This window comes from Paraburkholderia sp. UYCP14C (genome assembly GCF_004197395.1).
In the GTDB taxonomy this organism is placed as follows: domain Bacteria; phylum Pseudomonadota; class Gammaproteobacteria; order Burkholderiales; family Burkholderiaceae; genus Paraburkholderia.
In genome coordinates, this window is the sequence record NZ_SELS01000018.1 from 57,672 (window position 1) to 114,155 (window position 56,484).

A 56,484-nucleotide genomic window follows, 5' to 3' on the forward strand; every position below is an offset into this window, starting at 1 on the left:
ATCCGGCCGTCGCGGACTGGTCACGTTGACGGCCCTTCGAACGAAGAGCCGCGTATGACGGCGCGTGCGGCTGCGTGCGGCTATTACTGCGCCGTTTGCGGCTTGTTCGACAACGCGAGTCGCAGCAGGTCGGCGACCGTGTTGACGTTCAGCTTTTCCATGATGTTCGCGCGATGCGCTTCGACCGTCTTGATGCTGATGCCGAGGTCGTCGGCGATCTGCTTGTTCAGGCGGCCCGCGATGATCCGCTCGAGCACCTGATGCTCACGCGCGGTCAGCTTGCCGAGGCGCTCGGCCGCGGCGCGCTGCTGCTGCACGCTGGTGCTTTCGCTGCGCGCCTTGTCAAGCATGCGCTCGACGAGCTTGCGCAACTCGGCTTCGTCGAACGGCTTTTCGATGAAGTCCATCGCGCCTTTCTTCATCGTCGACACCGCCATCGGCACGTCGCCGTGACCCGTCACGAAGATGATCGGCAGCGACGCGTTGTCGGCGATCAGGCGCTCCTGCAACTCGAGCCCGCTCATGCCGGACATCCGCACATCGAGGATCAGACACGCGATCTGGCCCGGATGCTGGTGCGGCTGCCATGCGTCGATGAACTGCTCGGCGCTCGAGAAGCACTGAACGCGGTAGCCGTTCGCCTCCAGCAGCCAGCGCAGCGAATCTCGCACGGCCTCGTCGTCGTCGACGACAAAGACGGTTTCCTGTGTGGTGACTGGGCTGTTCATAGCTCTCCCGTAACGGTTTGTGGTGTCGGCGCCTCGGACCCGCCGTTGCTCGGGCCGTCAGGCTCCCCAATAGGCAGACTGCAGTGGAACGTGGCGCCCGTGATGTGGCCGTCGGATTCGACGTTGTTGACCACCCACAGACGGCCGCGGTGCGATTCGATAATCGAACGGCAAATGTTCAGCCCCATGCCCATGCCATCGGACTTGGTGCTGTAAAACGGTTCGAACAGACGCTCGGCGGTCGCTTCGTCGACACCCGGCCCCTGATCGACGACGCTGATGCAAACGAACCCGCTCTCGAGCCGCACGACCACCCGGATCACCGGGTCGACCGCGTTCGGGCGCGCTTCGGCCATCGCCTCGGCGCCGTTCTTCAGCAGGTTCACCAGCACCTGCTCGATCAGCACCGGGTCGACGAAAATCACCGGCAGCCGTGAGCGCAGATCGGTCACGATGCGAATGCGCCGCTTTCTCGTCTCGATTTCGGCGAGACCGACCGCGTCGGCGACGATGTCCGCGACCCGCGTGGCCTGACGCTTCGGCTCGCTGCGCTTCACGAACTCGCGGATGCGCTTGATGATCATGCCGGCGCGCACCGCCTGCTGCGCGGTCTTTTCGAGCACCGGTAGCAAGTTGTCAGGCGTCGTCCGACCGGATTTAACCAGTGCGACGGTTCCAGAGCAATAGTTATTGATCGCGGCGAGCGGCTGATTCAGTTCGTGCGCGAGCGACGAGGCCATTTCGCCCATCGTCATCAGGCGGCTCGTGAACTGCAGCTTCTCGTCCTGCTGGCGCGCCAGCTCCTGCGCGCGCTTGCGGGTCGTGATGTCGGTCGCGATCTGCATCTGCGCGAGATGGCCGTCGACCCACTGGATGTACTGGCGGCGCACCTCGAACCACTTCTGGATGCCGGGGATGTAGATTTCCTGCGCGTCGGCGGTGCTTTCGGTCAGCGCGGCGGCGGGCAGGCCGACGAAGGTGTCGACCATGTCGATCGAATCGGACGACGCCTGCGAGCTGTCGAAACCGCCGCCCGCGAGTTCGAGATGGCCGTCCGGGCGGATGCCGAACAGATGCCGGTAGTAGCGGTTCGCGAACAGCAGCTCGGCTTCGTCGGCGGCGAGCACCGAGACCGCCGCGTCGAGACTTTCGAGCACAGTCGTGAAGCGTTCGTGGGCGGCGGCGAGTTCTTCGCGCGCGCGCTTCGGCTCGGTGATGTCGGTCATCGACGACATCCAGCCGGTCTGGCGGCCCGAGCTGTCGATCAGCGGCGACACATACAGCCGCGCGTGGAACGTCGAGCTGTCCTTGCGCCGCACGCGCAGCTCGAAGCCGGACGAGGGCGCCTTGCCGCGCAGCGTCATGTCGAGCTGGCGCTGCATCTCGGGGTACGCGTCGCGCGGCCAGTAGGCGAACGGCGCGCTCTTGCCGACGAGGTCGCTTTCGTCCCAGCCGGTCATGCGGCAGAACGCCGGATTGACGTGCGTGATGCGGCCATGCATGTCGAGCACGCGCATGCCGATCAGCACCGAGTTTTCCATCGCGCGGCGGAAAAACGCTTCGGCGTACAGCGCCTGCTGCGCCTCGAAGCGCTGGCGCGTGTGCTTCCACAGACTCCACAGGCTCCACAGCACGAAGCAGGAGAGGCCGGCCACCAGCCATACCAGCGTGTTGTTCGTGAAGTTGGTGATCTGTGGGAACGCGTACACGCGCACCGAGATGCCCTGGCCCGGCGGGTCGAGCGGCAGGTCGTAAAACATGTCGCGCGGCAGGCGCGGGCGGGTCGACGTGGTGGTCAACTCGCGGTTGTTCACGTCGATGATCGAGATCTTGTATTTGGCCGACAGCTCGGGCGGGATGTCGCGCTTCAGAATGCCTTCCACCGAGAACACCGCGGCGACCGTGCCGAGGAAATCGCGGTCGCGGAAGATCGGCGTTTGCAGCGTGATGAAGCCGTTGCCGAGATCGTCGTAGATGAGCGGCGAGTACACCTGGCGGCGTGTGTTGCGCGCCTCGGCGAAACCGGCCTTGACCGCTTCGTCCATCTGCGCGTCGTTCGGCCGCGCGAGCCGCTGGCCGAGCACCGGCGGCGCGGCATTGGGCCAGCGCGGCTGCTGCTGCCCCGTGTACCAGTTCATGTAGAGGATCTCAGGATGCCCCTGCATGATGTCCGTGGTAGTCACCTGGAACGAATGCTCGTCGGCATGGCCGGCGGCGAGGTCGCGCGCGAGCGCCTGAATCTGCTCCTGCGCGCCCGTCATCGACAGGCGGATCTGCTGCTGCGCCCACGCGACGTTGCGGTACAGCGTGTCTTCCTGCTGCTGCTGCTCGCGCCGGTTCAGACTCCACAGAATCAGGCTCATGACGACCAGGAATACCAGGATCGACAGCAGCGGCGTCAGCAAATAGGAATTGGACCACCAGGGTCCGTGGTGCCAGCGCGGGGACGGCGACGAATCCGCCGGCGAACCCGCGGTGCGCGCCGAGCGAGAGAAAAGCCGTTCGGTCAACATGCGTGGCATTGTAGCTCAGCACGTCCTCGACAAATGACGCAAAAAAGCGCGGAAAGTGTAGTTAATCGGCGCAAACTAGCCGACGGATCAGTCGAACGGCAGTCAAACCAGGTTGCGTTGCAGCAATTTTCCGCATTATGAGAATTGATCTCGTAATTTGAAAATTTGGTTGCGCTGACGTCGGGACCCTTATTACAATCGGCCGGAGCTGCCGCGGCCGTTCCTGCGTCCGCGTCGTCTGTTCAAAGTGCGTTCCCCATACCCAGGAGACGAGCATGTCCGCTGTACCCGACGAAGTCATGAAATATGTCGCCGCCGATAAAGACGACGATCCCCAGGAAACCGGCGAATGGCTGGAAGCGCTGGATGGCGTGATTTCTGCTGTAGGCCCTGACCGTGCCCACTACCTGATCGAGAAGCAGATCGAGTTCGCACGCGTGCATGGCGAACATCTGCCGTTCTCCGCCAATACGCCTTACATCAACACGATTCCGGTCGCGCGCCAGGCCAAGAACCCCGGCGACCAGGACATCGAACACCGCATTCGCTCGTACACCCGCTGGAACGCAATGGCGATGGTGCTGCGCGCCGGCAAGGAAACCAACGTCGGCGGCCACATCGCGTCGTTCGCATCGGCCGCCACGCTGTACGACGTCGGCTACAACCACTTCTGGCACGCACCGTCGGCCGAGCACGGCGGTGACCTCGTGTTCGTGCAGGGCCACTCGTCGCCGGGCGTCTACTCGCGCGCGTTCCTGCTCGGCCGCCTGACCGACAAGCAGCTCGACAACTTCCGCCAGGAAGTCGGCGGCGAGGGCATCTCGTCGTATCCGCACCCGTGGCTGATGCCGGACTTCTGGCAGTTCCCGACCGTGTCGATGGGCCTCGGCCCGATCATGGCGATCTACCAGGCGCGCTTCATGAAGTACCTGCAGGCGCGCGGCATCGCGAAGACCGACGGCCGCAAGGTCTGGGCCTTCCTCGGCGACGGCGAAACGGACGAGCCGGAATCGCTCGGCGCGATCGGCATGGCCGGCCGCGAGCGTCTGGACAACCTCGTGTTCGTGATCAACTGCAACCTGCAGCGTCTCGACGGTCCGGTGCGCGGCAACGGCAAGATCATCCAGGAACTCGAAAGCGAATTCCGCGGTGCCGGCTGGAACGTGATCAAGGTCATCTGGGGCAGCCGCTGGGATGCCCTCTTCGCGCGCGACAAGTCGGGCGCGCTGATGCGCCGCATGATGGAAGTGGTCGACGGCGAGTACCAGACGTACAAGTCGGAATCGGGCGCGTTCGTGCGCGAGCACTTCTTCAACACACCGGAACTGAAGGCGCTGGTCGCCGACTGGTCCGACGACGACATCTGGAATCTGAACCGCGGCGGCCATGATCCGCACAAGATCTACGCGGCGTTCACGGAAGCGACCAATTCGAAGGGCCAGCCGACCGTCATCCTCGCGAAGACGATCAAGGGCTACGGCATGGGCGAAGCCGGCCAGGCGATGAACATCACCCACCAGCAGAAGAAGATGCAGGTGGAGCAGCTGAAGAAATTCCGCGACCAGTTCCGCCTGCCGATCACCGACGAGCAGATCGTCGACGTGCCGTACCTGACGTTCGAGGAAGGCTCGAAGGAACTCGAATACATGCGCCAGAAGCGCATGGACCTCGGCGGCTATCTGCCGGCGCGTCGGCAGAAGGCCCAGTCGCTGCCGGTGCCGGAACTGTCGGCATTCGAGCCGCTCCTGAAGGGCACGGGCGAAGGCCGCGAGATCTCCACGACGATGGCGTTCGTGCGGATCCTGAACATCCTGCTGAAGGACAAGGCGCTCGGCAAGCGCGTCGTGCCGATCGTGCCGGACGAGTCGCGTACGTTCGGTATGGAAGGCCTGTTCCGCCAGATCGGCATCTGGAATCAGGACGGCCAGAAGTACGTGCCGGAAGACTCCGACCAGCTGATGTTCTACCGTGAGTCGGAAACCGGTCAGATCCTGCAGGAAGGCATCAACGAAGCCGGCGGCATGGCCGACTGGATCGCAGCCGCGACGTCGTACTCGACGCACGGCGAGATCACGATCCCGTTCTACATCTTCTACTCGATGTTCGGCTTCCAGCGCATCGGCGACCTCGCATGGGCCGCTGGCGACATGCGCTCGCGCGGCTTCCTGCTGGGCGGCACGGCGGGCCGCACGACGCTGAACGGCGAAGGTCTGCAACATGAAGACGGCCACTCGCTGCTGTGGGCCGCTTCGGTGCCGAACTGCATCAGCTACGACCCGACCTTCGGCTACGAGCTCGCGGTCATCGTGCAGGACGGTCTGCGCCGCATGGTCGCCGACCAGGAAGATGTGTATTACTACATCACGGTGATGAACGAGAACTACGAGCACCCGGCGATCCCGCAGGGCGAGACCGTGGCCGAGGACATCATCAAGGGCATGTACTCGTTCAGCAAGACCGCTGCTGATAAAAAGGCGCCGCATGTGCAGCTGATGGGCGCGGGCACGATCTTCAACGAAGTGATCGCCGCGGCCGACCTGCTGAAGAGCGACTGGGGCGTCAACGCCGACCTGTGGAGCGTGCCGAGCTTCACCGAGCTCGCGCGCGAAGGTCACGAAGTGCAGCGCTGGAACCTGCTGCACCCGACCGAAGAGAAGAAGCTGTCGCACGTCGAGAAGCTGCTGAAGGATGCGCCGGGTCCGGTCATCGCGTCGACCGACTACGTGCGTGCGCTGACCGAGCAGATCCGCGCGTTCGTGCCGCAGAAGTTCGTCGTGCTGGGCACCGACGGCTACGGCCGCTCGGACACGCGCGAGAAGCTGCGTCACTTCTTCGAAGTCGATCGCTACTGGGTCACGGTCGCCGCGCTCAACGCGCTGGCGGACGAAGGCACGATCGAACGCAAGGTGGTCGCCGAGGCGCTCAAGAAGTACAACCTTGATCCCGCCAAACCCAACCCGATGACCGTCTAAGGCATCACCCGTGTGCCACGATGCACGCCGCCCGCTCCTCATCGCGAGGGGCGGGCGGCGTGCGCGGCCCAGGAGACACTAACAATGAGTCAAGCGATCGAAGTCAAGGTGCCGGACATCGGCGATTACAAGGACATTCCTGTGATCGAGGTGCTGGTGAAGGCGGGTGACACCGTCGAGAAAGAGCAATCGCTCGTTACGCTGGAATCCGACAAGGCGACGATGGACGTGCCGAGTTCGGCGGCCGGCGTCGTCAAGGAAGTGAAGGTCAAGGTCGGCGATACCGTGTCCGAAGGCGCGCTGATCATCGTGCTGGAAGGCGCCAACGCCGCTGCGGCGGCGCCGGCCGCTGCACCCGCACCGACGGCGGCTCCCGCTGCGGCGCCCGCACCCGCTGCGGCAGGCGGCGGTGTGCAGGAAATCAAGGTGCCGGATATCGGCGACTACAAAGACGTTCCCGTGATCGAGATCGCGGTGAAGGTCGGCGATCGCGTCGAGAAGGAGCAGTCGCTCGTCACGCTCGAATCCGACAAGGCGACGATGGACGTGCCGAGCTCGGCCGCCGGTGTCGTCAAGGAAGTGAAGGTCAAGGTTGGCGATACCGTGTCGGAAGGCTCGGTGATCGTCGTGATCGAAGCGGAAGGCGGCGCTGCCGCGGCACCCGCGCCGGCACCGGCAGCCAAGGCGCCGGTCGAAAAGCCGTCCGACGCGCCGGCCACGCCGAGCCCGGCACCGGCCGCGCCGTCCGCGCTCGCGCAGGCGCCGCTGATTCCGGCTGGCGAAGGCGGTTCGCGTCATCCGAGCCATGCGTCGCCGTCGGTGCGCAAGTTCGCGCGCGAACTGGGCGTCGACGTCGGTCAGGTGAAGGGCACGGGTCCGAAGGGCCGCATTACGCAGGCCGACGTGACCGCGTTCGTGAAGGGCGTGATGACCGGCCAGCGCGCCGCGCCGGCTGGTGCAGCCGCGCCGGCAGGCGGCGGTGGCGAGCTGAATCTGCTGCCGTGGCCGAAGGTCGACTTCACGAAGTTCGGCCCGATCGAATCGAAGCCGCTGTCGCGCATCAAGAAGATCTCGGGCGCGAACCTGCATCGCAACTGGGTCATGATTCCGCACGTCACGAACAACGACGAAGCGGACATCACCGAGCTCGAAGCGCTGCGCGTGGCGCTGAACAAGGAACACGAAAAGGCGGGCGTCAAGTTCACGATGCTCGCATTCGTGATCAAGGCCTGCGTGGCGGCGCTGCAGAAGTTCCCGACCTTCAACGCGAGCCTCGACGGCGACAACCTGGTGTTCAAGCAGTACTACCACATCGGTTTTGCCGCGGACACGCCGAACGGCCTCGTCGTTCCGGTGATTCGCGACGCGGACAAGAAGGGCCTCGTCGAGATCGCGAAGGAAATGGCGGACCTGTCGAAAGCCGCGCGCGACGGCAAGCTGAAGCCGGACCAGATGCAGGGCGGCTGCTTCTCGATCTCGTCGCTGGGCGGGATCGGCGGCACGCATTTCACGCCGATCATCAATGCGCCTGAAGTTGCGATTCTCGGCCTGTCGCGCAGCGCGATGAAGCCGGTGTGGGATGGCAAGCAGTTCGTGCCGCGCCTGACCATGCCGCTGTCGCTGTCGTACGACCATCGCGTGATCGATGGAGCGGCAGCCGCGCGCTTCAACGCGTACCTCGGTTCGATTCTTGCCGATTTCCGGCGTGTGATTCTTTGACCGGCTGTTGAGGTCCGCCGGCGCGGGCGCGGATAGTTTCGACTGGTCCGCGTCGCGCCGTCCGCGCGTTCGCGTGCTGTGCGCGTCGAACGCGCCGCTCATCACCGATCAATAAGAGAAGGGGACACCATGAGTCTCGTCGAAGTAAAAGTGCCGGACATCGGTGACTTCAAGGACGTCGACGTCATCGAAGTCAACATCAAGCCGGGCGACGTCATCGAGCAGGAGCAGTCGCTCTTGACGCTCGAGTCCGACAAGGCGTCGATGGAAGTGCCGAGCGACACCGCCGGCACCGTCAAGGAAGTACGCATCAAGCCGGGCGACAAGGTTTCGCAGGGCACGGTCATCGCGCTCGTCGAGTCAGCGGTGAACGGCGCGGCCGTAGCCGCACCGGCGGCCAAGGAACCGGAAAAGGCCGCTCCCGCGCCGGCGCCTGCCGCTGCGGCACCGAAGGCCGCCGCGCCGGCTCCGCAAGCCGGCAGCTACGCGGGCAGCGCCGACATCGAGTGCGACATGCTCGTGCTCGGTTCGGGTCCCGGCGGCTACTCGGCCGCGTTCCGCTCCGCCGACCTCGGCATGAAGACCGTGCTGGTCGAGCGGTATCCGACGCTCGGCGGCGTGTGTCTGAACGTCGGCTGTATCCCGTCGAAGGCGCTGTTGCACACCGCGCTCGTGATCGACGAAGCGGCTGACCTCGCGTCGCACGGCATCACGTTCGGCAAGCCGCAGATCGATCTCGACAAGCTGCGCGATTTCAAGTCGGGCGTGGTCAAGAAGCTGACCGGCGGTCTCGCCGGCATGGCGAAGGCGCGCAAGGTCGAAGTGGTGGTCGGTACCGGCGCATTCGTCGATCCGAACCATATGGAAGTGCAGACCGAGGGCGGCAAGAAGGTCGTCAGGTTCAAGCAGGCGATCATCGCCGCGGGCTCGGAAGCGGTGAAGCTGCCGTTCATTCCGGAAGATCCGCGGGTCGTCGATTCGACCGGCGCGCTCGAACTGCGGCAGATTCCGCAGCGCATGCTCGTGATCGGCGGCGGCATCATCGGCCTCGAAATGGCGACCGTGTACTCGACGCTCGGCGCGCAGATCGACGTCGTCGAAATGCTCGAAGGCCTGATGACGGGCGCGGACCGCGATCTGGTCAAGGTCTGGGAGAAGTACAACAGCAAGCGTTTCGCGAACGTGATGCTGAAGACCAAGACGACTGCGGCCGAAGCGAAGGACGACGGCATCTACGTGTCGTTCGAGGGCGAGAAGGCACCGGCCGAGCCGCAACGCTATGACCTCGTGCTGGTGGCCGTGGGCCGCTCGCCGAACGGCAAGCGGATCGGCGCGGAAAAGGCAGGGGTTGCGGTGACCGATCGCGGCTTCATCGACGTCGACAAGCAGCAGCGCACGAACGTGCCCCACATCTTCGCGATCGGCGATATCGTCGGTCAGCCGATGCTCGCGCACAAGGCCGTGCACGAAGGCCACGTGGCGGCGGAAGCCGCGCATGGCGAGAAGGCGTACTTCGACGCGATGCAGATTCCGTCGGTGGCTTACACCGATCCGGAAGTGGCATGGGCCGGCAAGACGGAAGAGCAGCTGAAAGCCGAAGGCGTCAAGTTCGGCAAGGCGGTGTTCCCGTGGGCCGCGTCGGGCCGCGCGATCGCCAACGGCCGCGACGAAGGCTTCACGAAGCTGCTGTTCGATGAGGAAACGCATCGCGTGATCGGCGGCGGTATCGTCGGTCTGAATGCGGGTGACCTGATCAGCGAAGTCTGTCTCGCGATCGAAATGGGCGCGGATGCGACGGATATCGGCAAGACGATCCATCCGCATCCGACGCTCGGCGAATCGGTCGGCATGGCCGCTGAGTTGTATGAAGGCGTCTGTACCGATCTGCCGCCCGTCAAGAAGAAGTAAGGCGGTATGCCGTGCCTGCATGGTGACGTGCGGGCGCGGCGAAGCGGGTCAAGCCGCGCGGCAAAGAAAAACGGCGCACTCCATGTCGGAGCGCGCCGTTTCTGTTTTCGCGAGGGCCGTTATGCGGGCAAAAAAATCCCGGCTTGGCGGCCGGGCAAACGATACGCTATTGCAACGTATCGGAGCGTTCGGAAAATCAAACCGTATGAGCGGCAACGGCGCGACGCTGTTGCTAACGATAACGCCGGCGCAGCGGGTAGGCTGGGCCGGCGTGAAAGACGACGCCAGGCGTGAAGCCTGGCGTGTTCAAGCGTGAAGCTTAGACTGCCTTCTTGGCAGCAGCGCGCGATGCTTGCGCAGCGGCTTGCGAAGCTGCCTTCGAAGCGGCCGTTGCAGCTGCATTGAAGTTGCTTTCGGCGATTTCGACAGCCTGGCGGGTAGCCTTGTGGACCGTTTCGTACGTGGTGTTGGCGGCGGTGATAGCCGACTTCATCACGGCGACAGCGGTTTCCGAACCAGCCGGCGCGTTCTTGGCGACGTTTTCGACGAGCGCCTGAACCTTGCGGTTTTGCTCTTCGAATTGCGCTTCCGCGACGCGGGTGAATTCACCCTGCGTTGCCGAAACGATTTCGTACACGTGGCGGCCATACGACAGCGCCTTCTCAGCCACCGGCTGCGCGAGGCTTGCTTGCAGTGCCAGCAGTTCCTGCGCGTCCTTCACGGACAGCGCGCGTTGGGCATTTTCCTGGCTTTCGGCGAGCGTCGACTTCACAACTTGCAGGTTCAGCTCGACCAGCTTTTCGACGCCTTCAAATGCTTTGGTCGTCAGGCCGAACAAGGTTTCGAAGTTGGCTTTCTGGGCTGCGGCGAATTGCTCAGGGGTCAGCAGAGTCATGGTTTACGCTCCTGGATCGCGGCCGGTCTGTGCGGACCGCATTGGGTGGGTGGCAAGACGCAAGTTGCTCGTCTGCCCGGACCGCGATGTATTGTGCATCGCAGCAATGGTTCCCATTTTAGGATGGCTACAAAGAATGTCAAGCGTTTTTTGTGCGTCGCACAATGTTAAGAAAATGCCGATAAAACAGTAGCTTATGCAGTAGGCATGACATTAACATGACGCGGAACGATTGAGTCGTTGCACCTTGATGGTGCGAGATAAAGCACCCTTCGGCAGGCGCTCGGGAAATTATTTTTCCCCCTCAAAGCCTGTATACGGGGCGGAGCGAGGTGCTTCACGGGGATTCCTGCCCTCAAAAACCGATCATCACGATTTCGATGTAAACCACAAGGTGACAAGGAACGTTAAAGGACGATGGCAGTCGAACGCGCGTTAGTGACTTTCGTCAGGCACTTAATAGTCTGTCGCACGCTCGCAACGCCTTCATGGCGCGGCGCAGTAGTTTCGCCGCTGCTCTGACAGTATCTCCCCGGATCAAGGTCGTCTCAATATTGCCGTTATCCTGCAAGGATCTGCTCGATTTAAGCTGGGCGGCGGCAATGGCGAGGCTCGCCGGCGACGATCGTTTTTTTCGATCGAGGCGCGGCACTTATTGGCGTTTTTGCGATCGGAGCTGACAAGCCGGTTTAAGGAGCGCGTATAAGTGCTTCAAATTGCTAATTTTTCGTTGCTTTACTACACTTGCGGAAACCTCTCGCCGCTCCCTATCGAACACACATGAAAACCGACATGTTTTCGTCGCTAAAAGTGCTCCACGGCGCGGCGCGCAGCACCGCTCTGTCGGTCGCCGTCTCGCTGGCCGTCGCAGCGGCATTCGCTACCCCTGTCAGCACTTTTGCCGCTACGTCTGCTGCAACCGCAAAAACTTCCAAACACGCCAAAGCCGCCAAAAAGCCGACGCAGCCGGCCGCCACCGAAAAGGTGTCGAGCCGTGCGGCGAAAGCCGGCAAGGGCGAGACCGTGAAAGCCGCCGCCGCTGACGAAGATGCGCCGCACGCCGGCGTCAAACGCAAGCGTGTGTCATTCACGGCGAACGGCCGGCACCATTCGGCGATGCGACGTGTCGCGTACGAGCCGCGCCAGCCGAGCGTCGGCCAGGCCTTCGGTCTGCACGAGACACCGGACGCGCTGATGCTGCGCTCGAGCGTCGCGTACGTGATCGACCAGAACAGCGGCGAGTCGCTGTTCGACAAGAACTCGCGTGCCGTGGTACCGATCGCGTCGATCAGCAAACTGATGACCGCGATGGTCGTGCTCGATTCGAAAGAGCCGATGACCGACCAGATCGAAGTCACCGACGAAGACCGCGACTACGAGAAGAACACGGGTTCGCGTTTGTCGGTGGGCTCGGTACTGTCGCGCGAGGACATGCTGCACATCGCGCTGATGGCGTCGGAAAACCGCGCGGCGGCGGCGCTGTCGCGTTACTACCCGGGCGGCCGTCCGGCCTTCCTCGCGGCGATGAACGCGAAGGCGAAGCAGCTCGGCATGAACGACACGCACTTCGAGAACCCGACCGGTCTGACGAGCATGAACGTGTCGAGCGCGCGCGATCTCGTGAAGATGGTCAACGCCGCGTATCAGTACCCGCTGATCCGCAAGTTCTCGACCGATCACAGCTACGAGGTGTACACCGGCAAGCGCACGCTCGCGTACAACAGCACGAACGCGCTGGTGCGCAACCCGACATGGGACATCGGTCTGCAGAAGACCGGCTTCATCAACGAAGCGGGCGAGTGCCTCGTGATGCAGGCGACCATCCACGGCCGGCCGATGATCCTGGTGCTGCTCGACTCGTCGGGCAAGTACTCGCGTTTCGCGGACGCGACGCGTCTACGTACGTGGCTCGACAACGGCGGCGACCAGCCGCGTATCACGAGCGCCGATGCCGGCGGTCCGGGTACCTGAAGCCGGAACGATTCCGCAGCCGATCGGTTTCAGGCCGGCTGCGGCCATCGGGCAAAGAAAAAGCCTCGCGGATGCGAGGCTTTTTCTTTGGCGCCGGCGAGGGCACGGCGGCGAAGGGATGCAACGGCGACCTGACGGCCGCTGCCTCATCGATCAATGCTGGCCGTGGGAACCATGCGAGCCATGAGAGCCGTGCGAATGGTCCTGCTGCGGTTGCGGCCGGTAGCCAAGCGACTCCGAAATCATCAACGCGGTCTGGCTCAATTGTCCGAGCCACGAATCCTGCAAACGATCGGCCGGCGCCGACAGCGACAGGCCTGCGACCAGTTTGCCCGTATCGTCGTAGATGCCGGCGGCGATGCAGCGCACGCCCAACTCCAGTTCCTCGTTGTCGCGCGCGCAGGCCTGCTGGCGCACGTGCGACAGCTCGCGCTCGAGTTTCGCGAGATCGGTGATGCTGTTCTGCGTGTGACCCGACAGACCGGTGCGTGTGGCGTAGGCACGCACGCGGGTGGCTTCGTCGGCGGCGAGAAACAGCTTGCCGACCGAGGTCAGATGAAGCGGCGCACGCCCGCCGATCGCCCGCACCACCTGCATGCCCGAGCGCTCCGAATACGCGCGTTCGATATAGACGATTTCGTCGCCCTGACGCACCGACAGATTCACGGTCTGCCCGGTCTGGCGGTGCAGTTCGCGCATCGGCGTGAGCGCCGCGTCGCGCACCGACAGGCGCGCCTTGACGAGATTGCCGAGTTCGAGCAGGCGCATGCCGAGGCGGTAGGTGCCCGGGTCCGAACGGTCGACCAGCCGGCACATCACCATATCGTTCAGGATGCGGTGCGCGGTGGACGGGTGCAGCTCCGTGCGCAGGGCCAGTTCTTTCAGGCTGACCGGGTCGGTATGCGACGCCAGTGCGTCGAGCAGGCGCATCATGCGTTCGATCACCTGGATCGAAGTTTTGGGGTCCGGATTGGTATCGCTCATATGAGAATCGGTGGATGCGTCAAACAGCGAAAACTGATTGTATCCCGTATGGTGAAAAAAGCGAACGCGCTTCGAAGCGCGCTCCCAATCCGGCGCGGCGTGCTTCCTATGCCTTCCGGTCGTTGGTATTGCACCGCCAAACAGCGGATAATCAGGGACGTTTCCCCGAAAGGAGGGCTCATGCGAGTCGGATTGTTCGTCACGTGCCTGATCGACCTGATGCGTCCCGAAATCGGTTTTTCGGTCATCAAGCTGATCGAAGGCGCCGGTTTCGATGTCGTGGTGCCGCCCGCGCAAACCTGTTGCGGGCAGCCCGCGTACAACTCCGGAGACCGCCGGCTCGCGCGTGAACTCGCCGAGAAAACGCTGCGCGAATTTGAACAGTTCGACTACGTGGTGGTGCCGTCGGGGTCCTGCGGCGGCATGATCCGCGCGCACTACGGCGACCTGTTCCGCGACGATCCCGAACTGATGAACCGTTTCGGTCGCCTGCGCGGCAAGGTGTTCGAGCTGACGGATTTTCTCGTCAACGTCGCGAAAGTGCAGTTGCAACCGGGCGAATTCACCGGACAGGTGACTTATCACGACTCATGTTCGGGCTTGCGCGAACTGGGCGTCAAGGCGCAGCCGCGCGAACTGCTCGCGCAGGTCGGCGTCGCGGTCATCGAGATGAAAGGCTGCGAGCATTGCTGCGGCTTCGGCGGCACGTTCGCGGTCAAGTACGGCGATATCTCGACCGCGATCGTCGACGAAAAGTGCGCCAACATCGCGGCGAGCGGCGCGGGTACGGTGGTGCTCGGCGACCTCGGCTGCATGTTGAATATCGAAGGGCGGCTGCGCCGCAACGGCGACTCGACGACGCGCGTGCTGCATATCGCGCAGGTGCTGGCCGGCGACGTGTAGTCCCGCGCGGGGAACCCGGGCCATTGTTCGCGTCGCGTTCCTTTTTGCTGTCACGCATTGCGTCGCGCGAGAATGCAGCGCGCGTTTCAATCCGATCTTATCAGGGCCGCCATGCAAGTCCAATCGATGCAGTTCAAGGCTCGCGCCGGTCAGAAACTCGCCGACCAGCGCCTGCAGCAGAACCTGACCAAGCTGTCCACGAAGTTCGTGTCGGCGCGCGCGAGCGCGATGACCGCGATCGACTTCCCCGCGACGCGTGCGGCGCTCAAGGAGCGTCGCAATCGCGCGCTCGACAATCTCGACGTATGGCTCGAAACCTTCGAGCGCGAGGCGACCCGGCGCGGCGTGACGGTGTTGTTCGCGGAGACCACGCAGGAGGCCGCGCGACTCGTCGGTGACATCGCGCGCAAGCATGACGTGAAGAAGGTGATCAAGACCAAGTCGATGGTCACCGAGGAGATGCGCCTGAACGAGGTGCTCGGGCAGATGGGCGTGCAGTCGATCGAAACCGATCTCGGCGAATACATCCTGCAGATCAACGACAACGAGCCGCCCAGCCACATCATCGCGCCAGTCGTTCACAAGGATAAGGACGAGATCGCCGACCTGTTCGCGAAGACGCACGGCCGACCGCGGCTCACCGAGATTCCCGACATGACGCGCGAGGCGCGCGAGATGCTGCGACCGCATTTTCTTAGTGCCGACATGGGCGTGACGGGCGGCAATTTCATCATCGCGGAAACGGGCTCGGTCGCGGTCGTGACCAACGAGGGCAACGAAGGCATGTGCACGGTGATGCCGCGCGTGCACGTCGCTGTTACGGGCATCGAGAAGGTGCTGCCCACGCTCGAGGATCTCGCGACTGCGATGCGCCTGCTGCCGCGTTCGGCAACGGGCCAGGCGACCTCGAACTATTTTTCGATGCTGACCGGGCCGCGTGGCGCGGGCGATCAGGACGGGCCGGAGCATATGTACGTGGTGCTCGTCGACGGTGGGCGTACGGGGCTGATCGGCGGCGACTTTCAGGAGATGCTGCGCTGCATACGCTGCGGCGCGTGCATGAACCATTGCCCGGTGTATCAGAAGGTCGGCGGCCACGCGTATGGCTGGGTGTATCCGGGACCGATGGGTTCGGTGCTGACCCCGAGCTATGTCGGCATCGACAAGGCGCTCGATCTGCCGCAAGCGGCGACGCTGTGCGGCGAATGCAATAGCGTGTGCCCGGTTGGTATCCCGCTGTCCGATCTGCTACGCAAGCTGCGCGAAAAGCAGACGGAGCGACACCTGCGGCCTTGGAAGGAGCGCGCCGGATTGGCGCTGTGGGGCTGGCTCGCGCTGCATCCCGGTGCCTATGCGCTCTTAACCAAACTCGCCGTGCGGGTGCTGGAGCGCATGGGTGGGCGCAATCGGTCGATCGCCAAACTGCCGCTCGGCGGCGCGGGCTGGACCGATACGCGCGACATGCCGGCGCCGGTGGGTCGTACGTTCCGGGAGTTGTATGCCGCGCAGCGCAGCCATCTTGGCTGAGCGGGCGGCCTTGGGAGGGGTTTGACGGCTGCGCGCTCGCGCAGCCTTCGGGGTGAGTGCAGAAGCAGGCGGGATAGTTCGGCGCCGCTCCGACCTCAATGTTCAGTCATCTGGCCAGGCTGACGCGCGGGTGGATTTCTCGCCGAGTCGTTGCCACGCCAGCCGCCGTTGCCGGCTTGCGGCTGTGCCGGCGGCGGGCCGCCTGCACCGGGGCGCGGGCCGCCACTGGCGCCGCCAGGGCCGCGCGGACCGCCCGCTGCGCCCTGCGGCGGTGGGCCGCCGTGCGGTTGTCCGGGACCGCCGGCATTGTTGCCATGGCCGTTGCCGTGATCGCCGTGATCTCCGTGGTGCCAGTCGTTGTCGTTTGGATGACCGCGATCCGGATAGCCGCGATAGCCGGGGCCCGGTCCCGGGCCGTAGTAGCGTCCCGGACCGTAATCGCTGTAGCCGAGGTACACATTGGTTTGCGGCACGACTGCGGCGCCCGGCGCGTACGCGGAACCGTCATAACCGTCGTAGCCGCTATAGGCGCCGTAGCCGTTGCCGTACATCGGCGTGCCGTCCGGATAGACCGCGCAGCCGCCGAGCAGAGCGGCAGCCACGAGGCCAGCGAGAGGTGCAATGCGTTTCATTTTGCGGGACCGTTTGCAAGTGCAAAGAAATATAGGTGTAAGAATAAGACCATCATTATCGCCGTCCGTCGCGGCGGCTTTGTATGTGTTTGTAAGCTTTTCTTTTTCGTGCCAGCGGGTCTGCCATCGTTCCAGAAAGCGCCGTCAATTCACTGTTCCATTTCGAGCAACGAACTATCTCGTTCGGGCGGGTTTTTCCTGATTGTGAATTCCTATAGCATTTCGACTGGGCATAGTGCGCCACGAGCTCATGCGCCCCTAATTGGAAAACACATCATGAAAAAGACAATATCGGTGTACTGGCCTCTGGCCATCGTTGTACCGCTCGCGGTGCTCGCCTATCTTCACGTCAACGGCCAAACCGCGTCGCGCGCTTCGCAGATGCCGCTCGACGCCAATCATCTGACCGCCGAACTCGCGCGCGCGGTGTCGTACGGCATGATCGACAGCGCGGCGGCATTGCCGGCCAAGCCGATGCGCGCCGCCACCGCGGCGCCCCTTGCCGAGGCGTCGTAAGCAGGCGCGACGGGCCGCGACGGTTCGAGGCCCGCTGCGCTCGCGCGGCTGTGGCACGGCCGGCGCGAATCCGTCGAGCTTTGTATAATCGCCGCGCAGTCCGCTGACTGTCTGCCGACCCCACGCGCGGCGCCTCATCCGTCGAAGAATTCCCGATGAAAACTGTTTCCGTCTGTTTCGTTTGCCTCGGCAATATCTGCCGTTCACCGACGGCGGAAGGCGTGATGCGTCATCTGGTCGAGGAGGCGCGGCTCGCGGACCGAATCCTGATCGATTCGGCCGGCACCGGCGATTGGCACATCGGCGCGGCGCCCGACGAACGTGCGCAACTCGCGGCACGTCAGCGCGGCTATGCGCTCGATGCGCTGCGCGGCCGCCAGATCACGGTCGTAGACTTTGAGCGTTTCGATCTACTAATTGCAATGGACGACCGCAACGTCGCCGCGTTGCGTCAACTGTGCCCGCCCGCGCAGCGTGACAAGATCCGTCTGCTGATGGAGTTCGTGCCGGAGTCTGATGGCCGCTGGAGCGGCGCGCGTGAGGTAGTCGATCCGTATTTCGGCGGCGCCGAAGGCTTCGAGTTGGTGCTCGATCAGTGCGAAGCCGCCTGCCGCGGGCTGATTGCTGCGCTGCGTCCGCAGTTGCTCGCGTAGGTATCGGGCGACGAACGCAGGCGTGGCGCCGAAGTATGGCGATCAATTAAGCGAACGACACAAAATTTGCCGCCCATACTTGACTAAATCGCTCATGTATTTATACTTGACAAAACTTGTCGAGAATTGCGGTTCCCACATCATATGAGACTCACCACGAAAGGCCGTTTCGCCGTCACGGCGATGATCGACCTGGCGCTTCGCCAGGAGCAGGGCCCGGTGACGCTTGCGGGTATCAGCCAGCGCCAACACATCTCCCTGTCGTATCTCGAGCAGCTGTTTGGCAAGCTGCGCCGTCATGAAATCGTCGAGTCCGTGCGCGGACCGGGCGGTGGCTACAATCTCGCGCGCCGTGCCGAAGAGGTGACGGTGGCCGACATCATCATCGCGGTCGACGAACCGCTCGACGCAACCCAGTGCGGCGGCAAGGGCACGTGCGAAGGCACCAAGCAGCACGACGGCCACTGCATGACGCACGAGCTGTGGTCGACGCTGAACCAGAAAATGGTCGAATACCTCGATTCGGTTTCGCTGAAGGATCTGGTCGATCAGCAGCGCTCGCGCGAAGGCGCCCCGGCGGTGCTGCGCGACAGGCGCAGCGACGCGCCGGCGGTCGAACCCGTCCGCGTGGCGCCGAAAGGTCCCAATTCCGTATTCAACATGGCCGGTTCGTGAAGCGCGGCACGCAATAGAACCCTTTCGCCGCAGCCCCAGATCGAACCCAGAAGCCAGAGCACATGACGTCCCCGGAGCAATTGATGAACAACGACTCTCTCCATCTGCCCATCTACATGGACTACAGCGCCACGACGCCGATCGATCCGCGTGTGGTGGACAAGATGATTCCGTATCTGCGCGAGCAGTTCGGCAACCCCGCGTCGCGTAGCCACGCCTATGGCTGGACCGCCGAGCGCGCGGTCGAGGAAGCGCGCGAGCAGGTCGCCGCGCTCGTGAACGCCGATCCGCGCGAAATCATCTGGACCTCGGGTGCGACGGAGTCGGACAACCTCGCTCTGAAAGGTGCCGCGCATTTCTACAAGAGCAAGGGCAAGCACATCATCACGGTGAAGACCGAGCACAAGGCGGTGCTGGACACCTGTCGCGAGCTCGAGCGCGAAGGCTTCGAAGTCACTTACCTGGACGTCAGGGACGACGGTCTGATCGACCTCGACGCGTTCAAGGCGGCGCTGCGTCCGGACACGATTCTGGTGTCGGTGATGTCGGTCAACAACGAGATCGGCGTCATTCAGGACATCGAGGCGATCGGCGAGATCACGCGTGAAAAGGGCATCATTTTCCACGTCGACGCGGCGCAGGCCACCGGCAAGATCCAGATCGATCTGCAGAAGCTGAAGGTCGACCTGATGTCGTTCTCGGCGCACAAGACCTATGGCCCGAAGGGCATCGGCGCGCTGTACGTGCGCCGCAAGCCACGTATCCGTATCGAGGCGCAGATGCACGGAGGCGGTCACGAGCGCGGCATGCGTTCGGGCACGCTGGCCACGCACCAGATCGTCGGCATGGGCGAAGCGTTCCGCATCGCGCGCGAAGAGATGGCGACCGAAAATGAGCGCATTCGCATGCTGCGTGACCGGCTGCTGAAAGGCCTGTCGGAAATCGAAGAAGTGTATGTGAACGGCGACATGGAAAAGCGTGTGCCGCACAACCTGAACATCAGCTTCAATTTCGTGGAAGGCGAATCGCTGATCATGGCGGTGAAGGACGTCGCGGTGTCGTCGGGCTCCGCGTGCACGTCGGCATCGCTGGAGCCGTCGTACGTGCTGCGCGCGCTTGGCCGCAACGACGAACTGGCGCACAGCTCGATCCGCTTCACGGTGGGACGCTTCACGACCGAGCAGGAAGTCGATTACGTGATCAACCTGCTGAAGACGAAGATTTCCAAGCTGCGCGATCTGTCGCCGCTGTGGGAAATGCACAAGGACGGGATCGATCTGTCGACCATCCAGTGGGCCGCGCACTGACGCGCCGGCTGGACGAAGCGGACATCGAACGTTCATCGGATTGCAGGTTGAAACGAATCAAGGAGTGTAATCATGGCTTATAGCGACAAGGTCCTCGACCACTACGAAAACCCGCGCAACGTCGGTTCCTTCTCGAAGGACGACGACGCGGTCGGCACCGGCATGGTCGGCGCGCCGGCCTGCGGCGACGTGATGAAGCTGCAGATCCGCGTTGGCGCGGACGGCATCATCGAAGACGCGAAATTCAAGACGTACGGCTGCGGCTCGGCCATCGCATCGAGCTCGCTCGTCACCGAATGGGTGAAGGGCAAGACGCTCGACCAGGCGATGTCGATCAAGAACACGCAGATCGCCGAAGAACTGGCACTGCCACCGGTGAAGATCCACTGCTCGATTCTCGCGGAAGACGCGATCAAGGCAGCGGTCGCCGACTACAAGCAGCGCCACGGCGAAGCAGCGGTGGCCGAAGACGGCAAGGCCGCCTGAGCAACAGGGTAAGAAGGAAGCAACCGGTGAGCGCGGCGCGAACACGCGCGCCGCGCACTCTGGCAACTGAGAAACGTTATGGCAATTACGTTGACCGAAAAGGCAGCACAGCACGTCCAGAAGTATCTGACCCGCCGCGGTAAAGGCATCGGGTTGCGCGTCGGCGTGCGCACCACCGGTTGCTCGGGCCTCGCCTACAAGCTCGAGTACGTAGACGAACTTGCACCGGAAGATCAGGTGTTCGAGACGGGCGGCGTGAAGGTCGTCGTCGACCCGAAGAGTCTTGCGTATATCGACGGCACGGAGCTCGACTTCGCGCGCGAAGGGTTGAACGAAGGCTTCAAGTTCAACAACCCGAACGTGAAAGACGAATGCGGTTGCGGCGAGTCGTTCCGCGTCTAGGTTCGATACTTTCCGCGTGCGGCGGATCAAAGGCGGCGCGGGCCGCCTTTTTAGTTTGGTCCGCGCCCGACTGAAGCGCTCACGCCTGACACGGCCCAACGTTCCCACACGACGTTTTCATCAACGGACTTTTATTCGATGGCCTCGCTGAAGGATAGCCACTTCGATCTGTTTGGTCTGCCGGCGCAATTCGCGCTCGACGCGGGCACGCTCGATCACGCGTACCGCACCGTGCAGGCGCAGGTGCACCCGGATCGCTTCGCGGCGGCCGGCGATGCGCAAAAGCGTATCGCGATGCAATGGGCGACGCGCGCGAACGAGGCGTATCAGACGCTGCGCGATCCGCTCAAGCGCGCAGCCTATCTGCTGTCGTTGCGCGGGATCAACGTCGGCGTCGAGAACAACACGGCGATGGAGCCCGCGTTCCTGATGCAGCAGATGGAGTGGCGCGAGAACATCGAGGACGCAGCGGCGGCGAAGAACGTCGACGCGCTCGACGCGTTGCTCGTCGAGTTGCGCGACGAAGAACGTCAGCGCTTCGACAAGCTCGGCGCATCGCTCGATAGCGGCGCGAATCAGGCGGCGGCCGAAGCGGTGCGGCAAATGATGTTCATCGAGCGCGTCGCGTCGGAAATCGACGTGCAGATCGAGCGGCTCGAAGGCTAGCGCGGTTTCGGGCGACGCGCGCAACAAGCGTTGCGCCGGCAAGCAGCAACACGCCGAAAGAGCAACGGTAAGCAGCAACGTAGCAAGCGACGAACAACAACCAGAGCGGCCGCGAGCCGCGGCATCACCCCCAGCAACGCGAACATTCAGGACGGGGCACAACGTCCCCGAGAAGATCCAGATGGCCTTATTGCAAATCTCCGAACCCGGCATGGCGCCGGCGCCTCACCAGCGGCGTCTGGCGGTCGGTATCGATCTCGGCACCACCAACTCCCTCGTCGCCGCCGTGCGCAGCGGCCTGCCCGACGTGCTGCCCGACGAAGACGGGCACGTGCTGCTGCCGTCGGTGGTGCGCTACCTGGAGCAGGGCGGCCGTCGCATCGGCCGCCGGGCGAAGGCCGAGGCCGCGAGCGACCCGCGCAACACGATCGTGTCGGTCAAGCGCTTCATGGGCCGCGGCAAGGCCGAGGTGGAGGGCGCCGAAAACGCGCCGTACGATTTCGTCGACGCGCCCGGCATGGTGCAGATCCGCACCGTCGACGGCGTGAAAAGCCCGGTCGAGGTATCGGCTGAAATTCTCGCGACGCTGCGTCAGCGCGCCGAAGACACGCTCGGCGACGAGCTGGTCGGCGCGGTGATCACGGTGCCGGCTTATTTCGACGAAGCACAGCGCCAGGCCACCAAGGACGCCGCGCGCCTCGCGGGCCTGAACGTGCTGCGTCTGCTCAACGAGCCGACCGCGGCCGCGATCGCCTACGGTCTCGACAACGGCGCGGAAGGTCTGTACGCGGTCTATGACCTCGGCGGCGGCACCTTCGACCTGTCGATCCTGAAGCTCACCAAGGGCGTATTCGAAGTACTCGCAGCCGGCGGCGATTCCGCGCTAGGTGGCGACGACTTCGACCATGCGCTGTACCGCCATGTGCTCGAACAGGCCGGCATCGCGCCGCGCACGCTCGCGCCGCACGATGTGCGTCTGCTGCTCGATGGCGTGCGCGAGGCCAAGGAGGCGTTGTCGAGCGCACCGCAGGCAACCCTCAAGCTCACGCTTGCCAACGGCACCGCGCTCGATCTGACGATCGACGAAGCCACGTTCGAGACCATCACGGCCGAGCTGGTGCAGCGCACGCTGGGTCCGACGAAAAAGGCATTGCGCGACGCGAAGGTCACCACGAAGGAGATCAAGGGCGTCGTGCTGGTCGGCGGCGCGACGCGCATGCCGGTGATCCGCCGCGCGGTCGAGGCGTTCTTCGGCCAGCCGCCGCTCGTCAATCTCGATCCGGATCAGGTCGTCGCGCTCGGCGCCGCGATCCAGGCCGATCTGCTGGCCGGCAACCGCGGCGCGGAAGGCGACGAATGGCTGCTGCTCGACGTGATTCCGCTGTCGCTCGGCGTCGAGACGATGGGTGGTCTCACCGAGAAGATCATTCCGCGCAACTCGACGATTCCGGTCGCGCGTGCGCAGGATTTCACGACCTTCAAGGACGGCCAGACCGCGATGGCGATTCACGTCGTGCAAGGCGAGCGCGAGCTCGTCAGCGATTGCCGTTCGCTCGCGCGCTTCGAGCTGCGCGGCATCCCGCCGATGGCCGCCGGCGCCGCGCGCATTCGCGTGACCTATCAGGTCGACGCCGACGGCCTGCTGTCCGTGTTCGCACGCGAGCTCGCGTCGGGCGTGGAGGCATCGGTGGTCGTGAAGCCGTCGTATGGCCTCGCCGACGACGACATCGCACGCATGCTCGAAGACAGTTTTTCGACCGCTGAGATCGACATGCGGGCGCGCGCCTTGCGCGAGGCGCAGGTCGAAGCGCAGCGTCTCGTCGAAGCGACCGACGCGGCGCTCGCCGCCGACGCCGAGCTGCTCGACGACAGCGAACGCGCCGAACTCGACGCGCTGCTCGCGGCATTGCGCAACGTCGCGCCGGGCGAGGACGTCGGCGCGATCGAAGCTGCGACGAAGGCGCTCGCCGAAGGCACCGACGAATTCGCCGCGCGCCGCATGAACAAGGGAATTCGCCGCGCGCTGTCGGGCCGCAAGCTCGACGAGATCTGAACGGGCGAACGTCGCGAAGGCCGCGCGCACGCGGCATGCGCGTCGCGTGAACGAACTGGCACCGCGCACTTGCTTCACGGACGAACAGCGAACCTCCCACGCACCACCGGAGCGCGCCGCGTGGACTTAAAAAGTCCGCGCGGCGCCAGTAAAATGGTACGGAGCCTGCACGCGGCATTGCTGGCAGCCGCCGTGCCTCAGACCCAAACGGAAACTGTATGCCTCAAATCGTTGTGCTGCCTCACGTCGAACTGTGCCCGGAAGGCGCGGTGATCGACGCCGTTCCCGGCAAGAGCATCTGCGACAACCTGCTCGAACACGGTATCGAAATCGAGCATGCGTGCGAGAAGTCGTGCGCGTGCACGACCTGTCACGTGATCGTGCGTGAGGGTTTCGCCGCCTTGACGCCGTCCGAGGAAGACGAGGACGATCTGTTGGACAAGGCGTGGGGGCTCGAACCGGCGTCGCGCCTGTCGTGTCAGGCGATCATGCCGGACGAGCAGGATCTGGTCGTAGAAATTCCGCGTTACTCGATCAATCACGCGAAGGAAAACCACTAACAGGAGGGCGCCGCCATGAAGTGGACCGATACGCAGGACATCGCGATGGCTCTGACGGACAAGCATCAGGACGTCGATCCGCAGCAGGTGCGTTTCACCGACCTGCATCGCTGGGTGACCGAGCTCGAAGGCTTCGACGACGATCCTAACCGCTCGAACGAAAAGATTCTCGAAGCGATTCAGGCGGCGTGGATCGAAGACGCGGATTATTGAGTGTCTTTGGCGCTTGCGCGCCGAACTCCAAAGAAAAGGAAAGGCGATTCCACCGGAATCGCCTTTTTTCATTGCCGCGGCGGAAAACGCAGAGCGTCGAGCCTAGTCGGCGACGAGGGTGCCGTTCTGGACGCGCACGCGTTCGCCATCGTGGAACGGCGGCGCCGCTTGATAGGTGAAGTAGCGCGTCTTGCCGTCTTCCATGTGCACGCGCACCGAATACGACGTCGTGCTGCGCAGATGTTTTTCGACCGAGTTGCCGGCGAGCCCGCCGCCGAGCGCGCCGAGCAGCGTCATCGCGGTACGGCCGCCGCCGGCTCCGAACTGGTTACCGACCACGCCACCGGCCACCGCGCCGCCGACCGCGCCAATGCCCGTGCCATGTCCTTCATGCCGAACCGCCGAGATCGCCGCGACGGTGCCGCAAGTCGAGCAGTAAGCGCCTTGCGGGGCCGGCTGCTGCGCATACTGCGGCGCCGCTTGCGGCTCGGGTGGTTGCGCGGCCTGCGACTGCGGCGCGGCCTGCGCCTGCTGTTGCTGCGCGTATTGCTGTTGCTGCACCGGAGCGGGCACCGCGGCTGGAGCGGCCGGCTCCGTTTGCTGAGCCTGAACCTGCTGCTGTTGCGCCGCCGGATTGACCGGCGCGGCCGAATCGACGACGCCCGGCGGTTGCGTGCCGACTTGCGCGGCTTGCGTCTGATCGGTCTGCGCGCCGTTGCCCGACGCCTTCGGGAACACGCCGGTGATCGCCGCGGTAGCGACGAGACTCGCGACCAGCACTGCGCCGGCGGCGACCGCGATCAACGGATGAAGACGATGTTGCTGCGTGGGTTGATGAGTAGGGGTGTCCATGTGGGGCCTCCGTTTCTGACAGAGCCGACTTTTAGTGAGACTGAGTGTCGGGCAAATCGATCCGGGCAGCGTTTCTATTTGTAACCGGCGCGGTGGCGTTGTGCAGTTGCTCGGCGGCCTTTACGTGGCGCGCCGTAGTATCAGCAAGCTTTCAAGACGATCGCGACCACGCAGACGTGCGCGCAATCGTGCAGGTTTTACCGCTGGTTACAAACGATCAGAAGCAGAAAACGGTCCCGCGCGGCGAGAACGAGCGCATAAAAAACGCCCGGCATCAACCGGGCGTTCTTAACAACCTTCGCATTACGCGCTCAGTGCCGCTCAATCCTCGCGACGCAGATGCGGAAACAGAATCACGTCGCGGATGCTCGGGCTATCGGTCAGCATCATCACCAGACGGTCGATGCCGATACCGCAGCCGCCCGCCGGCGGCATGCCGTATTCGAGCGCGCGGATGTAGTCCGCGTCGTAGAACATCGCTTCCTCGTCGCCGGCGTCTTTCTGGTCGACCTGCTTCTTGAAGCGCGCGGCCTGATCTTCCGGATCGTTCAGCTCCGAGAAACCGTTGGCGATTTCGCGGCCCGTGATGAACAGTTCGAAACGCTCGGTGATGCCTGCCACCTTGTCCGACGCACGCGCGAGCGGCGACACCTCGATCGGGTAGTCGATGATGTAGGTCGGCTCCCACAGTTGCGACTCGGCGGTCTCTTCGAACAGCGCCAGTTGCAGCGAGCCGACGCCCGCGTTCAGGAACTGCGGCTGCGACGCATCGACGCCGAACTTCTTCAGCTCGGCGCGCAGGAACGTGCCGTCGGCGAGCTGCTCGTTCGTGTATTGCGGCGCGTACTTCTGGATTGCCTGCGTGATCGTCAGCCGATGGAACGGCTTCGACAGATCGAGCTCGCGGCCCTGATAGGTGATCGTGGCCGTGCCGAGCGCATCGATCGCGGCTTGGCGAATCAGCTGCTCGGTGAAGTCCATCAGCCACTTGTAGTCGGTGTAGGCCGCGTAGAACTCGATCATCGTGAATTCCGGGTTGTGGCGCACGGACACGCCCTCGTTGCGGAAGTTACGATTGATCTCGAACACGCGTTCGAAGCCGCCCACCACCAGACGCTTCAGATACAGCTCCGGCGCGATGCGCAGGAACATCTGCATGTCGAGCGCGTTGTGGTGCGTGGAGAACGGCTTGGCCGCCGCGCCGCCCGGAATCGGATGCAGCATCGGCGTTTCGACTTCCATGAAGTCGGCCTTGGCCATGAAATTGCGAACCGACGCGATCGCCTTGGTACGCGCGACGAACGTGCGGCGCGTTTCCGGCGTGACGATCAGATCGACGTAGCGCTGGCGGTACTTCATTTCCTGGTCGGCGAGACCGTGGAACTTGTCGGGCAGCGGACGCAGCGACTTCGACAGCAGACGCAGCTCCGTGCAGCGCACCGACAGCTCGCCCTTGTTGGTGCGGAACAGCACGCCGCGCGCGGCGACGATGTCGCCCATGTCCCACTTCTTGAACGCGTCGTAGGTTTCCTGACCGACGTCGGCCGGCGTGATGAAGAACTGGATCTGACCCGAGCCGTCGCGCACGGTCGCGAAGCTCGCCTTGCCCATCACGCGTTTCAGCATCATGCGGCCGGCGATCGCGACTTCGAGCGGATTCGCTTCGAGCGCTTCCTTGTCGGTGTGCTCGTACTGCGCCTGCAGATCTTCGGCGTGGTGCGTGGGACGGAAATCGTTCGGATAGGCGACGCCTTGCTCACGCAGCTCGCGCAGCTTTTCGCGGCGCTCGGCGATGATCTTGTTGTCGTCCACTTCGGGCACGACGGTCGGCTGGGCGGCATTCCGCTGGGCGGCATTCCGCTGGGCCGCATTCGGCTGGGTCGGTTCGGTCATGATGATTTGGTATTCGGTGGCCCGCCGCGGAGTGCTCCATGGGCGGGAAGCCAGTCAGTGTAAAAACCTCAGGCGGTACTGGAAAAACGGAAGCGCAGTCCCGCTCGGTGAACGAGGCCGCGCCGTGCGCGCTTAGACGCCCTGTTTCAGGCTCGCGCTGATGAACGGATCGAGATCGCCGTCGAGCACGCTCTTCGTGTTGCTGATTTCGACGTTGGTGCGCAGATCCTTGATGCGGCTGTTGTCGAGCACGTACGAACGGATCTGATGACCCCAACCCACATCGGTCTTGCCGGCTTCGAGCTTGTCCTGCTCGGCCTGACGCTTGCGGATTTCCGCTTCGTACAGGCGCGATTTCAGCATCGCCATCGCTTCGGCGCGGTTGCGGTGCTGCGAGCGGTCGTTCTGGCACTGCACGACGATGCCCGACGGCATGTGCGTGATACGCACCGCGGAGTCGGTCTTGTTGATGTGCTGACCGCCCGCGCCCGAAGCGCGGTACGTGTCGATGCGCAGATCGGCCGGGTTGATTTCGACTTCGATCGAGTCGTCGATTTCCGGGTAGACGAACACCGATGAGAACGACGTGTGACGTCCGCCCGACGAGTCGAACGGCGACTTGCGCACGAGACGGTGCACGCCGGTTTCGGTACGCAGGAAGCCGTACGCGTATTCGCCTTCGATCTTGATCGTCGCGTTCTTGATGCCGGCGACGTCGCCTTCGGTCTGCTCGAGCACTTCGGTCTTGAAGCCCTTGCGCTCGCAATAACGCAGATACTGGCGCAGCAGCATCGATGCCCAGTCGCACGCCTCGGTGCCGCCGGCGCCGGCCTGGATGTCGAGAAACGCGTTGTTGGGGTCGGCCGGGTTCGCGAACATGCGGCGGAATTCCATGTCGGCGACGCGCGCTTCAATGCCCTGCGCATCGGCTTCGCAGGCGACGAGCGTTTCGTCGTCGGCTTCTTCGCGCGCCATCTCGAACAGGTCTTGCGCGTCGTTCACGTCGTTCGTGATCGACGTGAGCTTGCCGACGACGTCGTCGAGCAGCTTTTTTTCCTTACCGAGTGCCTGGGCGTGCTTCGAGTCGTTCCAGACGTCCGGGTCTTCGAGTTCCCGGTTGACTTCGATTAGACGCAGTGCTTTGTCGTCGTAGTCAAAGATACCCCCGTAGGTCGTCCGCGCGCTTGCGCAGGTCGGCCAGAGAGGCTTCGATCGCGTTGAGACGTTCCGCTTCCATGTCGATCTTCTATTGCTTCGTGAAAAGGGAGAAATTATAGCCGATCGGCATGCCGCGCCGGCGCCTCGCGGGCGATCCGGCGCGTGTTCGCGATTGATTTTGCGGAAGATTTCAGCTGAGCGCGTGCTCGACGATCAATTGCACGCGCGACACGCCGTTCCATGTGTCGCTCGAGAGCCGATAGGCGACGGTGGTGCGGGCGGGCAGCGTATCTGTGTGATTGAACCAGATCGCGTTAAAGCGCTGGCGGCCGCGCAGCAGTTGCAGCTTCAGATGCTTGTCCTTCACGAGCGCCTGCGACGCGACCTCGAATTGGCCCGAAAACACCGGCGCCGGAAAGCCCTGGCCCCACACTGCCGCGTCGAGCATTTCGACGAATTGCGGCGTGAAATACGCATCTTCGAGCTCGCCGTCGGTTTCGACCGTGCGCGCGAGTGCCTCCGCCGACAGCCATTCGCGGCCGACCGCCTCGAACGCGGCCGTGAAGCGCGGCACGTCGGCGGCGGCGATCGTCAGGCCCGCCGCCATCGCGTGGCCGCCGAATTTGACGATCAGGTCCGGTTCGCGCTTCGAGATCAGATCGAGCGCGTCGCGCAGATGGAAGCCCGCGATCGAGCGGCCCGAGCCCTTGACGAGCCCGCCGGTATCGTCGGCGGGCGCGAACGTGAACGACGGGCGGTGGAACTTCTCCTTCAGCCGTCCCGCGACGATGCCGATCACGCCCTGATGCCAGCCCGGATTGAACAGCGTGATCGTGGTCGAGCCGTCGGGGTCGACCGTCGACAGGTCGTCGAGCGCCTGCTGCTGCATGCCGGCCTCGATTTCGCGGCGCTCGCGGTTCATCGTGTCGAGCTGCTGCGCGAGTTCCCACGCGCGGCCGACGTCGTCGGTGGTCAGGCATTCGATGCCGAGCGACATGTCCGACAGCCGTCCGGCCGCGTTCAGGCGTGGTCCCAGCGCGAAGCCTAGGTCGAAGCCGGACGCGTTGCGCGCATCGCGCGCGGCGGCGCGAAAGAGGGCGGCGATGCCCGGCTGCATGCGGCCGTGGCGGATGCGCTGCAGACCTTGCGCGACCAGCACGCGGTTGTTGCCGTCGAGCTTGACGACGTCGGCGACGGTGCCGAGCGCGACCAGATCGAGCAGACCGTCGAGGCGCGGCTCGGGCAGCGCGTCGCCGAACGCGCCCCGGCGCCGCAGTTCCGCGCGCAGCGCGAGCAGCACGTAGAACATCACGCCGACGCCGGCCAGGCACTTGCTCGGGAACGTGCAACCCGGCTGGTTTGGATTGACGATCGCGCGCGCGGCGGGCAGTTCGTCGCCGGGCAGGTGATGGTCGGTGACGAGCACGTCGATGCCGAGCGCGTTGGCCGCCGCGACGCCATCGACGCTGGCGATGCCGTTGTCGACGGTGATCAGCAGATCGGGCTTGCCGGCCGCGCTGCGCGCCGCCAGCTCGACGATGTCCGGCGTGAGCCCGTAGCCGTGCTCCATGCGGTTCGGCACCAGATAGTCGATGCGCGCGCCGAACATGCGCAGCCCGCGCACCGCGACCGCGCAGGCGGTCGCGCCGTCGCAGTCATAGTCGGCGACGACCAGCATGCGGCGCTGTTGCTGGAGCGCGTCGGCGAGCAGCGCGGCGGCCGCGTCGCAGCCCTTCATTTCGGCGGGCGGCACGAGCCGCGCGAGGCCGGTTTCGACGTCTTCGGGCAGGCACACGCCGCGCGATGCGTAAAGGCGCGCGAGCACCGGATGCATGCCGCAGCGGGTCAGCACTTCGGCGTCGACGGGGGAGCAGGGGCGCGTAACGATTCGGGTCATGCGGAAGGGCCGTGGATCATTCGATGAAAAGCGAGGCCAGCACGCGCCGCCGCCAGAATTTGCGCAGATCGCCGCGCGTGACCGTCAGCGTCACCGAGCCGGTGTCGCCGCACAGCGTGAGGGCGAGTTCGGCGAGCTCGCCCGACTGCAGCGCCGCGAGCGCGGGCTCGAACCAGTCGGTCTGCAGTTCGGCGAATGCCTGGTTCCAACGCGCCCAGTCCTGTTCGATGTAGGGCGCGGAGAACGGATCGAGTTCGACGAGCGTTACCCCGCTGCTGCTGCCATTGGTCACAACGCGCAGCGCCGCCGACAGTGCGCCATACGACGCCGGCGGCGCGCCTGTCACGACCCCCGCGCTGAGCGCGAGACCGCGCGTCGCGGCCGCATCCGACAACACCTGCGCGAACGGACTGCGCACCGGCCGCGCGACGCCTTGCGCGTGAAACCAGATCGAGTTGACGGAGGGGAGCCCGCGTGCCTCGCGCGCTTCGTTGACCGGATGCTCGAACCACGCCATCTGCACTTCGTTCTGCAGCTTCATCCATGCGCGCGAGCGTTCGCCGGAGTGCGCTTCGTGCGGCAGCCAGATCTCGATGTTGCGGCCGCTCGCGCGCAGCGGCGACGCGCCCGCGAGCGAGCCGAACGCGTCGCTCGACAGATACCAGCGGGTCGGCTTCGGCGCCTCGATGCGCACGCCGAGTTCCTCGATCAGCGGACGCGCCAGCGCGAGCAGCGTGCTCGCTTCGTCGTCGGACAAATCCAGCGACGCGGGATCGATCAGCACCAGGTGGTCGTGCGCGATGTGCACGTGCACCGGCTGCACGCAGGCCCACGTCGCGTTGCCGGGGTCGCCGCCGTCGGCGCGCAGCATGTAGGGCGCGAGCGGGGCTTCGTCGGCGGCGGCCGAGGCGCCCGGGGTGCCCGAGGTGTCATCGGGCAGCGCGCCGAATTGCCGCGCGACCCAGCGCTCGTGCGGCAGCGTGCGTTGAAAATCCTCGCCGATCACCCGTTCGACCAGCGTCGCGCGAGCGATCAGCCTGTCGAGGGCAGGACTCTGGATGTCGTGAAGCGCGGTGGAGGCGTCGGCCGCGGCGGGCAGCGCGAAGGGCAGCAGAAGATGGAGGCGGTCGGCAGGCATGATGCTGCGCATTGTAGGGCAAACGGTGTGAGTATTTCGACGAAGGACGGCCGGTTTGTCGATGGTACGGCCGAGGCACGCCCTTTGCGCGAGCCGGCGGGATTGTGTGGCAAACTTCGCGCTTGATCGCTTGATCGCTTGATCGCTTGATCGCTGGACGCGGCGCGCCGGATCCGACGCCGGGCGCGGCAGGGTCGCGCACCGTGCCGCCGCTCCTCTGCGCACGGGCGCGGCTGCACGGCGGCCGGGCGGGCGCGCGGAACGATCCGCGCCGCCGCGAGCCCAACGATCACGACGCTCGGGCCGCACGGCGCACGCTCGATGTCCGCCGGTCCCGAGATACAGTCGAAGAACGCACAAAAGGATTCGCTTGAAATTTCCCTACGAATGGCAGATTGGCTGGCGCTACACACGCGCCGGCAAACGCACGACCGGTAACGGCTTCATTTCGTTCATCGCGCTGGTGTCGATGTCGGGCATCGCGCTTGGCGTCGCGGCGCTGATCGTCGTGCTGTCGGTGATGAACGGTTTTCAGAAGGACGTGCGCGACCGCATGCTGTCGGTGCTCGCGCACGTCGAAATCTTTTCGCCGACCGGTTCGATGCCCGACTGGCAACTGACCGCGAAGGAAGCGCGCCAGAACAAGGAGGTGATCGGCGCGGCGCCCTATGTCGAAGCGCAGGCGCTGCTCACGCGCCAGGACGCGGTGAGCGGCGTCGCCTTGCGCGGCGTCGAGCCGACGCTCGAGCCCGAAGTGTCCGACATCGGCAAGGAAATGAAGGGCGGCAGGCTGACCGACCTCGTGCCCGGCGAGTTCGGCATCGTGCTCGGCGCGGATCTCGCCGCCAGCCTCGGCGTGCAGATGAACGACAAGATCACGCTGGTCGCGCCCGAAGGCACGATTACGCCGGCCGGCATGCTGCCGCGCCTGAAGCAGTTCACGGTGGTCGGCATCTTCCAGTCGGGCCACTACGAATACGACAGCACGCTTGCACTGATCAACATCAAGGATGCGCAGGCGCTGTTCCGGCTGCCCGCGCCGACCGGCGTGCGGCTGCGCCTCGCCGACATGCAGCGCGCGCCGGAAGTCGCGCATCAGCTCGCGCGCACGCTGTCGGGCGATCTGTACATCCGCGACTGGACCCAGCAGAACAAGACCTGGTTCTCGGCGGTGCAGATCGAGAAGCGCATGATGTTCATCATCCTGACGCTGATCATCGCGGTGGCCGCGTTCAATCTGGTGTCGTCGCTGGTGATGACGGTGACCAACAAGCAGGCGGATATCGCGATCCTGCGCACGCTCGGCGCGCAGCCCGGCTCGATCATGAAAATCTTCGTCGTGCAGGGCGTGACGATCGGCTTCATCGGCACGGCGACCGGCGTCGTGCTCGGCTGCCTGATCGCGTGGAGCATTCCGTGGCTCGTGCCGATGATCGAGCATCTGCTCGGCGTGCAGTTCCTGCCGCCGTCGGTGTATTTCATCAGCGAGCTGCCGTCCGAACTGGTTCCGGGCGATGTCGCGCGGATCGGCATCATCGCTTTCGTGCTGTCGGCGCTGGCGACGCTCTATCCGAGCTGGCGCGGCGCGAAAGTCCGTCCGGCGGAGGCGCTGCGCTATGAATGACCGCCTCGTCCATCCTTCCATCGATTCATCCATGACCGCTCAGGACCCCGCGTCGTATCCGTTCGTGCTCGAAGCCACCGGCATTTCCAAATCGTTCGTGCAGGGCGGCCTGAACGTGCAGGTGCTCAACGACGCGCAACTCGCCGTGCGGCGTGGCGAGAAGCTCGCGATCGTCGGTGCGTCGGGCTCCGGCAAGAGCACGCTGCTGCATGTGCTCGGCGGTCTCGACGATCCGAGCGCGGGCGAGGTGTCGGTGCTCGGCAAGCCGTTCACCAAGCTCTCCGAGCGCGAGCGCAACGACCTGCGCAATCGCGCGCTCGGCTTCGTCTATCAGTTCCACCATCTGCTGCCGGAATTTACCGCGCTCGATAACGTCGCGATGCCGCTGCGGATTCGTCGCGAGACGACCGAAGTCGCGCGCCGCGAGGCCATGGCGGTGCTCGAGCGCGTCGGCATGGGGCATCGCGCGAAGCATCGGCCGGGCGAGCTGTCGGGCGGCGAGCGTCAGCGCGTCGCGATCGCGCGCGCGCTGGTCACGAAGCCCGCCTGCGTGCTCGCCGACGAGCCGACCGGCAACCTCGACGGCGGCACCGCCGACACGGTGTTCAACCTGATGCTCGAACTGTCGCGCACGCTCGAGACGAGCTTCGTGATCGTCACGCACGACCCGGAACTGGCGGGCCGCTGCGACCGCATCATGCGGCTGCGCGACGGCGTGCTGCACGAGGAACCGCCGGTTCCGGTCTGAGTGCCGGCCGGCACGGTCGTTGCGGGTCGCGGATGACTGGGCGTCGCCGCGAACCGCCGGGCCGCCATCGGTCCGGTCCCACTGCCAGCGAGAGAACCCATGTGGATCGATACGCACTGCCATCTCGACGCTTCGGAGTTCGACGCCGACCGTGACGCGGTCGCGGCGTCCGCGCGCGATGCGGGCGTGTCGCGCATCGTGATTCCGGCGATCGGGCGACAGAACTTCGCGGCGGTGCGCGAGCTCGCGCATCGCGTCGCCGGCGGCGCGTACGCGCTCGGCATCCATCCGATGTACACGCCTCGCGCGATCGATTCCGACCTCGACCTGCTGCGCATGGAGATCGAGGCGAGTCTCGACGATCCGCGCTTCGTCGGCATCGGCGAGATCGGGCTCGACTATTTCGTCGACGGTCTCGACGAGGCGCGCCAGCAGTTCTTCTACAACGGCCAGTTGCAGCTCGCGCGCGAATTCGATCTGCCGGTGATCTGCCATGTGCGCAAATCGCAGGATCAGGTGATCGCGGGACTGCGCCGGCATCAGATTCATCGCGGCATCGCGCACGCGTTCAACGGCAGTTTCCAGCAGGCCCAGGCCTATATCGATCAGGGCATGCATCTCGGTTTCGGCGGCAACCTGACGTTCGAGCGCGCGCGGCAGATCCGGCGGCTCGCCGAACAGTTGCCGTTCGACGCGCTCGTGGTCGAGACCGACGCGCCCGATATCGCGCCGTCGTGGATGTACAGGCAGCGCAATTCGCCCGAGCAGATTCCGGCGATCGGCGCGAGCCTCGCGCAACTGCGCGGTGTCACTTCCGACGCAGCCGCCCTTGGCACAACGGCTAACGCGCTCGCCGCGCTGCCTCGACTCGCGCTTTCCTCTGCATAATCGATTTCGTTGATCGAAAGGGTTCGCGCCGGGCGACGCCCACGCCCGGCGGGCTCGCTGCTGCCTGTCGCCGGCGCGTGACGTCGGCTGGCGCCGGCGGCGCGGAGGGCGGATGCGAGCAGTCTGGTGTGGGTTTGCGTTGGGCGTGATCTGGCTGCAGCGGCAGGCGGTGTTGCCGGATACGGGCGGGTGGTGGGCGTGGGTGTTGGCGGGCTGCGCGGTGGTGGGGGTTGCCGTGTGGGGGTTGTGCGGCGATGGGGCGGGTGATACGCACGAGCACGAGCGTACCCCCAGCTGCCAGCCTCCTTATCAAGCATGGCGCGATGTCCGTCTGCGACGGCTGATCGGTTGGGTCGCCGTGTGGTGCGCAGCGATCTGCGTCGGCTTCGGCTATGCGGCCATACGCGCGCAAACACGGCTCGCGGTGAGCCTGCCGCATGAGTGGGAAGGGCGCGACATCGAGGTCGTCGGCACGATCAAGGGATTGCCGACGCGCGGCGACAAAGGCGCGCGTTTCCTGTTCGACGTCGACGCGAACGATGCGCAGCTTGCCCCTTTCCCACGCGTGATCCAGCTAGCCTGGATCGCGCGCGACGCCCCTGCGCCGTCGCTCGAACCGGGCGAGCGCTGGCGTCTGACCGTGCGCCTGAAACGCCCGCACGGCAATGCGAATTTCGGCGTGCGTGATGCCGAGGCGAGTCTGCTCGCGCGCAACGTCCGCGCGACCGGCTATGTGAGCGTGCCGGATCATGCGCAGCGTCTTGCTGGTCACGCGCGCGGGCTCGCCGCACTGATCGACCGCTGGCGCGCCGCGTTGCGTGCGCGTATCGACGAGGTGCTTGCCGATGCACCGCATCGCGGCATCGTCGTCGCGCTCGCGATCGGCGCGCAGGACGAAGTGAGCCGCGCCGACTGGCAATTGATGCGCGGCACCGGCACGAGTCATCTGGTGGCGATTTCGGGCTTGCATATCGGCTTCGTCGCGGGGCTGGCGGGCTGGCTCGCGGCGGCAATCTGGCGACGTTCGGGCTGGCTCGGCCGCAACTGGCCGTTGCGCTGGCCCGCGCAGCTCGTCGGCGTGACCGCAGGTGCGATGTTCGCCGCGCTGCATGCCGCGCTCGCGGGCTTCAACGTGCCGGCGCAACGCGCGCTGTGGATGGCCGCGCTCGTTGCGCTGGGATTCGTCGGCGGCCGTCAGTTCGCGCGCTCCACCGTGTTCGCGTGGGCGCTCGGGCTCGTGCTGCTGGTCGATCCGTGGGCGGTCGTGTCGGCCGGTTTCTGGCTGTCCTTTTGCGCGGTCGGCGCGATCCTGTTTGCGATGTCGGGACTGCCGCGCGTGCGGCATCTTCAGGCGTCCCGTCATGACGAGGGCGAGCAGGGCGGTGCGGCGCGAGGCGGGTGGCAGGCGCTGCATTCCGCGTTGATCCGGCGGCTGCGCGCACTCGCCGAACGGTTGCGCAGCGCCGCGCACGTGCAGTTCGCGGTGACGGTCGCGCTTGCGCCGCTGACCGCCTACTGGTTCGCGCAGATTCCGCTCGTCGGTCCGCTCGCGAACGTGTTCGCGATTCCGTGGGTGAGCCTGCTCGTCACGCCGGCGGTGCTCGCGGGCGTCGCGTTGCCCGCGCCGCTCGACGCGTTTGCGTGGCGCGCCGCGCACACGCTGCTCGATGGTCTGGTGGCCGGCCTGCAGCTGGTGTCGGGACCGCACTGGACGCTGTGGTGGTTGCCGCAGCCGCACGCATGGGCGCTCGCCGCGGCTGCGCTCGGTGTGCTGTGGTGCCTCGCGCCGCGTGGCTGGCCGCTGCGCTGGGCGGCACCGCTGACGTGGCTGCCGCTACTGATGCCCGGCGCAAATGGCGCCCTCGCCGAGCCATCGGGCGCATTCCGTCTGACTGCGCTCGATGTCGGGCAGGGCACGTCGGTACTCGTGCAGACCGCGCATCACGCGTTGTTGTTCGATGCGGGTCCCGGCCCGGAATCGACGCACGCTGGCGAGCGCGTGGTAGTGCCGTTCCTGCAGGCTCAAGGCGTGACGGCGCTCGATACGCTGATGATCAGTCACGCCGATTCGGATCACGCGGGCGGCGCGCCGGCCGTGCTCGATGCGATCGAGGTGCGTCAGCTGGTGGCCGGACTGGAGCCGGCCGATGCGCTGTGGCCGAAGGCGCAGCAGCTCGGCGCGCAAACGCTGCCGTGTGTGGCGGGGCAGCGCTGGCAGTGGGACGGTGTCGAGTTCGCGGTACTGTGGCCGGACGCTGGGGCGCTAACCGGCAAGGCGAACGAGCATTGCTGCGTGCTCAGGGTCAGCAGCTTGGAGGGCGCCGCGGCAGGCCAACAGGCGACGCGCATCGGTGCCGATGCGCCGCGTTTCGCGGCCCTGCTGACCGCCGACATCGAAGCGCCGACCGAACGCGTGCTGCTCGCGCGCGATCGCGACTTGCTGCGCGCGCAAGTGTTGGTGGTGCCTCATCATGGCAGCAAGACCTCGTCTACCGAGCCGTTCCTCGACTCTATCGATCCGTCCATCGCGCTATTTCAGGTAGGCTATGAGAATCGCTTTCATCATCCCAATGCGGGCGTGTTCGCACGCTACGCAGCCCGTCATATCGAGCTCGGGCGCAGCGATCGCGATGGCGCCGTCAGGGTCGACGTCGATCCGGTCGCGCGCGGCGAGACGGGCGCCGCGCTGACACTCGAGCGCTATCGCGACACGCAACGCCGCTACTGGATGGAGCCCTGAGCGCATCGCGGTTCGCTGAGCTCAACGGCGCGCACGACAGGCGCAAGCAGCGGTATAAGCAGCGGCAAAAGCAGCGGCCCAGGCAAAGCACCCGCCCACGCGTAAAGAACACAACGGAGATCGCCGCAGTTGAAAAACATCATCCATTTCTCGCATGCGAACGGCTTTCCAGCCTCGACTTACCGGACGATTTTCGCCGAGCTCTCCGACGACTACGACGTGCGCTCGATCGAGCGGATCGGCCATGATCCGCGCTTTCCGGTCACGCAGGATTGGCCCCATCTGGTCGAGCAACTGCTCGACGACATCGCCCGCAAGTACGAGCAGCCGGTGTGGCTCGTCGGGCATTCGCTCGGCGGTTATCTGTCGCTGATGGCGGCGCTGAAAAAGCCGCAGTGGGTGAGGGGCGTCGTGATGCTCGATTCGCCGGTGATCGCGGGCTGGCGCAGCAGCATGCTGCGCGTGTCGCAATGGACCGGGCTCGACGAGCGGCTGTCGCCCGCCGCCGCGACGCGCAAGCGCCGCACGCAATGGACGAGCCGCGACGAAGCATGGCGGCACTTCCATTCGAAGCCCGCGTTCGCGCGCTGGGACGAGCGCATGCTGTCCGACTACATCGACTTCGGCATTCCGCAGGGCTCGCCCGACGGCACCCGCATGCTCGCGTTCGATCGTCGCACCGAATACCAGATCTACCGGACGCTGCCGCATACGCTCGGCGCGCGGCTCGCGCGCGGCGCGCCGGTGCCGGTCGGGTTTATCGCCGGGACGCGCTCGAAGGAAATCCGCCAGGCCGGTCTCGACGCGACGCGGCGCGCGACCGGCGGGCATGTCGAGTGGATCGAGGGCAGCCATCTTTATCCGATGGAAAAGCCGATCGAAACCGCGCGCGCGGTGCAGCGCATGTTGCGCGAGCTGGAGCGAACCGCCTGACGCGCAGCGGGCTGCAAACTGCTGCGCCGGCTGCGACGCGAGGCGGCATCGGCGCGCGGCGGGCCGGTCGTTTTTTGCTGGGTCGGGACCATCCTTTACGGTATAATCCGTTTTTCCCGCGAGCATCCAGCGATGACCAAATATGTTTTCGTCACCGGCGGCGTAGTATCTTCCCTCGGCAAGGGTATTGCCGCCGCTTCCCTCGCCGCGATCCTCGAATCGCGCGGTCTTAAAGTCACCCTCCTCAAACTCGATCCGTACATCAACGTCGACCCCGGCACGATGAGCCCGTTTCAGCACGGCGAAGTGTTCGTGACGGAAGACGGAGCGGAAACCGACCTCGACCTCGGCCACTACGAGCGCTTCATCAGCACGAAGATGCGCAAGGCCAACAACTTCACCACGGGCCAGATTTACGAGTCGGTGATCCGCAAGGAACGCCGGGGCGATTATCTCGGCAAGACCGTGCAGGTCATTCCGCACATCACGAACGAAATCCAGGCATTCGTCGAACGCGGCGCGGCTTCCGCGACGTGCGGCGAGCCGGATGTCGCGATCGTCGAAGTGGGTGGCACGGTGGGTGACATCGAATCGCTGCCGTTCCTCGAAGCCGCGCGTCAGATGAGCCTGCGCCTCGGCCGCAACAGCGCGTGCTTCGTGCACCTGACGCTGGTGCCTTGGGTTGCCACGGCCGGCGAACTCAAAACCAAGCCCACCCAGCACAGCGTGCAGAAGCTGCGCGAAATCGGCATCTCGCCGCACGTGCTGCTGTGCCGCGCCGACCGCCGCATTCCGGACGACGAGCGCGCGAAGATCTCGCTGTTCTCGAACGTGCCCGAAGACGCGGTGATTTCCGTGTGGGACGCCGATAGCATCTACAAGATTCCGCAGATGCTGCACGATCAGGGTCTCGACGCGATCATCTGCGAAGAGTTGAAGCTCACGCCGAAGGCGGCGGACCTTACGATGTGGTCCGACCTCGTCGAGAAGCTGCAGAATCCGAAGCACGAAGTGACGATCGGCATGGTCGGCAAGTACGTCGATCTGACCGAGTCGTACAAGTCGCTGATCGAAGCGCTGCGTCATGCGTCGATGCATACGTCGACGCGCGTGAACATCGAGTACATCGACTCCGAAGAGATCGAGACGCAAGGCGTCGAAAGCCTCAAGCATCTCGACGCGGTGCTCGTGCCGGGCGGCTTTGGCCGTCGCGGCACCGAAGGCAAGATTGCTGCGATCCGCTATGCCCGCGAAGCGAAGGTGCCGTATCTCGGCATCTGCCTCGGCATGCAGCTCGCCGTGATCGAATTCGCGCGCGACGTGGTCGGCCTGAAGGACGCGAACAGCACCGAGTTCGATCAGGAAACCAAGAACCGCGTGGTCGCGTTGATCACCGAGTGGTACGACCGCGAAGGTCGCGTCGAGAAGCGCACCGAAGAGTCGGACCTCGGCGGCACGATGCGGCTCGGCTCGCAGCGCTGCCCGATCAAGCCCGGCACGCTCGCCGAAGAGATCTACGGCACGGATGTGAACGAGCGTCATCGTCACCGTTATGAGGTGAATAACCGATTCGTGCCCCAGCTCGAAGGCGGTGGCCTCATCATTAGCGCCCGTACCCCGAGCGAGGATCTGCCCGAAATGATGGAACTGCCGCGCAGCATGCACCCGTGGTTCGTCGGCGTGCAGTTCCACCCGGAATTCACGTCCACGCCGCGTGACGGCCATCCGCTGTTCAAGTCGTTCGTCGAAGCGGCGCTCGCGCATCAGCAGTCGAGGGTCGAGGAGAAAGCATGAAACTGGGCGATTTCGAAATCGGGCTCGATAAGCCGTTTTTCCTGATCGCAGGTACCTGTGTCGTCGAATCCGAACAGATGACGATCGACACGGCCGGCCGCCTGAAGGAAATCTGCGCGAAGCTGAACATTCCGTTCATCTACAAATCGTCGTACGACAAGGCCAATCGCAGCAGCGGCAAGTCGTTCCGCGGTCTGGGCATGGACGAAGGTCTGCGCATTCTGTCGGAAGTGAAGCGTCAGCTCGGTCTGCCGGTGCTGACCGACGTGCATGCCGAGCATGAGATCGAGCAGGTCGCGTCGGTCGTCGACGTGCTGCAAACGCCTGCGTTCCTGTGCCGTCAGACCGACTTCATCCACGCGTGCGCGCGCTCGGGCAAGCCGGTCAACATCAAGAAGGGCCAGTTTCTCGCGCCGCACGACATGAAGAACGTGATCGACAAGGCGCGCGACGCCGCGCGTGAAGCGGGTCTGTCGGAAGACCGCTTCATGGCGTGCGAACGCGGCGTGTCGTTCGGCTATAACAACCTCGTGTCGGACATGCGGTCGTTGGCGATCATGCGCGAGACCCACGCGCCGGTCGTGTTCGATGCGACGCACTCGGTGCAGTTGCCGGGTGGTCAGGGCACGAGTTCGGGCGGCCAGCGCGAATTCGTGCCGGTGCTCGCGCGTGCCGCGGTCGCGGTCGGCGTCGCCGGTCTGTTCATGGAAACGCACCAGAATCCGGCGCAGGCGAAGTCGGACGGGCCGAACGCGGTGCCGCTCAATCGCATGGCCGACCTGCTCGAGACGCTTGTCACGCTCGACCAGGCCGTCAAGCGCGGCCCGTTCCTCGAGAGCGATTTCAACTGATTCAGATATGCGCCGCGTGTCACGATTGCTCTCGATAATCGATACGCGGCGTTTTCGCGAAATGGTCGTCGAACGTATCGGCGCGCGAGTTGTCTGTCGGGGAGACCGGCAGGTGCACGATGCAGGGTCACAGTAAAGAATTCAACGTCATCCTTTGAGGAAACCATGAGTGCTATCGTAGACATCATCGGTCGAGAGATTCTCGATTCGCGAGGCAACCCCACCGTCGAATGCGACGTGCTGCTCGAGTCGGGCACGATGGGCCGCGCAGCGGTGCCGTCGGGCGCATCGACCGGCTCGCGCGAAGCGATCGAACTGCGCGACGGCGAAGCCGGCCGCTACGGCGGCAAGGGCGTGCTGAAGGCCGTCGAGCACATCAACACTGAAATCTCCGAAGCGATCATGGGTCTCGACGCTTCCGAGCAGGCATTCCTCGACAAGACACTGCTCGAGCTCGACGGCACCGACAACAAGTCGCGCCTCGGCGCGAACGCGATGCTGGCCGTGTCGATGGCCGTCGCGAAGGCCGCCGCTGAAGAAGCCGGCCTGCCGCTGTACCGCTACTTCGGCGGCTCGGGCGCGATGCAACTGCCGGTGCCGATGATGAACATCGTCAACGGCGGCGCGCACGCGAACAACAGCCTGGACATCCAGGAATTCATGATCGTGCCGGTCAGCCAGCCGACCTTCCGCGAAGCACTGCGCTGCGGCGCCGAAGTGTTCCACGCGCTGAAGAAGATCCTGTCGGATCGCGGCATGAGCACGGCAGTCGGCGACGAAGGCGGCTTCGCGCCGAACTTCGGCAGCAATGACGAGTGCCTGTCCACCATTTTGCAAGCCATCGAGAAAGCAGGCTACCGCGCCGGTGAAGACGTGCTGCTCGCGCTCGACTGCGCGGCGAGCGAGTTCTACCACGACGGCAAGTACCAGCTCGCGGGCGAAGGCCTGCAGCTGTCGTCGACGGAATTCGCGGACTACCTCGCGAACCTCGCCGACAAGTTCCCGATCGTGTCGATCGAAGACGGCATGCACGAAAGCGACTGGGAAGGCTGGAAGACGCTGACCGACAAGCTCGGCAAGAAGGTTCAGCTGGTCGGCGACGACCTGTTCGTGACCAACACGCGCATCCTGAAGGAAGGCATCGAGAAGGGCATCGCGAACTCGATCCTGATCAAGATCAACCAGATCGGCACGCTGACGGAAACTTTCGCGGCGATCGAAATGGCTAAGCGCGCGGGCTACACGGCCGTGATTTCGCACCGCTCGGGCGAAACCGAAGACTCGACGATCGCGGACATCGCCGTCGGCCTGAATGCCGGTCAGATCAAGACCGGTTCGCTGTCGCGTTCGGACCGCATCTCGAAGTACAACCAGCTGCTGCGTATCGAGGAAGATCTCGGCGATATCGCCAGCTACCCGGGCAAGTCGGCGTTCTACAATCTGCGCTAAGTTTTTTCGCCAGATTGTTCACGCCGATCGATGAGCCGGTTATCCTTCGTTTCTGATTGACCTCGCCGCCCTGCGTATAGCGCAGGGCGGCGCGTATTTATTGTGCTTACTTCATGCGGCTTGTCACTGCTGTCCTGATCGTTCTGCTGGCATTGATCCAGTACCCGCTCTGGTGGGGGCACGGCGGCTGGCTGCGCGTGCATGAGTTGCAGGGCCAACTCGCGCAGCAACTGCAGAAGAATGCCGACTCGAAGCTGCGCAACGAGCGCATCCAGGGCGAAGTGCAGGATCTGCAGAACGGCACCGCCGCCGTCGAAGAGCGGGCGCGTTACGAAATGGGCATGGTCAAGGACGGCGAAGTTTTCGTGCAGTTCGTGTCGCCGAACCAGCCGTTGCCGGCGGCGAACGCACAGTCGGCGGATACCTCGACGCGCGGGGAAGTGTCGGCGGCGCCGCTGCACGTGGTGCCGAATCCGGAGTCGCGCGCGAAGCCCGATCGCAAGCATGGCGGGAAGGCGGTGGTCGCGAAGGAGAAGAAGCCGGCGCACTGAGGTTCGATAGCTCGCATCGGCCTGGTACGAAGGACGCAAAAAAAGCGCGGTTCATTTGGAACCGCGCTTTTTTATTTTGTGCCGCCATTTCGCTGCTACCAGCCCCATGAAGGCCCGAACCCCACGCCGACTCCCGTACCCCAGCCGCTGCGTCCCCAACCGCCGCTCGAGACACCAACGGAAAACCGCACGGGCGGCGAGCGCGAGTAATAGCGCGACCAGGCTTGCGCGGCAGCGTCCGCTGCCATCGTCTGATCCTGTTCGAACATGACCTGTTGCTCGATTGCGTCATAGCGCGCGCGTTCCTCCGGTGTCAGCGTCTGAGTGTGGCTGATGGCCTCCGCCTGATCGGGCGGCAGACGGCTCAGGATCGGCGCGGGGCCCGGTGGATCGATCGAGCAGCCGGCCAGCGCCGCGCTGCCCGCGACGACCGCGAGTATCAACGAAAGCATGTGCTTCATGGTCGAATCTCCATCGGTGCGAAGCTCCGGCAAACTCTTGTCGACGCGCGGCGCCGCATCGTTTCAGCGCATCAACGCTGCGCACAAAAGCAACGCGCCGCCCGAGCCGTGACGAGGCATGGGGCGGCGCGGTTAGGACGTCCGTCGAAAAGCGCGATCAGTTCGCCGGCACGGAGTCCGCTGCGGCGAGAGGGCGGTTTAGTGCCGCTGCGCGGCCGCCGGCGTCACACCTTGTGAGAGTCCGCCGGCCACGAAAAGTTGCGCGACGTCGACCGGGTCGAACTCGTAGCGCTGATTGCAGAACTCGCAGTGAATCTCGACGTGGCCGCGTTCCTCGATCACGCCGTCGACTTCATCGCGGCCGAGCATCTTCAGCATCGCGCCGACTTTTTCGCGCGAGCAAGTGCATTCGAAGCGCGCGGCGACCGGCTCGAAATGCTGGACGTTTTCCTGCCAGAACAGGCGCCGGAACACCGTCTCCGGTTCTTCCTTCAGCAGCTCGTCCTGCGACAGCGTGCCGCCGAGCGTGCACACGCGCTCCCACGTATCCGCGTCGAGCTCGCCCGGATGCGGGACGATGCCGCCGTCGCCGGGCAGCTTCTGCAGCAGCATGCCGACCGCGCGCTCGGTGTTCGCCGCGAGCCACATGCGCGTGTCGAGCTGCTCGGAGTGATGCATGTAGTGCTCGAGCACTTCTGCGATCGACTTCAGCGGCCCGTCCACGCCCGACAGCGGCACGATACTCTGGTACGGCTGCTGGCCGGGTTGCTTGCCGGTCGGATCGAGCGTGATCACGCAGCGGCCATGGCCGCTCGCGTTCACCAGATCGATCAGCGAGGTCGTGTCGTCGATCGTATGGGCGGCTTCGCCGGACAGCTTCGCGGTGGCGCGCATCGTCAGGTTGGAGCTGCACTGCACGACCAGCATCTTGACCGGGCCATCGCCGAAGATCTGCATGACGAGCGTGCCGTCGAATTTCAGGTTCGCCGACAGCAGCGCGCACGCGGCCATCATTTCGCCCAGAATCGTTCGCACGGGCGCCGGATAATCGCGGCGCGTCAGCACGTCCTGCCAGGTATTGCGCAGGGAAACGATCTCGCCGCGCACCGGCGCCGCGCTGAACATGAATTTTTGCAACTGGTCGCTCACAACTTTTCCTCAGTGGATGACGCGGCGTGATGCCGCGCCTTGGCGCACCGCGTGCCGGCCGTCTAGCCGATGCGTACGAGCTGCGCCTTGAAATACTCGCGGCGTTCGGCATAGCTTGCCGCGCCGCGCTGCATGTTGGCGATATCCGCTTCCGTCAGTTCGCGCACCGCCTTCGCGGGCGCGCCCAGGATCAGCGTATTGTCGGGAAACACCTTGCCCTCGGTGACGATGGCGCCCGCTCCGACCAGACAGTTGCGGCCGATCACCGCGCCATTCAAGACCACCGCCTGAATTCCGATCAACGAGCCTTCCTTGATCGTGCAGCCGTGCAGCATCGCCTGATGGCCGATCGTCACGTTCGGCTCGACCGTCAGCGGGTAGCCGGGGTCGGTGTGCAGCACCGCGCTCTCCTGGACGTTGCTGCCGGCGCCGATCGTGATCGGCTCGTTGTCGCCGCGCAGCGTCGCGCCGAACCACACGCTCGCGTTCTCCTCGAGCGTCACGTTGCCGATGATGTTCGCCGAATCCGCGACGAACACGCTTTCATGAATGATCGGGGCGGCTTCGCCCAGCTTGTAAATCGTCACAATGTCTCCTTGTTGGCCGAAGCCGGGCTTTGAGCGACTCCGACCCGTGCACGATGGTTGCCTGATCGGTCGACGCACGCGGGCAGGGTGGTGCGCGCGCGGCGCGGTGCAAAGTTGACGGCGCTGCGTCGCCAACTGACGGGCGTGCCCCAAGGCGCGCCGGATGGTCGAATCGGGTATTGTAAACGGTTGTGTGATTGAGCCGCCTGGCGACGGTGACGCTGGGGTGGGCGGTTTTGCTGGATCGCGCGCGAGCTGGCCGGACAGGCGCGCGGTCCGCGGGAAAGCGCACCGTGGCCGAGCTGGCTTGTAGCCGAGCCGAGCACATCCGATTGCCGCATCATTTTGCCCGACCGCTCACGTATCTCGCCTTGGTGTGCGCTGGCACCACCATCCGCGCCTTTACCGCTTCCATCGCTGATTTGCATCGTTATGACGTCCGCCGCTTCACCTGTTACTGCTCCCGCATCGAACTCTCACGACGAGCCGTCGTGCGCGCGCCAAATCGCGCTCGCCGCGTTGCGCGAGCGCGATCCGGCCACGAAGGCCGCGGCGGCTCGCGAACTGTATGCGGCAGTACTCGACGGTCGCGCGCGCTGTGACGCGGGTCTCGACCTTGCGGAGCCGGCCGGCCTACCGGGCCGGCCCGAGCGGCCGGAGCTTGTCGAGCCGCGCCAGCTCGGCCGACGCAGCATGCAGTCGCCGCAGGGGCGCGCGGTGCTGCTGCACGCGCTCGCGCACATCGAGTTCAACGCGATCAATCTGGCGCTCGACGCCGTCTGGCGGTTCGCCCGCATGCCCGCCGCGTTCTATACCGACTGGCTCAAAGTCGCCGCGGAAGAGGCGTATCACTACTCGCTGCTGGCCGCGCGTCTCGCCGAATACGGCCACGCGTACGGCGATTCCCCGGCGCACGGCGGCCTGTGGGACATGTGCGAGCGCACCCGCGGCGACGTGCTCGCGCGCATGGCGCTGGTGCCGCGTACGCTCGAAGCGCGCGGCCTCGACGCGTCGCCACCGATCCGCGCGCGTCTGCAGCAGGCCGGCGATCACGAATCGGCGGCGATTCTCGACGTGATCCTGCGCGATGAAATCGGCCACGTGCTGATCGGCAACCGCTGGTTTCGTCATCTGTGCGACGCGGAGGGCCTCGACCCGCACCACACCTATCTGCGCCTCGCCGACCAGTATCACGCGCCGAAACTGCGCGGCCCGTTCAACTTCGAAGCGCGCCGCGACGCTGGTTTCGACGATGCCGAGCTCGCCGCGCTCGCAAGTCAGGATGCGCAGCAAGCCACGCAGGAAACGGGTGACCGAGCATCGCCTCAATAATCCGCTACCACTTCTTCCGCCGCTGTCCCTATAATCGAACGACCATTCTTTTTTACGGTTGCGCCGTTCATGAATACCTCCCGCTCTGAATTCGTTGCCGTGCGCGGCGTCCGGCTGCACGTGCGGCGCTGGGGTCGTCCCGACGCGCCGATGCTGTTCATGCTGCACGGCTGGATGGACGTCGGCGCGTCGTTCCAGTTCGTCGTCGATGCGCTCGGCGGCGACTGGCAGGTGATCGCGCCCGACATGCGCGGCTTCGGCCTGTCCGACTGGCCGGTCGCCGAGCGCGGCGGCGGCAGTTACTGGATCCAGGACTATCTCGGCGATCTCGATGCGCTTCTCGACCACTACGCGCCCCACGGCGAGGTCAACCTCGTGGGTCACAGCATGGGGGCGAACGTCGCGTGCCTGTATGCGGGCGTGCGGCCGCAGCGGGTGCGGCGCGTGGTCGATCTGGAGGGCTTCGGGCTCGCGCCATCGCATCCGGCGCAGGCGCCGAAGCGCCTGCTCAACTGGCTCGACGAATTGCGCGATCCCCCGGAGCTGAAGCGCTACGCATCGCTCGACGACGTCGCCGCGCGCCTGATCAAGACCAATCCGCGCCTCGATCCGCGGCGCGCGCAGTTTCTCGCGCAGCACTGGTCGAAGCCGGATGGCGAAGGGCGCTTCATGCTGCTCGCCGATCCGGCGCACAAGGTCCGCGGCCCGACGTTGTATCGCCTCGACGAGGTAATGGCGGTGTGGCGCAAGGTCAGCGCGAAGGTGTTGCACGTCGAGGCCGCCGGCTCGCCGACGCTCGCGCAGATCGCCGGCGACATCCCGCTCGACGAATTCAAGGCGCGCTTCCAGGCGTTTCCCGATTGGCGCGAGAAGATCATCGATGGCGCGGGGCACATGGTGCATCACGACCAGCCGGAGCAGATCGCCGCGCTGATCGAGGGTTTCTGCGCCTGAGCCCCGCGCCTGAAGCTACGTTCGAAACGGCGCTCTGGCGTCGCCCGGACGTCGGCTTCGGCGCCGCTCCGGTCCTGACTTCGCGGCACGCGGGTAACGGAGCCGGCGTCGCGAGATACCCTGCGGACCCTTACTGCGTTGCAGTAAAATGACCGCAGAACCCTTCCAGGACCACGATGAACGCCGATCTTCACTGCCACTCCACCGTTTCCGACGGCCAGTTCGCGCCGGCCGACGTCGCGCGCCGCGCGCACGCGAACGGCGTGACGCTGTGGGCGCTCACCGATCACGACGAAGTGGGCGGCCAGCACGAGGCGCGCACCACGGCCGCGGCTCTCGGCATGAACTACCTGAGCGGCGTCGAGATTTCGGTCACGTGGGCGGGGCGCACCGTGCACATCGTCGGACTCGGCATCGATCCGACCAGCCAGATCCTGATCGACGGCCTCGCCCGCACTCGCGACGGCCGCGCCGCGCGCGCCGAAGCGATCGGCGAGCAACTGGCCACGCTCGGCGTGCCGGACGCGTACGAGGGCGCGCTGCAATACGTGTCGAATCCCGACATGATGTCGCGTACGCATTTCGCGCGCTTCATGGTCGAGCATGGCCACTGCGCGACCACGCAGGAAGTGTTCGACCGTTACCTCGGCGACGGCAAGCCGGGGTACATCGCGCACCGCTGGGCCAAACTCGCCGACGCGCTCGGCTGGATCCGGGCCGCGGGCGGCGTCGCGATCGTCGCGCATCCGGGCCGCTACGCCTATTCGCAACTCGAATTCGACGCATTCTTCGGTGAATTCATCGACCTCGGCGGCAAGGCGATCGAGGTCGTGACCGGCAGCCACACGCCCGACCAGTACCGCGAATATGCGGAGGTCGCGCGCCGTTATGGGTTCGAGGCCTCGCGCGGATCCGATTTCCATGCGCCTGGCGAAGGCCGCATCGAACTGGGCGCGCTGCCGCCGCTACCCGCCGATCTGAAGCCCGTCTGGGAACGCTGGCTGTGACCGCCGCCGTGCCGGTACGGCACGTTGCGCGCGCGGGGCCGGCTGGGTGCGGCACGCGCTCTGTTCGCCGCCGCCCATCCGCCGCAGTTCGTCTGCCGCCATCGTGAGTCTCCATGTCCCAATACTTTCGGCTTCATCCCGACAATCCGCAGCCGCGCCTCGTCAAGCAGGCCGCGCAGATCATCAACGACGGCGGCGTGGTCGCATTGCCGACCGATTCGACCTACGCGCTCGCCTGCGGTCTCGACGACAAGGATGCTGTTGAGCGTCTGCGGCGTATCCGCGGACTCGATGAAAAGCAGCTGCTGTCGCTGCTCGTGCGCGATCTGTCGGAGCTCGCCAATTTTGCGATAGTGGACAACTGGCAGTATCGGCTGCTTAAATCGGTGACCCCGGGGCCTTACGTGTTCGTGTTGCAGGCCACCAAGGAAGTGCCGCGGCGCGTGTCGCATCCGTCGCGCAAGACGATCGGCCTGCGCGTGCCGGATCATGCGATCACGCTCGCGATTCTCGAGGAGCTCGGTCAGCCGCTGCTCGGCTCGACGCTGATCATGCCCGGCGAAACCGAGCCGCTGAACGACCCCGAGGAAATCCGCGCGCGGCTCGAAAAGCAGCTCGATCTGGTGATCGACGGCGGCGCGTGCGTGTGCGAGCCGTCCACCGTGATCGATCTGACCGGTTCGGAGCCGGTGCTGGTGCGGGCAGGGCGCGGCCCGCTCGAGCCGTTCGGCCTCGAGGAAACAGCTTGAGCGAAAGCGGACAGACGCGCGCGAGCGCATTGTTACAATAGCGAGTTATGGATTCTTCCCTGATACAGACCATTGCGGTGTACGCGTTGCCGGTGATCTTCGCGATCACGCTGCACGAGGCCGCGCACGGCTACGTCGCGCGCTGGCTCGGCGACAACACCGCGTACGTGCTCGGCCGCGTGTCGCTGAACCCGATGCGGCACATCGATCCGCTCGGCACGATCGCCATTCCGTTGCTGCTGTACTTCGCGACGAGCGGCGCGTTCATGTTCGGCTATGCGAAGCCGGTGCCGGTCGCGTTCGGCAATCTGCGCAATCCGCGCTGGGGCAGCCTCTGGGTCGCGGCGGCCGGACCGGCGTGCAATTTCGTCCAGGCGCTGATCTGGGGCGTGTTCGGCGTTGCGCTCGCGGTGTTCAATGTCAACGAACCGTTTTTCACGCGCATGGCGGGCGCGGGCGTCGGCGTCAATCTCGTACTCGGCGTGCTGAACCTGTTTCCGCTGCCGCCGCTCGACGGCGGCCGCGTGGTGATGGCGCTGTTGCCGCCGAAGCAATCGATCGCGTTGTCGCGGCTCGAGCCGTACGGCTTTTTCATCGTGATGGCGCTCGTCATGACGGGTACGCTCACGCGTTTCTGGTTGAAGCCTCTCGTTACGCTCGGCTATAGCGCGATCACCGCAATTCTGACTCCACTTGTTTCGCTTTTCTAAATAACCATGTTCCCAGACCGTATCTTCTCCGGCATGCGGCCCACCGGGTCGCTGCACCTCGGCCACTATCACGGCGTGCTGAAAAACTGGGTGCGGCTGCAGTCCGAGTATCCGTGCTTCTTCTGCGTGGTCGACTGGCACGCGCTGACGACGCACTACGAAACGCCCGAAGTGATTGAAAAGAACGTGTGGGACGTGCTGATCGACTGGCTTGCTTCCGGCATCGATCCGGCCCAGGCGACGCTGTTCATCCAGAGCAAGGTGCCCGAGCATGCGGAGCTCGCATTGCTGCTCGGCATGAGCACGCCGCTCGGCTGGCTCGAGCGGGTGCCGACCTACAAGGAGCAGATGGAAAAGCTGAAGGACAAGGACCTGTCCACCTACGGCTTCCTCGGCTATCCGGTGCTGATGGCGGCAGACATTCTGCTGTATCGCGGCTCGCTCGTGCCGGTCGGTGAAGACCAGGTGCCGCACGTCGAGATGACGCGCGAAATCGCGCGCCGTTTCAACTACCTGTACGGCCGCGAGCCGGGCTTCGAGGAGAAGGCGAACGAAGCCGCGAAGAAGCTTGGCGGCAAGCGCTCGAAGCTTTATCACGAGCTGCGCAACGCGTATCAGCAGGAAGGCGACGACGAAGCGCTCGAGCGCGCGCGGGCAATGCTGCAGGAATCGCAAAGCCTGTCGATGAGCGATCGCGAACGCCTGTTCGGTTACCTCGAAGGTTCGCGCAAGATCATCCTCGTCGAGCCGCAGGCGATGCTGACCGAGGCGTCGCGCATGCCGGGTCTGGATGGCCAGAAGATGTCGAAGTCGTACGGCAACACGATCGGCCTGCGCGAAGACGCGGAAACGATCACGAAGAAGGTTCGCACGATGCCGACCGACCCGGCGCGCGTGCGCCGCACCGATCCGGGCGATCCGGACAAGTGCCCGGTGTGGCAACTGCATCAGGTCTATACCGACGAAGCGACCCACGAGTGGGTGCAAAAGGGCTGCCGTTCGGCGGGCATCGGCTGTCTCGATTGCAAGCAGCCGGTCGTCGAAGGGATTCTACGCGAGCAGCAGCCGATGCTCGAGCGCGCGCAGAAGTACATGGACGACCCGTCGCTGTTGCGCGCGATCGTCGCCGACGGCTGCGACAAGGCACGCCGCTTCGCGACCGAAACGATGCGCGACGTCCGCGAGGCGATGGGGCTGTCATATAGCTAATGCGCACTCGAGGCGCCGTGCCGCAACGATGAACTCGCCCTTGACCAGTGGCTTGCATGGCCTCGGTGAACCGTCGGATTGGGTGCGTCACTGGGCGCACCTGATCGCGCCGGGCGGCGCGGTGCTCGACGTTGCGTCGGGGGCCGGACGGCACGCGCGCTTTTTTGCGTCGCTCGGCCATCCTGTCACCGCAATCGATCGCGATGCGGCCGCTCTCGACCTGCTGCGCGACGCGCCGCTCGTGACGCCGCTCGTGGCCGATCTCGAAGGCGCGCCGTGGCCTTTGGCGGGTGATGCGGAGTTCGCCGCCGTCGTGGTCACCAATTACCTGCACCGGCCGCTTTTTCCGCAGTTGCTGCGCGCGCTCGCGCCCGGCGGCGTACTGGTTTACGAGACCTTCGCGCAAGGAAACGAAAGCGTCGGCAAACCCTCCAATCCGGCGTTTTTGCTCGCGCCTGGCGAACTGCTCGACATCGTCCGGGGCCAGCTGCGGGTGATCGCATTTCAGGACGGATTTCTCGCCGAGCCGCGTCCGGCCTACGTTCAGCGCGTCTGCGCGGTTCGGGAAGGGGCCCGGGCGAACGATCGCGCAAGTACGTCAGCGCCACCTTGTTACGAGTTGGCTGGCTAATCCGCTACAATCGCGGTTTACCTGATCAAATTCATGGCGTTTCATGACTAACGGCAACCACAGCGGTCACCAGGACGGCGTTCAGATCCGCGGCAGCATTCCTGCCATCATCACCCCGATGCTCGAAGACGGCAGCCTCGATCTGCCGGCGTTTCGCAAGCTGATCGACTGGCACGTCGAGGAAGGCACGAATGCGCTCGTCGTGGTCGGCACGAGCGGCGAGTCAGCCACGCTGTCGGTCGAAGAACACGTGCTGATGGTCAAGACCGCGGTCGAGCACACCGCTGGCCGCATTCCGGTCATCGCGGGCGCGGGTGCCAACTCCACCGCTGAAGCGATCGAACTCACGCAGCACGCGAAGGACGTCGGCGCGGATGCCACGCTGCAGGTCGTGCCGTACTACAACAAGCCGACCCAGGAAGGCATCTACCGCCATTTCACGAAGATCGCCGAAAGCGTCGATTTGCCGGTAATCCTGTACAACGTGCCGGGCCGCACCGTCGCCGATATGAGCAACGAGACCATCCTGCGCTGCGCGCAGGTGCCGGGGATCGTCGGGGTGAAGGAAGCCACGGGCAACATCGACCGCGCCGCGCATCTGATCAAGTCGGCGCCGGCGAACTTCGGCATCTATAGCGGCGACGATCCCACCGCGATCGCGCTGATGCTGCTGGGCGGCCACGGCAATATCTCGGTCACCGCGAACATCGCGCCGCGCGCCATGAGCGAGCTGTGCAAGGCAGCGCTCGCCGCGGACGTGAAAACCGCGCGTGAGATTCATCTGAAACTCCTGTCGCTGCACAAGTACCTGTTTGCCGAAGCGAATCCGATTCCGGCGAAATGGGCGCTGCAGCAACTGGGGCGTGTCCAGGGCGGCATCCGCCTGCCGCTCACTCCGCTCGACGCGCAATACCACGAAGTGGTGCGCGGCGCGCTGCGCGAAGCGGGCCTGCTCGGCTGAACGGCCTGCCCGTCCAGCCGGCCACGCAAGACCGCCACCGGCATTTCATTAACCGACGTCGCTTCAGCCCACGTTCCCGGCAGACCGAACGAGGCATCGCGTTCCAGCATCACGAAGGACCTCATGAAACGTTCCGCACTTTCCCTCCACGCAACCCGCATGGCGGCGCTGGCGCTTGCCCTGTCGACGCTCGCCGGCTGTGACACGCTGAACGACTGGTTCTCGTCGGACCGCGTCGACTACAAGGCCACCCCGACTGCGCCGCCGCTCGCCGTGCCGAGCGATCTGAGCACGTCGCCGAACGACCAGCGCTATGTGGCGCCGCCCGCCAATCTGGCCCTCGGCGGCGCGCCGACGCGCGCTGTCACGGCCGCCGGCAACGCGACCGAAGGCCAGCCGACCGCGCAGGATCCGCTCGGCATGCATATCGAGCGCGACGGCGACCGCCGCTGGCTCGTGGTGGACGGCCGCTCGCCGGAACAGCTGTGGCCGCAGCTGCAGGAGTTCTGGCAGGAGAACGGCTTCGTGCTGAAGACCGACGCACCGGCCACCGGCATCATGACGACCGACTGGGCGGAGAATCGCGCGAACATTCCGGACGACTGGTTCCGCCGCACGATCGGCAAGGTCATCGACTTCGCCTACTCGTCGGGCACTCGCGACAGTTTCCGCACGCTGGTGTCGCGCGGTCCGGACAACGCGACCGATATCTCGATCACGCATAGCGCGATGGAAGAAGTGATGACCGGTCAGGACAAGACGTCTTCGCGCTGGGAGGAGCGTCCGCGTGACCCGGCGCTCGAGGCGCTGTTCCTCGCCAAGCTGATGCAGAAATTCGGCCTGACCGACGCGCAGTCGAAGCAATTGCTGACTGACGCGCGCCCGGCCGTCGCGCCGGCCACGATCGAGCAGAGCGCGGGCGCGTCGACACTGGATCTGCAGGAGTCGTTCGACCGTGCCTGGCTGCGTGTAGGCCTCGCGCTCGATCGCACCAACTTCACGGTCGACAACCGCGATCGCGAGAAGGGCATCTACTACGTGCGCTACGCGGATTCGATGCAGGAACTGAAGAAGGAAGGCCTATTCGGCAAACTGTTCTACAGCGGCAATTCGACGCGCAAGCCGGGCCAGGAATTCCTCGTCAACGTGCGCGCGAAGGGCGACGCGGTGACGCAGGTTGCGGTCGTCGACGCGAACGGGCAGATCGACACATCGTCGGACGCACAGCGCATCGTGTCGCTGCTGCACGCGCAACTGAACTAGGCGGGTCGTGCGCTTCGCAAGTCTCGGCAGCGGCAGTGAAGGCAACGCGCTGCTGGTGGAGGCGCACAGCGGCGCGGTCACCACGCGGGTGCTGCTCGATTGCGGTTTTTCCGCGCGCGAAGTCGAGCGGCGTCTCGCCCGGCTCGGCGCGAGTGCCGAGCACCTCGATGCAATCCTGATTACGCATGAGCATAGCGACCACATCGGCAGTGCATTGACGCTGGCGCGCAAGTGGTCGATTCCGCTTTACATGAGTTGGGGCACCGCGCGTGCGGTGGGTGCCGACGAAGCCGATGTCGACCTGCAGGTGCTGTGGGGCGACGAGGCAGTAGCGATCGGCGAGCTCAGCGTCCTTCCTTATACCGTTCCGCACGACGCCCGCGAACCGCTGCAATACGTGTTCTCGAACGGCGCGAGCCGGCTCGGCGTGCTCACCGACGTGGGCACGTCCACGCCGCATATCAGCGCGGTGCTAAGCAGCTGCGACGCGCTCGTGCTCGAATGCAATCACGACGTGCAGATGCTCGCGGGCAGTCGTTATCCACCGTCGCTGAAGGCACGTATCGGCGGCAATCACGGGCATCTGAACAATGACGCGGCAGCTGAAATCCTGGCGTCGCTCGACCGCTCGCGTTTGCGGCATCTGGTCGCCGCGCATCTGAGCCAGCAGAACAATCTGCCGGAACTCGCGCGGGCGGCGCTGGCGGGCGTGCTTGGGGCGGCTCCCACGGAGGTGGTGGTTGCGTCGCAGAGTGAAGGTTTCGAATGGTTGACGCTGTGACTGTCGCGCCGCGTTGACTTCCGGGCGCGCCGCGCGGCGCGCATCAGCTGGTCAATGTAATGAAAAAAGCCCATAAGGAGTAATCGTTATGGGCTTTTGCTTTGAGTGTCGAGCGCGGCGTGGAGTACGCCGCGCGACCGGTCAGACTTAATTGCGGTTGCCGCCGAAAATGCCGAGCAGCGCAAGCAGGTTGACGAACACGTTATACAGATCCAGGTAGATCGCGAGCGTCGCGGTGATGTAGTTCGTCTCGCCGCCGTTCACGACGCGCTGCACGTCGAACATGATGTAGGCGGAAAAGATCACGATTGCCATGACCGAAACCGTCAGCATCAGTGCCGGCAGTTGCAGGAATATGTTCGCGACCGAAGCGAGCAGGATCACGATCACGCCCATGAAGAGCCACTTACCCAGACCCGAGAAGTCGCGCTTGCTGACCGTAGCGATGGTCGCCATGGCCGCGAAGATCACACCAGTGCCACCAAACGCGAGCATGATCAGCGACGGGCCGTTCGAGAAGCCGAGCACGAACGCGAGAATTCGCGACAGCATCAGCCCCATGAAGAACGTGAAGCCGAGCAGTACGAAGACGCCGACGGCGCTGTCCTTGGTGCGCTGGATCGCGAACATGAAGCCGAAGGCAATCGCGAAGAACGCCAGCATGCTCATGGCGGGGCTGGTGGCCGCGAACAGCGAGAAGCCGGTGGCAAGACCGACCCACGCGCCGAGCACGGTCGGAATCATGGACAGCGCGAGCAGCCAGTAGGTGTTCCGTAGCACGCGGTTGCGTGTTTCAACCGTGCTGACCGCGCCGTTGCGGCCAAACATATACGGATGTTCGTTCATGGTCTCTCCTTACCTCGGAAGCGTGTTTCGTGATGGTGATACGGCAATGTGCGAGGCGCCGGCGGGCGCACCGTTCATCCGTAAGATTAGCGCGGCGGCACGGAGTTTCAATACCCTGCAGTCGCCCACATCGCCTACGCTACCAGCATTTCGCGCCCTTTGCTTCGATCCTTTCAGTTCTGTAAGGGTTCAATCGCAATGATACACGGGAACATGCTACAATTGCGGATTCATTTGAATCTGTAACCTCTTAATTTTTTGGAGTTTTTATGGCGATCGAACGCACCCTGTCGATTATCAAGCCGGACGCAGTGGCCAAGAACGTGATCGGCCAGATCTACACCCGTTTCGAAAACGCTGGTCTGAAGATCGTGGCATCGCGCATGGTTCATCTGTCGCGTGCTGACGCCGAGAAGTTCTACGCCGTGCACGCAGCACGTCCGTTCTTCAAGGACCTCGTCGAATTCATGATCTCGGGTCCGGTGGTCGTGCAAGCGCTGGAAGGCGAAAACGCGATCCTGAAGCACCGTGACCTGATGGGTGCGACGGACCCGAAGAAGGCAGAGAAGGGCACGATCCGCGCCGACTTCGCCGACAGCATCGACGCCAACGCGGTGCACGGCTCGGACGCACCGGAAACGGCTGCGGTCGAAATCGCGTTCTTCTTCCCCCAAGTCAACGTCTACTCGCGTTGAGCGCCTCGCGCTGAGGTCAGGTACTGACCTCGGTCTGCGTATCGCGAGCCGTCTTTTGCGTGGCGCGTTTCATGCGGCCGAATTGTTTTATCGCATGAATCGCGCGCGGTGCACGGCAAAGTAGTAAGGTAAAAGCAGCAGGAATGGGCGCGAACGGCATGGCGTTCATGCAGCTTGTTGCATGAACGTAGTCTCGCACTGAAATGGCAGGATTCGATATGACGAGCAGTCCCTCCGTCAACCTTCTCGACCTCGACGCCCAAGGGCTCGTCGCCTACTGCGACAGCCTGGGCGAGAAACCGTTTCGCGCCAAGCAGTTGCAGCGCTGGATTCACCAGTACAACGCTGCC

At 64.8% G+C, this 56,484-nt stretch carries 53 protein-coding genes (1 of these 53 cut by a window edge); 38 read left to right on the forward strand and 15 right to left on the reverse strand.

Annotated features, from left to right (window positions below):
• Positions 1–83: 83 nt before the first annotated feature.
• Both fixJ and fixL read right to left on the reverse strand, forming a co-directional pair.
• Positions 84–728, reverse strand: a complete 645-nt coding sequence (gene fixJ, locus EVC45_RS18285) for an oxygen response regulator transcription factor FixJ (RefSeq protein WP_062129599.1) — start codon at positions 726–728, stop codon at positions 84–86.
• On the reverse strand, positions 725–3,241 hold the full coding sequence (fixL, locus tag EVC45_RS18290) for an oxygen sensor histidine kinase FixL (protein WP_168991500.1): 2,517 nt from the start codon (positions 3,239–3,241) through the stop codon (positions 725–727). The genes fixJ and fixL overlap by 4 nt, the downstream gene beginning before the upstream one ends.
• A gap of 275 nt (positions 3,242–3,516) precedes the next feature.
• Here fixL and aceE point away from each other — a divergent pair, with 275 nt between their 5' ends.
• From aceE to EVC45_RS18310, 4 genes are all read left to right on the forward strand, one after another.
• Positions 3,517–6,213: a pyruvate dehydrogenase (acetyl-transferring), homodimeric type gene (aceE, locus tag EVC45_RS18295; RefSeq protein WP_129959348.1), complete on the forward strand. Its 2,697-nt coding sequence runs from the start codon at positions 3,517–3,519 to the stop codon at positions 6,211–6,213.
• An 84-nt stretch (positions 6,214–6,297) separates the two neighbouring features.
• Entirely contained in the window at positions 6,298–7,932 is a 1,635-nt protein-coding gene (gene aceF / locus EVC45_RS18300; protein ID WP_129959349.1) for a dihydrolipoyllysine-residue acetyltransferase, read from the forward strand.
• Positions 7,933–8,061: 129 nt separating this feature from the next.
• Positions 8,062–9,840 (forward strand): dihydrolipoyl dehydrogenase, encoded by a 1,779-nt coding sequence (lpdA, locus tag EVC45_RS18305; protein WP_129959350.1) that lies wholly within the window; start codon positions 8,062–8,064, stop codon positions 9,838–9,840.
• A gap of 82 nt (positions 9,841–9,922) precedes the next feature.
• A complete protein-coding gene (locus EVC45_RS18310; protein WP_129959351.1) occupies positions 9,923–10,156 on the forward strand; it encodes a hypothetical protein in 234 nt (77 codons plus the stop codon).
• A gap of 3 nt (positions 10,157–10,159) precedes the next feature.
• Here EVC45_RS18310 and EVC45_RS18315 read toward each other — a convergent pair whose 3' ends face one another.
• Positions 10,160–10,735 (reverse strand): phasin family protein, encoded by a 576-nt coding sequence (locus EVC45_RS18315; protein ID WP_013089827.1) that lies wholly within the window; start codon positions 10,733–10,735, stop codon positions 10,160–10,162.
• A gap of 780 nt (positions 10,736–11,515) precedes the next feature.
• Between EVC45_RS18315 and pbpG the strand changes: the two genes are divergently transcribed.
• A complete protein-coding gene (pbpG, locus tag EVC45_RS18320; RefSeq protein WP_129959352.1) occupies positions 11,516–12,706 on the forward strand; it encodes a D-alanyl-D-alanine endopeptidase in 1,191 nt (396 codons plus the stop codon).
• Between the two features lie 153 nt (positions 12,707–12,859).
• Here the strand turns inward: pbpG and EVC45_RS18325 are convergent, their stop codons facing one another.
• The gene (locus tag EVC45_RS18325; RefSeq protein ID WP_129959353.1) at positions 12,860–13,690 is read right to left on the reverse strand and encodes an IclR family transcriptional regulator; all 831 of its coding nucleotides are present in this window, start codon (positions 13,688–13,690) and stop codon (positions 12,860–12,862) included.
• A gap of 180 nt (positions 13,691–13,870) precedes the next feature.
• Between EVC45_RS18325 and EVC45_RS18330 the strand changes: the two genes are divergently transcribed.
• Positions 13,871–14,593 carry a (Fe-S)-binding protein gene (locus EVC45_RS18330; protein WP_129959354.1) on the forward strand — a complete coding sequence of 241 codons (723 nt, stop codon included), beginning with the start codon at positions 13,871–13,873 and terminating at the stop codon, positions 14,591–14,593.
• Between the two features lie 111 nt (positions 14,594–14,704).
• Positions 14,705–16,120: a lactate utilization protein B gene (locus EVC45_RS18335; protein ID WP_129959355.1), complete on the forward strand. Its 1,416-nt coding sequence runs from the start codon at positions 14,705–14,707 to the stop codon at positions 16,118–16,120.
• A gap of 95 nt (positions 16,121–16,215) precedes the next feature.
• Here EVC45_RS18335 and EVC45_RS18340 read toward each other — a convergent pair whose 3' ends face one another.
• Complete coding sequence (locus EVC45_RS18340) at positions 16,216–16,752, reverse strand: hypothetical protein (RefSeq protein ID WP_129959356.1); 537 nt, start codon at positions 16,750–16,752, stop codon at positions 16,216–16,218.
• A 276-nt stretch (positions 16,753–17,028) separates the two neighbouring features.
• On the opposite strand from EVC45_RS18340, the gene EVC45_RS18345 reads away from it, so the two are divergent.
• The 10 genes from EVC45_RS18345 to iscX all read left to right on the forward strand — a co-directional run bounded on the left by EVC45_RS18345 (position 17,029) and on the right by iscX (position 24,283).
• On the forward strand, positions 17,029–17,268 hold the full coding sequence (locus EVC45_RS18345; RefSeq protein ID WP_129959357.1) for a hypothetical protein: 240 nt from the start codon (positions 17,029–17,031) through the stop codon (positions 17,266–17,268).
• 155 nt (positions 17,269–17,423) lie between these two features.
• Positions 17,424–17,921, forward strand: coding sequence for a low molecular weight protein-tyrosine-phosphatase (locus EVC45_RS18350; protein ID WP_129959358.1), 498 nt, complete (start codon positions 17,424–17,426; stop codon positions 17,919–17,921).
• A 144-nt stretch (positions 17,922–18,065) separates the two neighbouring features.
• Complete coding sequence (gene iscR, locus EVC45_RS18355) at positions 18,066–18,596, forward strand: Fe-S cluster assembly transcriptional regulator IscR (RefSeq protein WP_013089819.1); 531 nt, start codon at positions 18,066–18,068, stop codon at positions 18,594–18,596.
• An 83-nt stretch (positions 18,597–18,679) separates the two neighbouring features.
• Positions 18,680–19,903, forward strand: coding sequence for an IscS subfamily cysteine desulfurase (locus EVC45_RS18360; protein ID WP_129959359.1), 1,224 nt, complete (start codon positions 18,680–18,682; stop codon positions 19,901–19,903).
• A gap of 72 nt (positions 19,904–19,975) precedes the next feature.
• A complete protein-coding gene (gene iscU / locus EVC45_RS18365; protein WP_129959360.1) occupies positions 19,976–20,389 on the forward strand; it encodes a Fe-S cluster assembly scaffold IscU in 414 nt (137 codons plus the stop codon).
• A gap of 78 nt (positions 20,390–20,467) precedes the next feature.
• Complete coding sequence (gene iscA, locus EVC45_RS18370) at positions 20,468–20,791, forward strand: iron-sulfur cluster assembly protein IscA (protein ID WP_129959361.1); 324 nt, start codon at positions 20,468–20,470, stop codon at positions 20,789–20,791.
• Positions 20,792–20,929: 138 nt separating this feature from the next.
• Complete coding sequence (gene hscB / locus EVC45_RS18375; protein WP_129959362.1) at positions 20,930–21,457, forward strand: Fe-S protein assembly co-chaperone HscB; 528 nt, start codon at positions 20,930–20,932, stop codon at positions 21,455–21,457.
• Positions 21,458–21,638: 181 nt separating this feature from the next.
• Complete coding sequence (gene hscA, locus EVC45_RS18380; RefSeq protein ID WP_129959363.1) at positions 21,639–23,510, forward strand: Fe-S protein assembly chaperone HscA; 1,872 nt, start codon at positions 21,639–21,641, stop codon at positions 23,508–23,510.
• Between the two features lie 218 nt (positions 23,511–23,728).
• Entirely contained in the window at positions 23,729–24,070 is a 342-nt protein-coding gene (gene fdx, locus EVC45_RS18385; RefSeq protein WP_129959364.1) for an ISC system 2Fe-2S type ferredoxin, read from the forward strand.
• Positions 24,071–24,085: 15 nt separating this feature from the next.
• Complete coding sequence (gene iscX, locus EVC45_RS18390; protein WP_013588918.1) at positions 24,086–24,283, forward strand: Fe-S cluster assembly protein IscX; 198 nt, start codon at positions 24,086–24,088, stop codon at positions 24,281–24,283.
• A 102-nt stretch (positions 24,284–24,385) separates the two neighbouring features.
• Here iscX and EVC45_RS18395 read toward each other — a convergent pair whose 3' ends face one another.
• The 5 genes from EVC45_RS18395 to EVC45_RS18415 form a co-directional block, all read right to left on the reverse strand.
• Positions 24,386–25,135: a glycine zipper 2TM domain-containing protein gene (locus EVC45_RS18395; RefSeq protein ID WP_129959365.1), complete on the reverse strand. Its 750-nt coding sequence runs from the start codon at positions 25,133–25,135 to the stop codon at positions 24,386–24,388.
• Positions 25,136–25,456: 321 nt separating this feature from the next.
• On the reverse strand, positions 25,457–27,028 hold the full coding sequence (gene lysS, locus EVC45_RS18400; RefSeq protein WP_248295180.1) for a lysine--tRNA ligase: 1,572 nt from the start codon (positions 27,026–27,028) through the stop codon (positions 25,457–25,459).
• Positions 27,029–27,160: 132 nt separating this feature from the next.
• Positions 27,161–28,265 (reverse strand): peptide chain release factor 2 gene (gene prfB / locus EVC45_RS18405; protein ID WP_129959366.1). Its coding sequence is split into 2 segments (ribosomal slippage): positions 27,161–28,183 and positions 28,185–28,265, totalling 1,104 coding nucleotides; the frame shifts between segments, so codons are not numbered across the junction.
• A gap of 111 nt (positions 28,266–28,376) precedes the next feature.
• Positions 28,377–30,083 carry a single-stranded-DNA-specific exonuclease RecJ gene (gene recJ, locus EVC45_RS18410; RefSeq protein ID WP_129959367.1) on the reverse strand — a complete coding sequence of 569 codons (1,707 nt, stop codon included), beginning with the start codon at positions 30,081–30,083 and terminating at the stop codon, positions 28,377–28,379.
• A gap of 16 nt (positions 30,084–30,099) precedes the next feature.
• The gene (locus EVC45_RS18415) at positions 30,100–31,233 is read right to left on the reverse strand and encodes a regulator (protein WP_129959368.1); all 1,134 of its coding nucleotides are present in this window, start codon (positions 31,231–31,233) and stop codon (positions 30,100–30,102) included.
• Between the two features lie 358 nt (positions 31,234–31,591).
• Here EVC45_RS18415 and EVC45_RS18420 point away from each other — a divergent pair, with 358 nt between their 5' ends.
• The 9 genes from EVC45_RS18420 to ftsB all read left to right on the forward strand — a co-directional run bounded on the left by EVC45_RS18420 (position 31,592) and on the right by ftsB (position 42,799).
• Entirely contained in the window at positions 31,592–32,845 is a 1,254-nt protein-coding gene (locus EVC45_RS18420) for a lipoprotein-releasing ABC transporter permease subunit (protein WP_129959369.1), read from the forward strand.
• The gene (gene lolD, locus EVC45_RS18425; protein ID WP_129959370.1) at positions 32,838–33,593 is read left to right on the forward strand and encodes a lipoprotein-releasing ABC transporter ATP-binding protein LolD; all 756 of its coding nucleotides are present in this window, start codon (positions 32,838–32,840) and stop codon (positions 33,591–33,593) included. Before EVC45_RS18420 ends, lolD begins: the two co-directional genes overlap by 8 nt.
• Before the next feature lie 99 nt (positions 33,594–33,692).
• Positions 33,693–34,481, forward strand: a complete 789-nt coding sequence (locus tag EVC45_RS18430) for a TatD family hydrolase (protein WP_129959371.1) — start codon at positions 33,693–33,695, stop codon at positions 34,479–34,481.
• A 112-nt stretch (positions 34,482–34,593) separates the two neighbouring features.
• Positions 34,594–37,221, forward strand: a complete 2,628-nt coding sequence (locus EVC45_RS18435; RefSeq protein WP_129959372.1) for a DNA internalization-related competence protein ComEC/Rec2 — start codon at positions 34,594–34,596, stop codon at positions 37,219–37,221.
• Positions 37,222–37,350: 129 nt separating this feature from the next.
• Positions 37,351–38,154, forward strand: a complete 804-nt coding sequence (locus EVC45_RS18440; RefSeq protein ID WP_129959373.1) for an alpha/beta fold hydrolase — start codon at positions 37,351–37,353, stop codon at positions 38,152–38,154.
• Positions 38,155–38,286: 132 nt separating this feature from the next.
• Complete coding sequence (locus tag EVC45_RS18445; protein WP_129959374.1) at positions 38,287–39,948, forward strand: CTP synthase; 1,662 nt, start codon at positions 38,287–38,289, stop codon at positions 39,946–39,948.
• Entirely contained in the window at positions 39,945–40,799 is an 855-nt protein-coding gene (gene kdsA / locus EVC45_RS18450; protein ID WP_129959375.1) for a 3-deoxy-8-phosphooctulonate synthase, read from the forward strand. Before EVC45_RS18445 ends, kdsA begins: the two co-directional genes overlap by 4 nt.
• 165 nt (positions 40,800–40,964) lie before the next feature.
• Complete coding sequence (gene eno / locus EVC45_RS18455; RefSeq protein WP_129959376.1) at positions 40,965–42,248, forward strand: phosphopyruvate hydratase; 1,284 nt, start codon at positions 40,965–40,967, stop codon at positions 42,246–42,248.
• A 113-nt stretch (positions 42,249–42,361) separates the two neighbouring features.
• The gene (gene ftsB, locus EVC45_RS18460; RefSeq protein WP_129959377.1) at positions 42,362–42,799 is read left to right on the forward strand and encodes a cell division protein FtsB; all 438 of its coding nucleotides are present in this window, start codon (positions 42,362–42,364) and stop codon (positions 42,797–42,799) included.
• A 95-nt stretch (positions 42,800–42,894) separates the two neighbouring features.
• On the opposite strand, the gene EVC45_RS18465 is transcribed toward ftsB, so the two are convergent.
• The 3 genes from EVC45_RS18465 to EVC45_RS18475 form a co-directional block, all read right to left on the reverse strand.
• A complete protein-coding gene (locus tag EVC45_RS18465; protein WP_129959378.1) occupies positions 42,895–43,260 on the reverse strand; it encodes a hypothetical protein in 366 nt (121 codons plus the stop codon).
• Positions 43,261–43,458: 198 nt separating this feature from the next.
• A complete protein-coding gene (hslO, locus tag EVC45_RS18470; protein ID WP_129959379.1) occupies positions 43,459–44,409 on the reverse strand; it encodes an Hsp33 family molecular chaperone HslO in 951 nt (316 codons plus the stop codon).
• Between the two features lie 62 nt (positions 44,410–44,471).
• On the reverse strand, positions 44,472–44,996 hold the full coding sequence (locus EVC45_RS18475) for a gamma carbonic anhydrase family protein (RefSeq protein WP_129959380.1): 525 nt from the start codon (positions 44,994–44,996) through the stop codon (positions 44,472–44,474).
• A 432-nt stretch (positions 44,997–45,428) separates the two neighbouring features.
• Between EVC45_RS18475 and EVC45_RS18480 the strand changes: the two genes are divergently transcribed.
• From EVC45_RS18480 to EVC45_RS18525, 10 genes are all read left to right on the forward strand, one after another.
• Positions 45,429–46,328 carry a ferritin-like domain-containing protein gene (locus tag EVC45_RS18480; protein ID WP_129959382.1) on the forward strand — a complete coding sequence of 300 codons (900 nt, stop codon included), beginning with the start codon at positions 45,429–45,431 and terminating at the stop codon, positions 46,326–46,328.
• 69 nt (positions 46,329–46,397) lie between these two features.
• A complete protein-coding gene (locus EVC45_RS18485; RefSeq protein ID WP_129959384.1) occupies positions 46,398–47,282 on the forward strand; it encodes an alpha/beta fold hydrolase in 885 nt (294 codons plus the stop codon).
• A 176-nt stretch (positions 47,283–47,458) separates the two neighbouring features.
• Positions 47,459–48,289, forward strand: a complete 831-nt coding sequence (locus EVC45_RS18490; RefSeq protein WP_129959386.1) for a 3',5'-nucleoside bisphosphate phosphatase — start codon at positions 47,459–47,461, stop codon at positions 48,287–48,289.
• Between the two features lie 113 nt (positions 48,290–48,402).
• A complete protein-coding gene (locus EVC45_RS18495; RefSeq protein WP_129959388.1) occupies positions 48,403–49,038 on the forward strand; it encodes an L-threonylcarbamoyladenylate synthase in 636 nt (211 codons plus the stop codon).
• A 47-nt stretch (positions 49,039–49,085) separates the two neighbouring features.
• On the forward strand, positions 49,086–49,748 hold the full coding sequence (locus EVC45_RS18500; RefSeq protein ID WP_129959389.1) for a site-2 protease family protein: 663 nt from the start codon (positions 49,086–49,088) through the stop codon (positions 49,746–49,748).
• Between the two features lie 6 nt (positions 49,749–49,754).
• A complete protein-coding gene (locus tag EVC45_RS18505) occupies positions 49,755–50,957 on the forward strand; it encodes a tryptophan--tRNA ligase (protein WP_129959391.1) in 1,203 nt (400 codons plus the stop codon).
• A 28-nt stretch (positions 50,958–50,985) separates the two neighbouring features.
• A complete protein-coding gene (locus EVC45_RS18510) occupies positions 50,986–51,588 on the forward strand; it encodes a bifunctional 2-polyprenyl-6-hydroxyphenol methylase/3-demethylubiquinol 3-O-methyltransferase UbiG (RefSeq protein ID WP_129959393.1) in 603 nt (200 codons plus the stop codon).
• 43 nt (positions 51,589–51,631) lie between these two features.
• Positions 51,632–52,549, forward strand: a complete 918-nt coding sequence (gene dapA, locus EVC45_RS18515) for a 4-hydroxy-tetrahydrodipicolinate synthase (protein WP_129959395.1) — start codon at positions 51,632–51,634, stop codon at positions 52,547–52,549.
• 123 nt (positions 52,550–52,672) lie between these two features.
• Positions 52,673–53,812 (forward strand): outer membrane protein assembly factor BamC, encoded by a 1,140-nt coding sequence (bamC, locus tag EVC45_RS18520; RefSeq protein ID WP_129959397.1) that lies wholly within the window; start codon positions 52,673–52,675, stop codon positions 53,810–53,812.
• Positions 53,813–53,819: 7 nt separating this feature from the next.
• Positions 53,820–54,593 carry an MBL fold metallo-hydrolase gene (locus EVC45_RS18525; protein WP_129959399.1) on the forward strand — a complete coding sequence of 258 codons (774 nt, stop codon included), beginning with the start codon at positions 53,820–53,822 and terminating at the stop codon, positions 54,591–54,593.
• A 147-nt stretch (positions 54,594–54,740) separates the two neighbouring features.
• Here the strand turns inward: EVC45_RS18525 and EVC45_RS18530 are convergent, their stop codons facing one another.
• Positions 54,741–55,439, reverse strand: a complete 699-nt coding sequence (locus EVC45_RS18530; protein ID WP_129959401.1) for a Bax inhibitor-1/YccA family protein — start codon at positions 55,437–55,439, stop codon at positions 54,741–54,743.
• Between the two features lie 269 nt (positions 55,440–55,708).
• On the opposite strand from EVC45_RS18530, the gene ndk reads away from it, so the two are divergent.
• Positions 55,709–56,134 (forward strand): nucleoside-diphosphate kinase, encoded by a 426-nt coding sequence (gene ndk / locus EVC45_RS18535; protein ID WP_027198082.1) that lies wholly within the window; start codon positions 55,709–55,711, stop codon positions 56,132–56,134.
• Between the two features lie 16 nt (positions 56,135–56,150).
• Here ndk and EVC45_RS45670 read toward each other — a convergent pair whose 3' ends face one another.
• Positions 56,151–56,303, reverse strand: coding sequence for a hypothetical protein (locus EVC45_RS45670; protein ID WP_168991498.1), 153 nt, complete (start codon positions 56,301–56,303; stop codon positions 56,151–56,153).
• Between the two features lie 49 nt (positions 56,304–56,352).
• On the opposite strand from EVC45_RS45670, the gene rlmN reads away from it, so the two are divergent.
• Positions 56,353–56,484, forward strand: the start of a protein-coding gene (gene rlmN / locus EVC45_RS18540) for a 23S rRNA (adenine(2503)-C(2))-methyltransferase RlmN (protein ID WP_129959403.1). It continues 1,020 nt past the right edge of the window; 132 of the gene's 1,152 nt are visible here — the first part of the coding sequence; it begins with the start codon at positions 56,353–56,355; its stop codon lies beyond the right edge, outside the window.

What these genes read in the sequence shown, in the direction of transcription:
- EVC45_RS18345 (WP_129959357.1), top strand. Translation starts at nt 17,029, where the DNA reads ATGAAAAAGACAATATCGGTGTACTGGCCTCTGGCCATCGTTGTACCG.
- ftsB (WP_129959377.1), top strand. Translation starts at nt 42,362, where the DNA reads ATGCGGCTTGTCACTGCTGTCCTGATCGTTCTGCTGGCATTGATCCAG.
- iscX (WP_013588918.1), top strand. Translation starts at nt 24,086, where the DNA reads ATGAAGTGGACCGATACGCAGGACATCGCGATGGCTCTGACGGACAAG.
- EVC45_RS18445 (WP_129959374.1), top strand. Translation starts at nt 38,287, where the DNA reads ATGACCAAATATGTTTTCGTCACCGGCGGCGTAGTATCTTCCCTCGGC.
- iscA (WP_129959361.1), top strand. Translation starts at nt 20,468, where the DNA reads ATGGCAATTACGTTGACCGAAAAGGCAGCACAGCACGTCCAGAAGTAT.
- bamC (WP_129959397.1), top strand. Translation starts at nt 52,673, where the DNA reads ATGAAACGTTCCGCACTTTCCCTCCACGCAACCCGCATGGCGGCGCTG.
- lolD (WP_129959370.1), top strand. Translation starts at nt 32,838, where the DNA reads ATGAATGACCGCCTCGTCCATCCTTCCATCGATTCATCCATGACCGCT.
- EVC45_RS18430 (WP_129959371.1), top strand. Translation starts at nt 33,693, where the DNA reads ATGTGGATCGATACGCACTGCCATCTCGACGCTTCGGAGTTCGACGCC.
- EVC45_RS18415 (WP_129959368.1), bottom strand. Translation starts at nt 31,233, where the DNA reads ATGCGCAGCATCATGCCTGCCGACCGCCTCCATCTTCTGCTGCCCTTC.
- iscU (WP_129959360.1), top strand. Translation starts at nt 19,976, where the DNA reads ATGGCTTATAGCGACAAGGTCCTCGACCACTACGAAAACCCGCGCAAC.
- fixL (WP_168991500.1), bottom strand. Translation starts at nt 3,241, where the DNA reads ATGTTGACCGAACGGCTTTTCTCTCGCTCGGCGCGCACCGCGGGTTCG.
- EVC45_RS18315 (WP_013089827.1), bottom strand. Translation starts at nt 10,735, where the DNA reads ATGACTCTGCTGACCCCTGAGCAATTCGCCGCAGCCCAGAAAGCCAAC.
- EVC45_RS18360 (WP_129959359.1), top strand. Translation starts at nt 18,680, where the DNA reads ATGAACAACGACTCTCTCCATCTGCCCATCTACATGGACTACAGCGCC.
- recJ (WP_129959367.1), bottom strand. Translation starts at nt 30,083, where the DNA reads ATGACCCGAATCGTTACGCGCCCCTGCTCCCCCGTCGACGCCGAAGTG.
- EVC45_RS18465 (WP_129959378.1), bottom strand. Translation starts at nt 43,260, where the DNA reads ATGAAGCACATGCTTTCGTTGATACTCGCGGTCGTCGCGGGCAGCGCG.
- hscB (WP_129959362.1), top strand. Translation starts at nt 20,930, where the DNA reads ATGGCCTCGCTGAAGGATAGCCACTTCGATCTGTTTGGTCTGCCGGCG.
- EVC45_RS18335 (WP_129959355.1), top strand. Translation starts at nt 14,705, where the DNA reads ATGCAAGTCCAATCGATGCAGTTCAAGGCTCGCGCCGGTCAGAAACTC.
- dapA (WP_129959395.1), top strand. Translation starts at nt 51,632, where the DNA reads ATGACTAACGGCAACCACAGCGGTCACCAGGACGGCGTTCAGATCCGC.
- pbpG (WP_129959352.1), top strand. Translation starts at nt 11,516, where the DNA reads ATGAAAACCGACATGTTTTCGTCGCTAAAAGTGCTCCACGGCGCGGCG.
- fdx (WP_129959364.1), top strand. Translation starts at nt 23,729, where the DNA reads ATGCCTCAAATCGTTGTGCTGCCTCACGTCGAACTGTGCCCGGAAGGC.
- EVC45_RS18350 (WP_129959358.1), top strand. Translation starts at nt 17,424, where the DNA reads ATGAAAACTGTTTCCGTCTGTTTCGTTTGCCTCGGCAATATCTGCCGT.
- lpdA (WP_129959350.1), top strand. Translation starts at nt 8,062, where the DNA reads ATGAGTCTCGTCGAAGTAAAAGTGCCGGACATCGGTGACTTCAAGGAC.
- ndk (WP_027198082.1), top strand. Translation starts at nt 55,709, where the DNA reads ATGGCGATCGAACGCACCCTGTCGATTATCAAGCCGGACGCAGTGGCC.
- iscR (WP_013089819.1), top strand. Translation starts at nt 18,066, where the DNA reads ATGAGACTCACCACGAAAGGCCGTTTCGCCGTCACGGCGATGATCGAC.
- hscA (WP_129959363.1), top strand. Translation starts at nt 21,639, where the DNA reads ATGGCCTTATTGCAAATCTCCGAACCCGGCATGGCGCCGGCGCCTCAC.
- aceF (WP_129959349.1), top strand. Translation starts at nt 6,298, where the DNA reads ATGAGTCAAGCGATCGAAGTCAAGGTGCCGGACATCGGCGATTACAAG.
- EVC45_RS18485 (WP_129959384.1), top strand. Translation starts at nt 46,398, where the DNA reads ATGAATACCTCCCGCTCTGAATTCGTTGCCGTGCGCGGCGTCCGGCTG.
- EVC45_RS18480 (WP_129959382.1), top strand. Translation starts at nt 45,429, where the DNA reads ATGACGTCCGCCGCTTCACCTGTTACTGCTCCCGCATCGAACTCTCAC.
- EVC45_RS18395 (WP_129959365.1), bottom strand. Translation starts at nt 25,135, where the DNA reads ATGGACACCCCTACTCATCAACCCACGCAGCAACATCGTCTTCATCCG.
- EVC45_RS18325 (WP_129959353.1), bottom strand. Translation starts at nt 13,690, where the DNA reads ATGAGCGATACCAATCCGGACCCCAAAACTTCGATCCAGGTGATCGAA.
- EVC45_RS18490 (WP_129959386.1), top strand. Translation starts at nt 47,459, where the DNA reads ATGAACGCCGATCTTCACTGCCACTCCACCGTTTCCGACGGCCAGTTC.
- EVC45_RS18510 (WP_129959393.1), top strand. Translation starts at nt 50,986, where the DNA reads ATGAACTCGCCCTTGACCAGTGGCTTGCATGGCCTCGGTGAACCGTCG.
- EVC45_RS18495 (WP_129959388.1), top strand. Translation starts at nt 48,403, where the DNA reads ATGTCCCAATACTTTCGGCTTCATCCCGACAATCCGCAGCCGCGCCTC.
- aceE (WP_129959348.1), top strand. Translation starts at nt 3,517, where the DNA reads ATGTCCGCTGTACCCGACGAAGTCATGAAATATGTCGCCGCCGATAAA.
- kdsA (WP_129959375.1), top strand. Translation starts at nt 39,945, where the DNA reads ATGAAACTGGGCGATTTCGAAATCGGGCTCGATAAGCCGTTTTTCCTG.
- EVC45_RS18435 (WP_129959372.1), top strand. Translation starts at nt 34,594, where the DNA reads ATGCGAGCAGTCTGGTGTGGGTTTGCGTTGGGCGTGATCTGGCTGCAG.
- eno (WP_129959376.1), top strand. Translation starts at nt 40,965, where the DNA reads ATGAGTGCTATCGTAGACATCATCGGTCGAGAGATTCTCGATTCGCGA.
- EVC45_RS18330 (WP_129959354.1), top strand. Translation starts at nt 13,871, where the DNA reads ATGCGAGTCGGATTGTTCGTCACGTGCCTGATCGACCTGATGCGTCCC.
- EVC45_RS18505 (WP_129959391.1), top strand. Translation starts at nt 49,755, where the DNA reads ATGTTCCCAGACCGTATCTTCTCCGGCATGCGGCCCACCGGGTCGCTG.
- fixJ (WP_062129599.1), bottom strand. Translation starts at nt 728, where the DNA reads ATGAACAGCCCAGTCACCACACAGGAAACCGTCTTTGTCGTCGACGAC.
- EVC45_RS18310 (WP_129959351.1), top strand. Translation starts at nt 9,923, where the DNA reads ATGTCGGAGCGCGCCGTTTCTGTTTTCGCGAGGGCCGTTATGCGGGCA.
- lysS (WP_248295180.1), bottom strand. Translation starts at nt 27,028, where the DNA reads ATGACCGAACCGACCCAGCCGAATGCGGCCCAGCGGAATGCCGCCCAG.
- EVC45_RS18340 (WP_129959356.1), bottom strand. Translation starts at nt 16,752, where the DNA reads ATGAAACGCATTGCACCTCTCGCTGGCCTCGTGGCTGCCGCTCTGCTC.
- EVC45_RS18500 (WP_129959389.1), top strand. Translation starts at nt 49,086, where the DNA reads ATGGATTCTTCCCTGATACAGACCATTGCGGTGTACGCGTTGCCGGTG.
- EVC45_RS45670 (WP_168991498.1), bottom strand. Translation starts at nt 56,303, where the DNA reads ATGAACGCCATGCCGTTCGCGCCCATTCCTGCTGCTTTTACCTTACTA.
- EVC45_RS18530 (WP_129959401.1), bottom strand. Translation starts at nt 55,439, where the DNA reads ATGAACGAACATCCGTATATGTTTGGCCGCAACGGCGCGGTCAGCACG.